Origin of the sequence: Pelosinus baikalensis, assembly GCF_020819555.1 — a bacterium.
GTDB classification, from domain to species: domain Bacteria; phylum Bacillota; class Negativicutes; order DSM-13327; family DSM-13327; genus Pelosinus; species Pelosinus baikalensis.
Genome location: NZ_JAJHJB010000036.1, coordinates 1 through 46,069 on the forward strand (window position 1 = coordinate 1; position 46,069 = coordinate 46,069).

The following is a 46,069-nucleotide window of genomic DNA, read 5'->3' on the forward strand; positions in this document are numbered from 1 at the left end:
GCTGCCCATAAATTTACTAACTAAGTTATTATGGGTAGCTTCTCTTTATAAATGCCAAATCCTGCTTGTCAATCTGCAGTTGCCTTTATCCCAACAAGAATTGTAGTCCAGGACTCTTAATTCTTCCATCTCTCGATGCAGACAACCTGTCCCTTTTAAAAAATTTCCTTCATTAGGTGAAAATAAGAGTACCGTCCTGCCAAGATACTCCTTGGCAAGACGGTACTCTTATTTTAATGCATCTCTTTTGAAAAAGACTATTTAACAAGTCCTCTTTTTATCACAGCTATCCACGCTCATTTCCTACCGCTGACAACGAATTCGACTTACGAGCTACATTTATACAATATCCCAAAACCACCCCAACAATTGCTGGCACAACCCAGCCAAACCCCTCCGCATACAGTGGCATAACCCTGTTTAACCACTGATGAACTAGGGTTAATTGTAAGCCTGCTGCTTGCATACCATCTAGCAGACTAATAAGAGCTGTCAAAAAGATACTACAGACATAAACTTCCCTTTTACCATTGAATAAGGGTTCCAAAAATACTAATAGGATTAGGACAATAACGATGGGATACAACGTTACTAATACAGGAACCGAGAAGGCAATTAATTGATTTAAACCCATATTGGCCACAGCCGCACTAAATAGCGTAAAACCTGCGACAAGTTGTTTGTAGGAAAAATGAGGAAATATCTTTGTAAAATAAGTTGCACAGGAAGTAATCAATCCAATACTTGTGGTTAAACAAGCAAAGATAATCGCCAAACCAAGAACTACATTACCTAGTGGCCCAAAAAAATGATTTGCTACACTGGACAAAATAATCCCTCCATTGGCAACTTGCCCGAGTGTTTCCACACTAGTCGCCCCAACATAAGCTAAAGCTGCATAAATAATTGCTAAAAATCCCGCGGAAATCAAACCAACTCTTGCACAGACCTTGGTAATATCCTTGGACTTTGTAACCCCTTTAGCCTTAATAGCATTAATCACCACAATCCCAAATACCACAGATGCCAATGTATCCATTGTCAAATATCCCTCTTTAAAGCCTGTAAATAGAGGGGAATTAGCATACTCTACAGACGGCATTTGAATGGTTCCTAATGGATTTATAATCGGTTGTACTAATATCACTACTAAGGTTATCAGCAATAAGGGCGTCAAAATCTTACCGATTCGATCTACCAATTTACTAGGATTCAGAGATAGCCAATACGTAATACAAAAAAATAATAAAGTATATAGCGATAATCCTATCGTATTCACGCCACTATCATTAGGCATAAATGGACGTATGCCAATTTCATAAGAAACAGCCGCCGTACGAGGAATCGCAAATAAGGGTCCAATTGTTAAATAAATACTCACCATTAATACTGTAGCAAATATCGGATGCACTTTTGAAGCTAAAGCTTGTGAATCCTCACTTCCCGATAAACCGATCGCCAACACCCCAAGCAAAGGAAGACCAACTCCCGTAATTAAAAAACCAATAATGGCAGGCCATAAATTACCTCCTGCCCCTTGTCCTAAACTAGGGGGGAAAATCAAATTTCCTGCTCCAAAAAATAAAGCAAATAGCATCAATCCAATAGCAGTCATATCCTTTAATGATATCTTATTTGACATAGAAATAGCCTCCTACATATTCTTTATCATTCTTTAACTCAACTTATACACTTTGGAGCAATAAAAGAACTTCTACCCCTTGCCAAAGCAAGGGGTAGAAGTAAAATCCGCGGTACTACCCTTATTACTATCAGTTATATCTGGGAATAATGATATCTCATCAGATCACTGAACCCTAACACAATAACGGATGCTTTGAAAGATCCGGCACAGTTTACTTTCATATTTCAACTGCCAACTCAGAAGTGACTATTTTATATACTACTGCTACCAATTCCCACCAACCATCGGCTCTCTGGAACAGAAAATATATATGTTTCTCTCCACTATTACCTTTATAATTCATTATTAGGTTATTTGCATATTAACACAAAAACCTTTAGCCGTCAACTTTTTTGTATTATATTTTTAATACTTCCGTCTCTATTTTCTTCTCTGTAAAAACAAGAGAGAAACCAACCGCCACTACAAATCAGAAACTTGCCAAATCTCCATACAAACCCCATCCATCTTTTTCTCAAGATCCTTTATCATAGGTGGAAAACAAAAAAGGTGTATCACCTTGTTAGTGCGGCTTTTAAGAATATTTCGAAGTATTAGTGGCTAAAATCCCCTGACTTGGTTATACCATTTGTATGAGATCCTTTGCCACATCATCCATACTATAATATCCATTTGGTTTTGAGCATAGCCATATAGCAGATTTAACAACACCCTTTGATAAAGATTCTCTTGATGATATTTTATGAATAAGTTCAATCTCTTCATTATTACAGTTTGCAAGTAATACTCTATGTTCACCAACTATACTACCAGCCCTTATACTGTTTATATTAATATTTTTATCAATCAATTTAGGATTTGATTCCAATATTGCGTTTAAAATTCTAATAGCTGTACCACTCGGAGAATCTTTTTTCTGATTATGATGGTACTCAATTATTTGTACATCTGTTTCCCTATCTAGGTTAGAAACAGCGCACTTTACGGTTTCAAGAAAATTATAGAATCCGAAACTATAATTTGGTGAAAATACTATCGGTATTTTTTTTGCAACTTGATTTATTTTTATAAAATCATCTTTACTAAAACCCGTAGTAGCTATAACAACTGGTTTTAGTATTTCTTCATATTTGGGTAAATTATTAATAAATGTTTCTTTGTTTGTGCAATCTACTAAAACATCGCAATTTGCAGCATCTTTGATACTATCTGTTATAATAATCCCAGTATTATTACTACCGATTAATAATGAAATATCATGTCCCACAAATTGGTTAGCTTGCCTAGCTATAGCTTTATTAAGAATAATTGTTTTAGACTGTAAAATATATTTTATGATGTCTTTTCCAAATTTACCAGTACAACCTATCAATCCCAACTTTAACATACAAATGTTCCCCACTTTCATTTAACGATAAAAGCAATCTTTATTTCGTTTTATCTAACGACTATGTTGTAACTCTATATAATATTATCATTATTTACCACACTTTGTAAAAGATTCTAAGACTAACCTTTGTCAGCAAAAGGTTAGCCTATTTCAGTAGCCAAGAAATGTCGGCATCAAAAAAACAAGGCCAGTATGTTAACATATACATTTGATAAAGAAAATTGTATAGACTGTCCCAATAGAGTCCAGTGTATCGGCGCAAATTCTAAGACAAAGCGGTTATCTGTCGGAAGCCATGCTGGTGAATATTATGAATACAGTCAGCGTGCAAGCACGATGGAATTCAAAGAAAAGTATAAAAAACGTGCTAGCCATGAATGGAAGAATGGCGAAATGAAGCGCTTTCATGGATTAGACCGTGCCCGGGGGTACGGTCTAAAGAGTATAAGCACTCAAGCTAAACTAACTGCTTTGGCGGTTAATTTAAAAAGGATAGCAGCTCTGGTATTCTTATACCTTGCTTATTTTAAACAAACTCTTTGTAGAATGAAGGCTTTATCAAGAATTGTCATAAAGCGAGCTGATTATACCGCTTAAAAATAAGGCTTTTTCATTGGTTTCGAACCGTCACCTGACTCGTCATCAGAATGTCATTTCATGCTTTAATTTCATAATAATCCATTATCGATGTCTCCACGAAGCCACAGGACTTATAAAGATTGAGGGCATTAGCGTTTTCAGTAGCCACTTGAAGCATAACTTCACTTGCATTCATTTCTTCTAACTTTTCTATAGCCATCATTAGAATTGCTCGTCCAAGCCCCTTCCCACGATGCTCAGGTAATACGCCTAAGCCATAGATTCCACCAATTCTAGAGGTTAATTGAAGATGGACTTTTCCAATGATCTGTTGATCTTTCTCAGCAAGATACATCGTCATCCCCCTCTTTTCTTCCTCTTCGGGTAGTACCATGCCTTCACTTGGTATGACCGTTTCTGCTTCTGCTGAAACGATACCGGGTTCATTATCATTCGGAGCATTTTTAAACCCCCGAAATTCGTCGCTAAAATAAATCGCATTTTGTCGGGCAATCTCGCTGGCATCTGCATTGGTGGCTTTCCTAAAGGTAATTCCACATAATTTCCTTTGAAGTGGTTCTAAGTGATCTTTTTTGAGATACATCTCATATTCTGAGTGTTTGTACTGTGCGCCAGTTCCCTTGATAAATTTCTGCCCAGAGTTTGACTTTCGGTCACTCAATAGAAGTATACTGCCTGAATTTCTTTTCTTCCACTCTGCTATGACCAGTTCACTTAGTATCTTAAAAACACCTTGTCGTCTATAGTCAGGCTGCACCATGCCATTTACTTCTATCGGTGTCTTTGTGCCTCCAAAGCTGCTAATCCCAATATAGCCAATAATCTGTTGTCCTTCAAAATACATAAATTCGTTTACGTTTTGAATACCAGTAATCTTATCATTTTCAGAAGTGACTCCATTTTTATAATCAAGCTCGAGTTTTAGGGCCGTTTGATCTTCATAGATACATTGATCTTGAAGCCTCTTGATCAAATTATAGTCATCATGATCGATGGTTTCCTTGAGTTTGATCCAAGGATTCTGTATATTTTTCATAACAAAATCTCCTCATATTAATTACTAAATCCCGCTATATTTTTTAAATAATTCTCTCCAATTATCGTATATTCTATCTCTCATGAGACAAACATTCTGCCCTTCCGCCTTCTACACTACTAAATGCCCCTTTTTCTCAGCAATGGTAATGGTCGCAGTGATTCCAGAATTAAAACTCAATTTTACTTGGGAATGGCTCTCTTACCGAGAAAATTAAACTACCTTCATCCCAGCTCATCTTACGAGTTGGGATTGGTGAGACTACATTATTAGTAAAAGTTCCCGTTATTGCTGCTGCCCCAACCATAATGCTTTTTAGCCATCCTGTAGAGCCTAACCCTGTAGAAATTATTATACCACTTGATGACTGCTGTTCTTTCCTGCTCCCCATTTCAATTTCATATCGAGCTGATACATGAGATTTTTGACCAATAAACAGATCATTTACCCCATACATTGTCTGCCCATCATTCATTGTTGCTTTGGCCATTGTAACCATCTTCACGGGTCTTCTCTCTTTGAATACCTCGGGAACTATCGTCGTAAGGTCTTCTAGGAGAAATGGCAACAAAACGCCATCCCATCTTTGTGGGTCTGGGTTAACACCAATCAGAAGCTGAGTATCCAAATATTTTAACGTATTGGCTACTAATCCATCTTGACCAATTGCGATAACTAAGTCTTGCATTTTGTACCATAAGGTCTACTAGCTTCTTCTTTTTTTCTTCCTGCAGTGTGTTAAATATCATTTCTAAGTCTGATAGTTCCTGTTGCTTCTCTTGCATTACTTTGTCAGATTCCATTTGAGCTTCTCTAATTTGCTTCCGTTTATTTTCGATAGCAATTTCAGTATTTATTTCATCTGTTATGTCGAATCCCCAAGAAAGATACCCATAATCTGCTGACAAGGTAGATTATGGGTATCTTCTCTTAATAAATTCCAAATCCTGCTATTTTTATATTATAAGCATTATTTTACCAAAGTGAAGCTCTGTCTCAGGTTTCTTGTACACTTGGCAGTTTCTTTAATCCCAATGAGGGACATGAGACCAGCTAACTAAAGTCAAACATCCGAATATTAAAAAAGGCAATACTGAAAATGTTCGCCTATGTAAAATTTTCGTTACGCGACTTTTTTAATCAGTTTACATTCTTCTAAACTAGGAATTTATTCCCTTGATTTATTCTTGATCGTCTTCTACTGGTTCACTTATAAAACGGTCTTGAAACAGATTGCCTACTCTCTGATGTTTATTATTATACCAGTACACATAGCCGCCGCATTACTTGTTCTAATGGCTCTATACCTATCTTCATCAACAGGTGTACGATTTCCTATCAAACAATATGCATAGACTTGATAGTCGCTTTTTTCTTTATATCAGTTTCATAGCATGGTAAACTCATCTGCTTGTTTTAATATAGATTTGAGTATATATAATCCATTTTCTAATTCCTCTAAATCTTTTGGAGCCGTTATAGCGATACGAACAGCTGCAGGTACAGGGGAATTACCAACTGCAAAACGTTCGGCGCAATATACTTGGACACCTGCATTTTTTGCACATGCTTCAAAGGTTTTACCTGTCCAACCTTCGGGGAGCAGCAGCCAACGAAAATAGCAATATTTATCACCAAGAAGATGAAAGTCATTAAGGATGGAATCTGTTAACCTGTTTCGTATAGCAATCATCTCTTTTCGTTCCTCAACGATTTTATCGGCAAGGGAAGAGTCTATAAGCTGGCGAATGATTTCAGCATTAAAAGGTGATATCACCAGATTAATATTATACAGTGATAATTCTAAAGTGCTTTTATAAATGGAAGGCGTAACGATAAATCCAATCCGCAGTCCTGCACACAATGCCTTAGATGTGCTGGAAATATATACGGTTTGCCCTGGAGCTAGCATGGCAACAGGGACACCTTTATTTTCACTTAATATGCTATTTATTGCATCTTCAATAACGATTAAGTTATATTCTTTTGCAATGCTTGCAATTTCTTTCCTAGTATTAAAAGACATTGAATGTGTAGTTGGATTTTGATAATCAGGAATCAAATATATTCCTTTTAATTCTTGATTTTTACAATAATTACGTAACGATGCAGGAGACATCTCATAATCTTCTTGTTGAATAGGAACTAATTGGATTCCTATCATTTTGGCTAACGTTTTCATACCTGAATAAATTAATGGATCCGTACCAATACGATCACCAGGTTGAAAAAGAGAAGATAGAACTGCACACAAAGCATTTTGACCACCATAAGCAAGGATGATATGTTCTTCAGTAGTATTTAAATTCGCCTTTTTAAGCCACTTTACACCAGATGATTTTTGCGGCAATGATCCAGAAGGTGAAACGTATTGTAAAAAATCGGCGGCATTGGACTGATCCAGCATATTTTTAATGAATTCAATTACAACATCATTTTGACTATAGGTTGGATAGGTAGGTCCCATTTCAATAAACCCACTTGTTTTGGCAGGAGTTAGGAGTCTGCTGTTAACATGCACATCAGATGAGATATAAGTCCCTTTACCGATTGTTGCACTTATCATTCCTTTTTGTTCACATAACTTGAAAGCTCTAGAAATAGTGCTTACGTTAATATCCAGATAATCAGCAAGTTCTCTTTGCGGTGGTAACATATCTCCTGGCTTTAAAGTTCCGTTTTTAATATCTTCTTCTAGTAACTTTGCTAATGCTTTATATAATGGTGGTTTTTTACCAGATAGGTTTGGTTTCCAAGTCATAGGGTAGTTGTCAAATGAATTGACAGGCATATCAATTCTCCTTTTTAAACCAAATTGTTTTGCATACAATTATAATATTGCATGCAGACAATTGCAATGTTACAATTCAAAAAAGCAAACAATATTATAAATTTGTTAGGAGTTGAAAGAATGGTTATATTAGAAAAACCATATATTTCAGATTTGATGTTAGAGTATTTAAGCCAACATAACATACCCGTATTAGCCAATGACTTTGCAAGAGAATCCGCGAAACGATATCAGTTGAATTTGTTGACCGATTCTCAGATGAAAGCAGAATATGAACGGAATGGGAAGATCTATATTACATCGGAAAATGCTTTGGATTGGATATATAATAATTTGTCTAACCATGAAATTATTGAAAAGATAAGTGTTTTAAAAGACAAGTTTAAATTCAGAGAATTACTACGTCCAATGTATCCTGATTTCTTATATAAAGAAGTTACAGAGGAAGAATTGGATGAAATCAATTTCGAAAAATTTAATCCCCCTTTTATTTTGAAGCCCTCAATTGGTTTTCTAAGTTTAGGGGTATATACAATCTATAATAGGCAAGACCTAGAAGCCGCAATTTTAGATATAAAAGAAAGCAAAATGAATTGGAAATCAAATTTTCCCAATTCAGTAATTGGCGATTCCAAATTCATTCTTGAGCAGTATATTCCAGGAACAGAGTATGCTATTGATGCGTATTATAATGATGATGGAAAGCCTGTAATTCTGAATATTTTTACTCATAAATTTGCTTCTACCACTGATGTAAGTGATAGGGTGTACTACACAAGTAAAGAAATTATTGATACATTTAAGCATCCATTTGAATTGTTTTTGACTGAAGCAAATCAATTTTTACAGTTAAAAAACTTTCCTATGCATGTCGAAGTACGAGTAGATGGAAATGTAATTTGTCCAATTGAATTTAATCCTATGCGCTTTGCTGGTCTTTCTTGCACAGATGTTGCTTACTATGCATATGGAATTCGAACGATAGAATACTTTTTACAAAATAAAGAACCAGCTTTTTCAGAAATATTAAAAGGGAAAGAGGGCCATCTGTATAGTTTAATTCTACTGGATAAACCCGATAAATCGATTCCTTGCTCAGTATTTAATTATGATAAACTATATAACTCCTTTGAAAATGTCCTAGAACTTCGCAAAGTGAATAACCCTAATCTTGATATATTCGGATTTGTTTTCACACAAACACAGAAAAAAAATGAAAAAGAATTAGATTATATTCTTTCCTCGGATTTATATGAATTCTGTGATTACTGACCCCATAAAATTTTGTGCAAAAGAATACTGTAGTATCTAAATTAAACCGAAGAAGTTATAGTGTAATATTCGTCAATAGCAATATCAAAATACTTTGTTAACTGAGAGGAGAGATTTATCTGTTTCAGGATAAGAGAAGTTAGGACTCGACAGAGAAGTCGATCCGAGAATGAGCCGCACAGTTGAATCAGAAGACACAAGAGTTGCAAAACGCATGAAAGAAGAACAATCTAAAATTTTGTGCCAGTCAATGGTAGATTGCATTGTTTACCAAGTTGAAGAATATATGAAACATGGTTTTACTATTGTTGGGGTGATAGGAATTAACGGCTCTCCAACCTGCGGCATTAACACCACTTGGGCAGATGACCAAGAATTCGAAGGGCGAGGCATCTTCATTGAAATTCTGGAAAAGGCGCTTAAAGACAGGGGCATATTCATAAACATGGTAGGTATAACAGCGCGAGATTCGCAACATGCAGTTGCTGCCTTAGAAAAATTTATTAGTTAGCCATGCATTTTAGTGGGACATGGGGATGGCATGGCGACCTGGAGTGTCAAAGGGACGGGGTTCCGACACAGAAAACACGAGACCAGCTAACTAAAGTAAGCCCCCACGTCAAAAAATATTCCCTTTTAAAAAGTACATATCAAATAAGCCTTTGGAAATAGCGAATATTTTTACCAAAGGTGAATAGAAATGTTCGATTTTAATTCTTCTTAAGCAGCTTTTGTTTGGCATTTCTGGTAAAGCTGAACTTGTTCATCAGGTGTAATAACACGAAAAGCTTGTTTGCTCTTTAAAACCGAGAAAATAATACGCAATAATTTATTCATAACTGCGCCTAGCGCTTGCTTTCTGGTTTTAGACTGAACCTTCTTTTGATAATAATCATAAATCACTTCATTTACCAAAGATCCCTTACCATTTTTGCGTATAGCTGTTGTTGCTGCCATGTAGAGTGAGCGCCTTAAAAAAGGTGATCCTCTTTTGGTCACCCTGTTCTTTGTGCCTACATAATTACCTGACTGCCGCACAGATGGATCCATCCCACAATAAGTCACCAGCTGTTTGGCATTGCCATCTTGGGAATGTTAAACGATTTTGTTTTGTCCATCAGTTCCTCCCTTATTGGTTGACTAATCTTCAAAACTAGATAATTCAGCTTCTTCGCTCCACTTCCATTACGAAGTTTCTTCGCTACTACAAGCTATTCCGCCCCTATACCCTGCATTCGTACTTTCGTCCTTGCGGGTTCTCCGCTTGTGACTTTTCCGTTATCATCAGAGTCGTAGGTTCCCACGTTCCTAGTTAGAGCCTGCACCACGTTCACGCCGCCTTTATACCGGTCACCATCTGGTCAGTAAGCAGGTTTCTTCCAGATTTATCCCAGGCTAACAGGTACCTCCTGGTTTTGATGACATCTGCATGTTTAGATACTTCCTCAGCGGTTCAGTTTTATTCGTCTCCATTGGCACCTACCTGATGAAATCTTCGTTTCACCTTTTCCGTAACGCTCACTACCATAGCTTTTGCCTACAGCAGCTTACGGTGGTTTGAAGTCTCCACCTGCATGGCGACTTCGAAGGACCTTCCTCCATCTCTAGCTAAGTTCAGCGGATTTGAGTGCTTACGCACTCATCCACTTTCGTGGCGCACCCCTGTCCCCGTGTTTCATTTGTAGTTCTTAAAATATTAGATTAAAATGTAGTGCATCAAAGTGATTGCTTATAATAGTAAAATCGGTTGATTCCCTACCGTAATTGGGAGGCCACTGAAAAAGTCCTCCATCAGCAAAAAGAGACATATCCTCATTTTTTAGAGGAGAATGTCTCTTTTCTTTGGTATATATAACCTTTTTTCTAGAATAATGGCAAATTTACGCTACGGAACAAGCTATTTTAAAATGTACAAAAAATGTAGTTCCAGTTTCTGATGTTTTAAAATTAATAAAAGCATGATGACGATCAGCGATACTATAACAAATTGGCAATCCTAAACCACCATCGAATTTAGTAGTAACAAATGGAGTGCCCAAATAGTCGATTATGTGTGGGGGAATTCCATTACCTTGGTCATGTATAGATAAAACAATCGTATCACTGTCTGAAAATGTACATATAGTAAGCTCTCCGCCGTTAGGCATAACATCTAAGCCATTGCGTACTAATTGGAGTACTAAGTAGCGGATTTCATATTCATCTAGGTATAATTCTGTTACATTACCAAGCTCAAGTTTTACATTAACTCTTATAACCGCTGCATCGCTTTGCATTAAAGGGAGCAATTTCTTAAGAATTTCATTTAAGTTTAGATTTTTTAGCTCGGCTCTTCTATCGTTAGATAATAATAAATATTCTCTAACAGTATCATTAGTTGTATTCAATTCTTCCAGTATAGTTTTAAACATAGATTTATGTTTGCAATATTCATTTTTACTAATAATTCTCTGTAAATACCCAGATACTGCTGTCAGTGGATTACGTATTCTGTGAGCGACATTAACAGCCATCTTTCCTACTATATTCATTCTATCGGTCTTGATTAAAACCGACCTGGTTTCAAAATAGACTACTAAAATACCAAAAGCAATCATGATTCGTAAAATACTGCCAAGAAAAAATCCCCAGGGAGCAAACCAAGTCACATTTAGCAATAGTGGCATATTCAAAGTATGGATACCCCAGAGAATATATGCGCTACTAACAATATGTTTGCCTAACTTACTTGTTTGCAATCGATTAAAGACAACACCAGTCCATATATAGGTAATACCTACAAAGCAAGCTGCAGTGGAAAGTTTGATTAAAATTGGTAAGGACGTAAAAGCTAATATAGTGCTAATGATTGAAACTACTATTGCGCTATATGTCCATAGCCTTTTTGTTATATTGCCGCTAAACGAATTAGCACCCCACATAAATAATACACAGGCTCCAATTGATTGCAATTCATATACGAGTAGACCTATTTGGGCGTCTCGTATAGCAACTACTCCCGAATCAAGTAAAACAATTCTTAGAAATAGAATAGACCACCCTATTGACCAAATCCCCATATGTTTTTCACGGTACAAAGTAAAAAGGTACATATAAATAGGAATTAATGACAACAGCGCTGCTGATTCAGTATTTGATAATAAATATTTATAGTCCATAACATAATTATCTCCTTTTTAAACTTATATATATTTCTAGAATTATCCATATTAACCTAAATTCCTCCTGAAATATAAATATTTTGTAAAATAAGTAATTATGTTACAATCTATACAAATAATTGAAATGGAGGAATTAAAATGGCAGTTAGAACTATACGACTCGTAGGTGATGTAGTATTAAGGGAAATCTGTGAAGAGGTGAAAGAAATTGATGACGAAATTTTAACACTGATTAAAGATATGGCCGACACAATGCATGATGCCGGGGGAATAGGAATAGCCGCTCCGCAAGTGGGTGAAATCAAAAGAGTTGTTGTGATAGATATGGGAGAAGGTGTTATAAATTTAATTAACCCTGAAGTAACTGAAGCTGAGGGGAGCCACGAAGTTGTAGAAGGATGTCTAAGCGTTTCAAGGACTAAACAAGGTAAATTATTAAGACCTGTTAAAGTCAAGGTAAAAGCTTTAAATGAAAAGGGAGAAGAGTGCATAATAACTGGTGAAAATCGTTTAGCATCATTATTTTGTCATGAAATAGACCATTTAGACGGAATACTTTTTATAGACAAGGTTCTAGAATACATAGAATGTGAAAAATAAACAGCCAAATGCGCAAAATGTACTTGGGGGTGAGACGACACCGTAACCGTCCAATAAGGGGTTTTCCTTTAGACCTTTTTATTTTCTTAGTCCTCCTTTCTTTATCCCTTTAATTAGGTTTTTCATTAACTCCTAGCGAAGAATTTCAAAACAAATGGCTAGACGACAACGAAAAGTTAACTAAAAGCATACAAGAAACGGGAATTCTCAATAAAATTAAAGAGCAGAGAAAATAAAGTTGTTTGTTCGAGAAAAGATCGCTTATCTCAATGTTGTCTGTGTCCCAGATTGGGGCTTAGATTACTTGGGGTGGGCGGTTTTTATTCATCTATCCTTTAGTAGTGCTTCCCAATTATGGCCTTCTGCACATTGCCAAGTAACGGTAGAGGCATTTCCTGACCCTTGATTGATACCGTGAAAGTCTGTATTCTTTTCGGTATTTCGCATGGAATTTGACAGATTGGCGGAACCCATGGTATTTTAAATTGATATGTCTAGCTGCTCCGTTATGAAATGTCCCAAAAAGTTAGACAGAAATTCAATTAAGCAATTTTCCTGGAATGAGTTCTGAATAATTTGCTGCGGGAGCCTTTGTGCTTCGGCAGCTAGATTTTTGTCTATCTGCTTATCTAAATTAGGTAGTCTGCCAGGGCCACCTTTGCTATTGCTTCCTCGACGTTCAATATACAATCCTTTGCAACTCATTAGGAGCGGCTTTTGTTATGCCGATCAGTTTTTGGGCTGTTTTTTTATACCCTACATTTCCGGTTGAGATGGCGGCTACCGATTGTAACCAATTAAACCTTTTAGAGAAAATTTTACTTTTTAGACAATTGCAACTTTTTATACACGTAGTTACAAATTTGGAAAATTCTTCTTTTTATATATAAAATAAAAAGGAGGATTTACCATGGGAGAATTAAGCGATAAAGTAAAAAAAGCTCAAATGGGAAATGAAAAATATATGCTGCAAATTTTAGAAAAATTTAACCCATTAATTAAAAAGTATAATAGGCAATTAAATTATGACGGTGCAGAGAGTGATTTGATAATAGCTTTAATAGAAATTATAAAGTATATCCCGGTATTTAAAAATATCAATTTACAAAAAGATAATTGTATTGTTGGATATATTTCTATTTCTATTAAGAATAAATACATAAAGCTTTCTAAAAAATATATGGATATTGTAAATAATGAAACTTCATTAGACCTAAATATTCTTTCTACATCAGAAGAAGATCAAAGATTAATAGATAATCGTATATATGTATTAGATTTATTGGACAAACTACCTAATTATCAAAAACGTATTATTAACAATATTTATATACAAAATGTGTCAGAAACTGATTTAGCAAAAGAATTAAATATATCTAGACAATCAGTGAATAGAGCTAAGAATAGAGCATTAAATAATTTAAAAAAAATTGCTGCCAAACAAATGAACAACATTAGCTGAACTGGGTGCATCTTCAAAAATCCCTAAAATGGAAAAAAATAAGGTCCATAGGGTTACATCTTAAAAGCTTAGATCTTCTTATATAACGTAATGTTTAAATTACAAATACACTAAGAGGAGAAATGAAAATGAAAACAAGCGAACAGAAAGCGAAAGAAAAACGGATAAGCCATTGGACAAGGGAGCAAGCAAGTAATATGGAATATGATGAAACAAATACATTTCCATTATTCAACAGCTCCAAAGTCAAACCCTTAATGAAAGAATATCATATTTGGGATTCATGGTTTATTATGGATCAGGAGAATGAAATAGCTTATATTGAAGGATATAAAATTTTTATTGCCTTAGGTCGTAAAGCAGATGGTTCTACAAAACCTAAATTAATGTATTTCTATAGTAAAGATGATTTACATTATAAAGCTGGCGGTAATGTATTTGAAGAAAATTTAGTACCTGATTCCGAAGAATGGTCTGGTTCTACAATATATCGTAAAGATGGCAAAGTCCAATTTTTCTATACAGTTTCAAAAGCTTTTCACGACGAAGAAACAGGAACATGGCAGTCAGATCAATTCTTTGCAACTGCAATTTTACCAATCACTATCAATGAAAACGGTGTGCAACTTGGAAAACCAACTTATCATTATAAGTTAGCTGAACCAGATGGATCTCTATATCAAACCGTACAACAAACGATTGAATTTTCGAAAAAATTTCCTTGTCAACACAATTTAAAGAGTGGGAATGATTTAATGGATAATTATTGTTTTAGAGACCCGCATTATTTTCATGATTTAAAAACAGACAAACACTATCTATTCTTTGAGGCTTGTACAGGTAATGAGCTAGATGCAGAAAATACGATTAAGCGGGATTATATAGGACGATCTACATTTGAACCTGATTATCAACCTACAGTAGATGATTTAAACGGCAATGGTTGTATTGGAGTGGCAGAGTTCACAAATGATATTTTAACAGATTGCGCATTTCATGAACCATTGTTAACTGCAAATTTAGTTAGCGATGAGATAGAAAGAATTAATGTAATTCATAAAGATGGTAAATACTATTTATATACTACTTGTCATGGCAATAAAATGTCAATTAAAGGTAATGATTTAGAAAATCGAGACTTTCTAATTGGATTTTATTCAGATGAATTATTTGGAAAATATGTTCCATTAAATGGGACAGGTCTTGTTTTAACACAAAAATCTCATGGCCCTCGCTGGCTTGGACAGGAAACAAATCATCAATATGCATATTCTTACTTAGTATTGCCTGATAATACAGTAATATCATATGCAAGTTACTCTACTCTAAATGAAGGAGAGCCGCCCGTTGCAATAAAAACGGCTGCTCCAACCATTCAATTAGATATTAAAGGCGATAAAACAAAAATTATTGGAATGGTGTATAATATTTTGCCTGAAGAATAAAAGCTTGTATCGTTGCAGCAGCTCGGTAAATTTTGTGTAAATTAAAATTCAGTAGATTGCTTTATGCAGAGCAAGTTTATCTATGATCCCTTGTAATTGTTTTTCCCGGGTAGGACGAAGGTATGCACGCGATAACGTGAGCCGACGACCTGTCCGGGAAATCTCATATCACGAGGCAACCAAATCGCATGTTCCCTTCAAACGTCATATGGGTGCCAGTTTTGTTATGCCGATCAGCCTTCGGGGCTTTTTTTATACATAAATAAAATTTCCAGGGAAAACGAGGCTTTAGAACCTCCCTTTCTATGGTTGAATAATTAACTGGGCAGGAATATGAAATTAGAGGTGGGAAAGTGGGAGGAGAAAATGAAGTTTGTTTATTGCATGGAGAGATTAGCCGGGAACTGTCAACACTTAATAAAGACATAGGAAAGGTCAGTGAAAGGGTTGTTAAGGTAGAGGAAAACACGAAACTGATCCCGGATATTGCAAAGTCAATTGAAGAATTGAAAAACGAAAAAAACCGAGCGATGGGATTTATTGCCGGTGTTTCTTTCGTAGTTTCCGGGATTGTGTCGGTAGCGGCTTGGCTGATATCGATGTGGATACAGAAAGGCCCCTGACATGTGGGGAAAATAATGTAATAAGTTTAACTGAACGACAATCAGACAATGGACTGAATAAGCCAGGCAGGATATTGCTGTTTGTTGAATAGTAAAAGGTTTAAGAGTGTAGTATATTAGCATATTCTTTTTCCAGTAAGTGTAAGCATTTGAAAGAACTGAGAAGATGGTAGGGCTGTATTCGAAAGTATATGGAGATATTGATATGGGAATGATGAGTGAGGATGTGATTCAATGAATTGGGGCAACCTTCCTATATTAGTAGTATTGGTGTTACCTATTATCGGCAATAATAATACGGTAGCTATAGCCGTATTGGTGCTGCTACTGATTCAAAATCTAGGTTTCGTAAGTCTCTTTCCTTTAATATAGAGTTATGGTATGAATATTGGCATTATAATCTTGACGATTGCAGTTCTAAGTCCGTTAGCACAAGGGCGTATATCAGTAATGAAGTAGTAGACCTGTTCAAAGCGCCAGTTGGTCTGATTGCAATTGTTATTGGTATCTTGGTGCCCTGGGTCGCTGGTCAGGGTATATTCTTTATGAAAGAATCACCTGAAATAACAACGGCCTTAGTTGTTGGTACAATTATCGGTGTTTGCTTTTTTCGTGGTTTACCTGTAGGTCCGCTTATTGCAGGCGGTATGGTGGCCATTATTGTAAGCTTAATGGATTCTTTTAAACACTGACAGATTCTATGTTTAGCTGGTGATATACCAGTAATTTGGCTATAGAGGCTAAAAAAATTCCCTTTATTATAAGCAATATTATACGGATGCCCATCTTTCCTAGACCGACCTATATAAATAAAAACCCAGTTGCATTTGGCTGGGTTTTTCATATTGAGGAAGTAAATTTTCATTCATTAATATTTTTTAATTCATTATAGGTTTATCTTTTTGGAGATTGAAAACAGCCAAAACAGGGAAAGACCCATTCCTAAAGGACTGGGCCTTGGCATCCCTAATATGCGGGCAATTGCTGAAAAATATAACGGCACGTTTCGCATAGAATCTACGGAAGATCGTTTTCTGCGGGAACGACTGACCAAAAGGTAGACTCGCCTACCTTTGATGTAAGTGCCTAAAAAATAATGACATATAGAAGGATCGAGGCAGTCGAAAAACGCCTCGATCCTTTTAAAGCAGTAAAGTTAAAGGGACAAAGACCAGCAAATCAAAGTCAAGTCCTAAATGCGAATAAGGAACGAAATATAAAAAGTGTATAGCAAAACAAGCCTTTCTCGCACATGAACATTACCTAAGAAAAGTAGAGATAATGTTCCGTTTTTTTTCATAAATTACGCACAACCGATACTGATCTTTACTCGACTATCACAGATAGCTACATATACGCCTTGAAGTATAAATTGCTTCATTAATTAAGTTATGATTTCTTTTTCCAGCATTCAGCTCCCACTAAACCTTCAATGTTATCGCTATAAAACACTGGATCTTTGCCAGCATTTTTTTGCTTGGTATAATCCTGCAAAGCTGCAAAAGCATATTTACCAAGGATTCCAATAACAATGATATTCATAAGTGCCATTAAAGCCATAAAGAGATCCGCTAAATCCCAAACAAAACTTATCTTTGCCATGGAACCAAACAACACCATGCTAACAACCATTATGCGATATACAAATATCCAAGTAGAATTGGTTTTTATAAATTCAATATTAGTTTGTCCATAATAATAATTTCCAATAATAGAGCTAAATGCAAACAAAAATACAATCAAAGCGATAAAACCTTTTGCCCATATACCAATATGTTCGCTAAGAGCTGTTTGCAACAAAGCAACTCCAGTTAACCCCTGATCCATAGCTCCGGATAATAAAATGATAAATGCTGTTGCACTACATACCATTAACGTATCAACAAATACCCCAAAAGCCTGAACTAATCCTTGTTTTACAGGGTGAGAAACGTCTGCCGTTGAAGCAGCATTTGGTACACTTCCCATACCTGCTTCATTAGAGAATAAACCTCTTTTAATACCCGTCAACATAGCAGCGCCAATCCCGCCACCCGCTACAGCTTTTACACCAAAAGCACTTCCTAAAATGAGACTAAATACCTTAGGTAGTGAGGATAAATTGGTAAGCATAATATATAATGCTAAAATAATATATCCACCAGCCATAATAGGAACCAACCATTCTGTAATTTTGGCTAATCGTTTGAGTCCGCCGAAGATAATAATCGCCGTTAAAACCGCTAGTACCAGACCAACTACAAAGTTTTGAATTCCAAAGGCTTCATTAAGCGCAGCAGCAATTGTATTTGCCTGAACCGAATTAAATACGAGACCAAAACTAATTGTAATCAATATCGCAAATATCATGCCTAACCAGCGCATATGGAGAGCCTTTTCCATATAATAGGCCGGGCCACCACGAAAACCGTTTTTATCTTTTACTTTATATATTTGGCCAAGTGTACTTTCCACAAACCCTGTAGCAGATCCCATCAATGCAATTAACCACATCCAAAAAATTGCACCTGGTCCACCAACTGCAATGGCAATAGCAACACCTGCAAGATTACCTGTACCAACCCTCGATGCCGTACTAATACAAAAAGCCTGAAAAGATGAAATACTATTACTAGACTCATTATTTCCTCTTGCCACAATGAGACGTAACATTTCCCTCGCAAAACGAATTTGAACAAACTTTGTTCTAAGTGTAAAATATATCCCTATTACAATTAACAAGAAAATAATCACATAAGACCACAAAATATCATTACCTATTCCAACAATTTTTTCTATAAACTCCATGTACTACTCCTTCACTTACTTTATACTACAAAGCAACGTTAATTGGGCAACGCAGCTTTTCCTATATGAGATTATAATATATACTTAAAACATTGTACAGTATGTTTTAGAGATAAACGAGAAGGTAGCTCGTAAAATGGGGAAACATTATCGACGGTTAATACCATTTTGGGATGCAAAACAAAAAAAGAAGCAGAAAAAATCGTAAATCGATTTTTTCTACTTCTTTTTTTTACATTCAAGTAGCTAATTTTCTGGAACGATTAATGAATTATGTATCCGCTTTGTATCATTTAAAATACACTACTATCCTATTTATTACGCCATAACTGATCCGCAAAACCAGACAAAGAAGCTCTTGTATCTTCAGTCAGCGCAGTCAATGGTGCTTTGCAGTTTTCCTGCATACCTGTGCCTAACTCCGCCATAGCCCATTTCATCACAGGATTAAATGGTGTATAGACTTCATAAAAACGCATTCTTTCATCAATCAATCGTTGTGCCTTTACAATTTGACTCAAATCTTCCTTGCGAAGAGATTCTATAACCTCAGCACATAGAGACGGATATACATTAGATAACGCACCAATACAACCGTCGCCACCGGAAATAACCGTTGGAATGCAATTATTATCATATCCAGTATAAATAATGAAATTCGGATACTTAGATTTTACGAGTTGAATATACTTTTGAGTATGTCGAAGCACGGCATGCGTATCTTTCATGCCCTCTAGATGGCCATGCTTAGCTAGTAGGCGCAAAAAGGTGTCCACTGTTACATCATAACCAGTACGGTCTTCGTAATTATAGATATAAAGTGGTCCTTTTACATCTGTTAAAAGATTATCATAATAGTTAAATACATCCTCTTGGTTGCAAGCACTATAATATGGACCTACTACAAGTACTGACGTTGCACCTGCCTTTAAAGCCAAATTTGACAAATCCACAGTTTCTTTGTATACCATACGTCCTGTACCTGCCATCACAATTGCTCGCTTACCAATATATGATATCGCATCCAAGATAAATTCCTTAATCTCTTCATACGTAAAAGCATAGAACTCTCCCGAACTGCCTCCAACCAAAATTCCATCTATTCCTGCATCAATCAATTTGTCGTACAGCTTATGCATCGTTTCATAATCTACCATACCATCGGCATTGATCGATGTCAAAATCGGACTAATATATTTACAATTCATTTCAAAATCCTCCTATATCCTACAATTAAATATCTACTTTGTTGGTTACCCTTAAAATATCTATTCGGATAGTCACTATTTAATTATTGCATCTAACGCCAAAATAAATATCAGCCCTACAACGGAAGTAATTGTCGATAACAATGTCCAGGTAGCAAACGTTTCTTTCAAAGTTAAGCCGAAATATTCCTTAACCATCCAAAATCCAGCATCATTAACATGTGATGCAATGGCACTGCCGCAACCTGTTGCAAGGGTGACCAATGCCAAATTAGCATCATATTGTGCTAACATCGGAATAACTAAACCAGCAGTGGATATCGCCGCAACAGTTGCTGAGCCTAAAGAAACACGCAATATCGCTGCAACAATCCATGCTAAAAGAATTGGAGACATAGATGTCCCAGCAAATATAGCTGCTATATACTTGCCGACACCACCATTAATAAGCACTTGCTTAAAAGCTCCACCGCCACCAATAATCAATAACATCATACCGATAGAGGCTGCTGCTGACGAACAGGATCTAGTAATTTCTTTTATAGAGATATTTCTGTTAATTCCCATAGTATACACTGCAATCACTAAAGAAATTAGCATTGCTACGGATGGATCGCCAACAAAAGCAATGACTTTAAACACAACATTTGTACCAGCGTTGCCGAATACCATTTTTACGCCAGTAGCGATCAACATTAGAATAACCGGAAACATGGCTGTTAATAAACTAATATTAAAACTTGGCGTGTTATCGAGATTAAATACTTTTTGATCGCCCAAAGAATCAATACTTCCCCTCTTTCCAAATGCCGAAGGAACTATCTTTTTTGCGAGTCGAGTAAAGATTGGACCCGCTATAAAAACGGTGGGGATAGCCACAATAATACCATATAACAAAACTGTCCCAATATCAGCTCCATACTCCCCAGCGATTACCGTAGGACCTGGATGTGGTGGAAGAAAACTATGTGTGGCCAATAATGCTGCCAGCATTGGGATACCCAAAGATAATAATGATACCTTCATTTCTCTTGCAATCGAGAAAACAATAGGAATCAACAATACTAACCCGACTTCAAAAAACATTGCGATTCCAACAATAAATGAGGAAACTACAACGGCCCACTCTATTTTAGTCTCTCCAAATTTATTAATTAAGGTCATTGCAATTCGTTGCGCACCGCCAGCATCAGCCACTAGTCGGCCTAACATTGCACCCAAACCAAATATGAGCGCAATATGCCCTAACGTTCCGCCAATACCAGCTTCTATCGTGGAAACAACTTTTTCCATAGGAATACCCAGTGTAAGTGCTACACAAAATGATACGATCAGGAGTGCAACAAATGTATTTAATTTAAATTTAGAAATTAAAGCAATTAATAGAATTACGCCTATTGCTACAATTAATAATGGCATGGATATACCTCCTAAATTATACCAGATTTATTATCTACTCGGAATCAGAAAATATAATATTTTCTTGATTCCAAGTAATAACAACTAAGGTTTCTGCCGGCGTCTGAGTACTTTTCAGAAGCCAAGTCTTTTCTTATCTGCTAAAACTTTTTTTCCAGCTTCAATAACCTCGATGATTTTATCCACATCATAGACACAGCCTTTCCATATTCCACCACTAATGGACTGAAGTTCCGCCCACAATTTAGTATCATCAGGCAAATCTAGATCTGGCTGCACTCCTGGATGTATCTCTCGTTTTTTCAATACTTCAGCGGCATCATTATAGGAAAGCCGATTTTCTTCTGTTCCGATGAAATTAAGTGAGCCTTCAAACTGATTTCCATCAACAATAATCTCTATCAAATCCCCATCTCGCAATTTACCCAGTGGCCCGCCAACCAATGCTTCAGGTCCTACATGTCCAAAGCAAGCCCCTGTAGAAACACCAGAAAATCTAGCATCCGTAATCAGAGAAACATGTTTGCCAAAAGGTAATTTTTTCAATGCTGAAGTCAACTGGTAAGTTTCCTCCATACCGGTTCCCTTCGGACCTCCACCCATAACAATCATAATATCGCCAGCTTGTATTTTTTTATCTTTTATTGCCTTAATTGCTGACTTTTCGGATGTAAATACTTTCGCCTTGCCAGTGTGTCTGAATACGCCATCTTCATCAATCACCGTTGGGTCAATGGCTGCAGATTTAACAACAGATCCCTCCGGCGCAATGTTTCCAACAGGAAATGTTACAGTAGATCTTAATCCCCTCTCTCTAGCTTTGGCAGGATTCATAATTACATCGTCAGGATTTACTCCATCTAATGCTTCTAAACGTTCCCTACACTTTTTACGTCTTTCAGATCTTTCCCACCAATCCAAGTTAGCTCCTAACGTATCACCTGTAACTGTCATAACATCTTCATGCAGCAAACCAAGTTCTCTTAAGCGAAGCATAACCTCTGGAACTCCACCGGCTAAAAAGACGCTTACCGTTGGATAGTTAACCGGACCAACTGGCATAACACTTACTAAACGAGGAACCCTTTTATTAACGGCGGCCCAATCATTTACTGTAGGCACTTTGCAATTTGCTGCAAAAGCAATCGCTGGCAAATGAAGAAGTAAATTTGTCGATCCACCAAATGCCGCATGTAGAACCATTGCATTTTCAATTGCCTTATCAGTAATAATATCGCTTGTTTTAATACCTTTTTCCTTCAATTCCATCACAGCTCTTGCAGACTGTCTTGCAATTTCTTCCCAAATAGGCTGCCCTGAAGGCGCTAAAGCCGAATGTGTAATTGCGAGTCCCAGTGACTCCGCTATTACTTGGGAGGTCCCTGCCGTTCCAAAAAATTGACACCCACCACCGGCAGATGCACAAGCTCTGCAACCCACTCTTGCCGCTTCATCAAAAGAAATTTCATCACTAGCAAATCGAACACCAATTGTCTGAACCGTTCCAGCATCTTCACCTTTTATAGGTTGAAGCGTTGCACCTCCTGGCACAAGAACAGTCGGCAAATCATGCATCGATGCCAATGCCATCATCATCGCTGGCAATCCCTTATCACAAGTAGCAATACCCATTACCGCTTTTCTTGTTGGAAGAGACCGCGCCAATCGTCTAAACACTATTGCAGCATCATTGCGATAAGGCAATGAGTCAAACATACCAGTAGTTCCTTGGCTTCTCCCGTCACAAGGATCCGTAACATATGCCGCATACGGTATGGCACCCTGGTTTGCCAATTCATCTGCGGCCGCACGCATCTGCAAGCCTAATTCGTAGTGGCCTGTATGTAACCCCACAGCTACAGTGCTGCCGTCTTCACCACGAATTCCCCCTTGAGTACTTAAAATAAGTACATCATCATCATTAAGTCTTTCTGGATTCCAACCCATACCAGCATTTAGAGTCATTCCAAAAATATGTCCACTTGGCGATTCTCTTAAGAACTCTTCACTAAAAGGCAACTTTCCCTTTGGCCCCTCAGCATGAGTGTAAATGTTATATAAAGATACATCTTTTACATCATAAATTGATTTCATTGACATAAACAGTTCCCTCCTTACAATTTCATTACATTCAAAGACTACGATCTACATGATGGGATTTCGTTCTCTGTTACCCACTCCTTTTATACATAAATTTCAAATCGAATCACAGTAATCATGCGCATGTTAATAATTCTTATATACGAATCAATTTTGTCTATAAGAATTATTAATTAGATAATAACACACTTATGCCATTATTCGCAATAGTGTTTCAACTTTTCATTACCCCTGATTATGTTTAGCGAGCAAATCACAATTGATATTTAGGTAGACAAATTTTTTAAAAATCAATAAAATGGTAATGACGCAAAATTTATTTATATAAGGAGTATTTATGTCTCATAAACCTACAGAACGAGTATTAAATATATTAAATCTTTTATCTGTTAATGCAGATGGATTAACTCTTACAGAAATATCTAAAGCTATCTCGGTTCCTAAGAGCACGCTTTTCCCTATCTTACAAACGATGACTGATATGAATTACATCCAACTCGGTAAGGATTCTTTTCGTTATAAACTAGGCATTTCCACTTTTTGTATTGGATCTTCTTATTCTCAAGATGAATACATGCTTGAATTCGCTAAGTCCATAATGAAAAATGTCGTTACTGAAATTAAAGAAATCTGCCAAATGGGAGTTTTAGAAGGAAACAATGTTTTATACGTCTTAAAAGAGGAACCCGAAGTAGGCTTGGATATTCGTATTATCTCTCGTGTCGGAAAACGACTTCCCGCATATTGCACCGCATTAGGAAAAGCTTTAATAAGCAACTATGACATTGAAGAAGTAAAAAAATTATATCCAAAGGGCTTAATTCCTTATACAGAAAATACAATTACGGATTTCGATATTTTAAATAATCAATTATTAACAATTAGAAAAGAACATATTGCTAAAGAATACGAAGAAATTACCAAGGGGCTATGTTGCTATGCTGTGCCTTTGGAGTCCAACGGCAATGTAATTGCCGCCCTAAGCGTTAGCGTTCCTAATTTTCGAGCGACTAAAGAAAAATTAAATTTAATAACCGAATTGTTATTAGATGCCCGCAGACAGTTCGGTAATGTTAATTTCAAGTAAAAAAGAATCTATAAAACGAATTTTTCGTTTTATAGATTCTTTTACAATACTACAAATATGAGTACCACTGATATCCCTACAAGCCTTACCGCGGATAATATCGTTTTTTGTTTCGCGCGCTTCACTTACTCAACAGACTGAAGTCTAAAATAAAGTCAATCCCAAAAGACCATCCTAGCTGAATTGACCCCAAAAAGTTAGACAAAATTAATTTAAGCAGATTTTAGGGAATGAGTTCTGTACTTAACAGGACTCATTCCTTTTAAATTGACCTTAATACGGCGGTTGTTATAGTAATCCATATAATCGTGTAACTCTTGAATAAACTGCTCTATAGAATCAAATTTTTGAAGATAAAACAACTCGGTTTTCAGTAATCCAAAGAAGTTTTCCATTACAGCATTATCTAAGCAATTGCCTTTACGTGACATACTCTGACGGATTCCCTTTTTTGTTAAAGACCGTTGGTATGCCTTCATCTGATATTGCCAGCCTTGATCCGAATGCAAAATGAGATTAGTATGATCCGGTATCTTCTCAAATGCTTGATCTAGCATGTTTGAGACTTGTGAATATCTCGGACTCTTAGAGATCGCGTAGCTAATGACTTCATCGTTATATAAATCCAATATAGGTGATAAATAGATCTTCTGACCAAGCAGGGAAAACTCCGTGATATCGGTTACCCATTTCCTATTCGGCCTACTCGCATTAAAGTTTCTACAAAGCAGATTCGGCGATATCTTACCGATCTCGCCTTTGTAAGAACGATATTTTTTGAGCCTTACAGCGCAACATAATCCTAACTCCTTCATCAATCGCTGCACCGTTTTATGATTAATGCCGTAGCCTCGGTTATGTAGCTCCATTGTTATTCTGCGATAACCGTAACGACCTTTATTTTCATGAAAGATAGTGTGAATCTGATCCTGTATTTCAGCATATTTATTGGGCTTAGCCATGGCTTTTATATAATAGTAGTAGGTACTACGGGCGATTGTGGCTATTTTGACGAGATCAATGACTTTAAATTTATGCCTTAGCTCATAGATTACTTGCGCTTTGTATTTCTCTCTAACTTTTCCTGTTCTTGAACTAAGGCATTCAATTTTTTTAGGTACTCAACCTCCATTCTTAACTGCTGGTTTTCAGCGATTAAGTCTTCTTCCTTTTGTTTCGAAAGCTTTGGAGAGCGCTCTGTTTTTATACGGACACCCTGCCCCCTTCGCTCAACATAAAGCCCTTGCGCACCTTTTTCAAGATAAATTCTTTCCCATTTGCCAACTATGGTATGATTGCCAAGATTATATTTTGCAGCCGTTTATCGCATGGATAAGCCATTTTCACGCATATCCTCGACAACAGCTTGCTTAAATTCCCCGGAATAACTTATTCGCTTCTTTTCTATACCAGCAAATCCATGTGCTTGATAGGCTGCTACCCACTTTTGCACATCGGCTTTGTTAACTCCATACATAGACGAGGCTTTCGTTGTAGTACATCCATCATTCAAAACAGCTTCTACAGTTTTGAGCTTAAATTCACTGCTGTAGTTTGTCATGAAAAAACACCCCTCTCGTTAGATTACTATTTTACCATAGTGTCTAACTTTTGGGGTGCTGTTCAAGCTGGATGGTCTTTTGGGATAATGACATGCATTTTTGTGGGACAAGGAACCTGTCCCCTCGTCCCACAAGATAAACCCCCTCCAAGAACTGCTGAATGCTCAACGAATCTTGGAGGGGGTTCATCATTATTTTACTTTTTCAGGCTCAAGTATTAATTTAATGGGTAAATTTGAAGCTCCTGGGGGGCTGAATGTCATCCATAGGGACTTGCCGCTTTCATAGGTGCCAAGATAAGCACTTTCACTGATTTTATTAGAACCAAAAGACATGATATCGGCAGGGGTTGGGATCGTATGTACATCCTGATGACGATATTCTAAGCCTAGCCATCCTGCATATTCCCCTCCGCGAGGATTTAAATAGTAAGAGATTTCATCACCAGAAGTGGAAGGCAGGTATATTTTATATACAATACCATAATTTCCATAGTTTAACGTTGGCGTGCCATCCGTAGCATCAATACCTCTGACGTATTGATCAAGGTGATTGTCCGCCAGAGTAACAGCAACGCTACCACTTTTCATGCCATCATAAGTATGTTTACCAACAATCAATCGATCTTTGCCTTCAAAAGTTCCTCGTAAACGATGCTCACCAGGATCAGCAGGCAATACTTTTGCCTTTGCTGCAAATTCTGCAATATCAGCGTCTAAAGGCATCATCATTACCCTTACGATAACAGGATGATCAATTTTTAAGTCATACATGCCATTTACCAGCATATTGGGTTCTACAATACTGTGATCCAGAGACGAAATCAAACTTCTTGATTCTTTGCAGGGAACTTCTATAAGATACAGATTACCACCTTCTAAATATTCCTGCTGTACCTCTTTACCAACTTGCAAATAATCAAGACTTGGACCACCTAATCCATGCTGTACTACCGTGATATGAGCTGTATCTTTTCCATAATTCTCTAATAATACCACTATCTTCTTAGGTACCTCTGTTGCATTCACATGATGAAAGAACAGACGAATGTCACCACTTACTGTATCTTGATACATAATTCCGTCATTAGACACCATCTCAGGACTATCAGATAGTACTAATTTTCCACCATAAGGTGATACGACAACCGGCCATTCCGGCAAGGTCAAACCATCTAATTTAACAGTCGAATAGGTATCAACTGCTAATGCTGTACTATGTAACGTTACAAACATAATCAGCGGCACTATGCCAAACTTAATCCAATTCAATATGCTACCCCCTTGTTAAGACATAGCATCATTATACCAATACCTTAATCTTATGTAAAATGACAAAATAAGACCCTTATGTCAGTTTTTGTAACATTTTATCATCTGACGGGTCTTATTGTGCATTTTACAGCTGATTTGCACCTACCGATTGATTTGCAGCATCGATTGCCCGATGAGATAAATCAATGGATTGCCCAAGAGTATGCAGTTCTTGCACAGAGTTGTGAAAACCCATACTGTTAGATGCCGCTACATAATCCCAGTACCATTGAGCTTGACGCAATAGTTCCCGTGCATTGGTTAGCTGCGTCTGATTGGCATTGGTGATATTTCCGGCTTTGGCTATGATCTCATGGGCCTTAGCTACGTTCAATCCAGCAGTATGCTGCAACTGCCAAACATTATCCTGGGTAGCTTTTACTTGATTATACAGTTGGTCTGTACCATCTCGATGACAAGGCATACAAGACGCATCCAAATTTTTTAAAGGGCTTGTCATCCAATGGGAACTATATTTCTGTCCATTCTCACGGATATAAGGCATATGGCAATCCGCGCAAGATACGCCGAATTTGGCATGGACACCATTTTGCCATTCTTCGAAATCAGCATGCTGAGCTTTTAATATGGGTGTTTTCGAATCTGGGTGTATAAAATCCTGCTGAAATCCATTGGGTTTTGCAGCATAATATTGATACATTTGCTGAGGTGTAGTCCCTTGATCCCAAGGAAATACGACCCGTGATGTACCTGGTTCAAAATAATATTCCGAATGACATTGTCCGCATACATAGCTGCGCATTTCTTCCCGGCTCGCCTTATTTACATCAATGCCTTGCCGTCCCATTGCTTCAATGAAGGCAGGATTAATGACCCTGAGATTCATAGTCTCTGGATCATGACAGTTGGCGCAGCTGACAGGGTGCTTGGATTTATCAAGCAGCTCGGTTAAAGGCTGATTGGCAAATCCCCAGCCCGATTCCTTATAAAATTGTTCCACATAGGGTGTTTTACAGGTAATGCATGCCCCTTTGCTAGTAGGTCCAATACGCTTGGATTCCTTAAGATCTTCTATGGCATACAGATGTCCTCTGTCTTCTGTATAATCCTTACTAAAGGGATTGCCTTTAAAATTAGTGTAAATTTCAGGCTGCATATCTGCTTTCTGTACTTTTACGCTTCCTCCATACCCCGTTGGTGAGACTGCCATCTCTAAATTTTTTTGGTAGCTGGCGTACTCCAAAGGATATGCTTTTCCCCAAACAGCCGGATCATATTCGCCAGCAGCTAAAGGTGATAATTTCATAGTTGACGGCGGTTTAACAGCCCATACGCGAACCACAATAACACCAAAGAAAACGATCATCATCCCTAAAAATACGGCTAAAAATTTCTGCGCCCTATTCAACGCTAACCCCTCCTGGACTCCTATTTTGACCATGAACGATACCACGATGACATTTTATGCAGCTTTGTCCACCTGCTGCCATGGCTGTGTTTTCCACAGTAGAAAAATGGCAGCGCAGACAATTTCCCTCCGTAATCCTCTTGCCTTTCGGCGTAAAATATAAGGTATCAGGATAGTCACGCAAAAATTCATGATATACATCCCGCATGCCGCTTTCTCCCTTTACGTACATCATGGAAAGAATATTGTCATGAGGAACATGGCAGTCACTGCAAGTTACGGTTTTATGATTTGATCCCTGCCACGTATAATATACATGATTCATAGAGTGGCAGCTGCCACAAAAATCTGGACCGCTGGAATACACAAACCCAGCACCGGACAATGCCATTCCCACCACCGCAACCACAATACCCAGCAAAATTAATTTAAGTGAACTACGCTCCAAGAATTTTCCTAAATCCAACCACCCCACTCCTTCCTATTTCAAACTTTACAAGGCATAACTATGCAAACCAGGCAATAATACATTCACGCCGATAAAAGTAAAGAGTACCGTAATGAAACCAATTACTGCCCAATTCATTGCCTTTTTACCCCGCCAGCCTAACGCCACACGACCATGAAGATACATCGCATAAATTAGCCACGTAATCAGTGACCATGTTTCTTTAGGATCCCACCGCCAGTACGATCCCCAGGCATACTCTGCCCAAACGGCTCCTGTTACAATGAGCAGGGTTAGAAAAGGGACAGCAAAGTGAATACATCGATTCACTAAGGTGTCTAATATGGCTAAGGACGGCAGCAGGCTTGTCACTGCTCCTTGTTCACCCGTTTCTTCCATACGCTGCCGCCACAAATACATAATTGCCAACGCGAAAGAAATCGCCAGTGCTCCATAGGCAATAACCGCTGTGATGACATGGATAAGCAACCAATTGCTTTTAAGAGCAGGCATGAGAGGACGAACCTCTTGATAAAAGCTGGAAAATATGCCTGTCAAAACAAAGGCTACCGGCAATACAAAGGCACCCAGAGAGTAATTCTTGTAACGATAAGCAATGTACAAATAGAAAAAAATCAGCCCCCAGACAAAAGCCATACCAAATTCATACATATTAGCGAAGGGGATGCGCCCAGCCTGCAAGGTACGGGAAGTCAGCGCTAATGTATTCACTACAAAGCCAATCACCGTCAAAGCAATCGCCCAGCGCCCAAACTTTTCCTTCAGCCAAATGAGATGTCCAATATTAAAGCAACTTGCTAAGAAGTAACTAACAAAAGCAGAATTAAAAAACTCTTTTTCCAAAGCACCCACATGATTTCACCTATCCTTTTTGATTACTCGCCAAAACTGTTTTTTATAGAGACTGGCAAAAAAGCCAAAGGCAAGCAGAAGAAACCCAAACCACACTAGGGGTATTCCAGGGTCCCGTTTAATGAGCAGCCCCGAAAAAGGCTGTGCCTCTATAAACTTCACCATTCCCATTTGGGGACCGATGAATCTGCTGCTGCCTAAAGGTGCCGCTCCCCAATCATATTCTCGCCCACCTTTATAGACAATGTACATAATTTGAGGAGTCAATCCCCCGACATACCGCACTGGCAGAATCATCATATCTCCCTCAAGCACCATCCCTCGTCCCTCACTCAAGCTGGCTTCCTGCAGCACCTTACCAGCAGCATCTAAATACTGGGTTTGTATTGCCATCCCAAAAGAAGATTGGTAAATGCTTACCCCTTGGTAGATCAAAGGATGATTGACTTTCACCTCTTGAGTAAATCCATTCTGTCCACTATGTTCAATACGAATGTGACTGATCCAATCTGAGACTGTTCCATCGGCATAATATTGGGTTTCAAAATTCTCTAGATGTAATGTAAACGGCTCACCAATACCCCTGTATTTTTCCTGATTCATTTCATAATCTTTCCCAACAGGAAGATTGATTTCCTCGCTAAATCCATAGACATTCCCATATAACGCTCCTAAAACAATGAGGACAATAGCCGTGTGCACTGCGAATGTCCCCCAAGGAGCCAAATGGCGCCATTTATTTGAAAGGCATAAAGCAGCAAGCTGCTTCATGCTGCAAATAAAAGTGCTGCCGCAAATCAAGGTTAACAATAAACGAAAGCCCATACTATGATAGATATCATATCTCTGAGGTGAAATGGCAGTCCCTATCATCGCTGCCCCAGCCAATAGCATAAGCAATGCCATTGCAACCTTCATAGACGTAACGATATGTAGTACCTGAAAAAACCTTTTTCTATATGTTGTCTGCTGGACGATTACATCCTGTTCGTTCATATTATCCTCCCACTTATCTTCCAGTTACCATGCTAGTATTCCATATTTGGTAAAAAAAATAAGTCAGAACCATAACAATTATGGTTCTGACTCATTTTTTATAATCCTAATTTACTGTACAAATGGGCTCTAAAGAGGCGCAAGCGAAACTCCCACAAGCCATATTTGGGCTGAGGCATATTAATACGCTTTAATGCATAGGAATCGGTATTTGCATCATTTAATCCAGCAAGGCCGGAGCAAGCACCTCGGTATCCCGTTTCTTTTAATATTTGTTGCGTACCTTTCGAAAACTGCCCATAGGGATAGGCAAAAAATTGAATGGGGGTACCAATCTGTCTTTCCAAAGCCACTTTTGATTCCGCCGCTTCCCGCTGCTGTTCTGCAGCATTAATTTCATTCATCCCCACATGGGACATGGTGTGGGAGCCAAGTTCCGTGTGCCTTTCCTGCATGCCAATTACCTGCTGCCAGGATAAATAGTCTGTTGTACCAATTAAGCTTGGTACAACAAAGACCGTGGCTGACATGCCGTACTGTTCCATAATCGGCAGTGCAGTCAGATAATTGTCTGCATATCCATCATCAAAGGTAATCACAATAGGCTTTTCAGGTAAGACTGTCTTTCCAGTAAAAGAATTAAATAAGTCTTCTAGAGAAATAGCATGGTATCCATTTTCCTTTAGGTATTTCATTTGTTCTTCAAACTGACCGGCAGTCACACTGTAAATCTCCTCATCCACTTCACCCACCTGATGGTAAGCTAAGATCGGTACAGCATTCGTGGGCCAAAACAGCCAGCCTAAAATCGCTACCATAACAAGGACACCAAATGCCAAAAATTTATTCATGTTCCAACTCCATAGCAATCTGTTCTATTTTTCGCAGCCGGTGGTTCATTCCCGATTTCCCTACCCTGCCATCCATAGCATCTACCAGTTCCTGCAAGGTAGCTTCTGGGTGGGCGAGTCGCAACTTAGCAACGATAAGTAGAGACGGGGGCAGTTTATCAAGCCCTTTTTGCCGGGCAATGAGTTCAATACATTTTACTTGGCGTACCGCTGCATTCACCGTTTTCTGAAGGTTAGCCGTTTCACAATTTACCAGCCGATTGACTTGATTACGCATGCCCTTTACTACGCGAACATTTTCAAAGGTCAAAAGAGCATTATGAGCACCAATCAGCCGCAGGAAATCAATAATGGCATCACCATCTTTTAAGTAAACAATATAATCATTTTTACGCTCTGTCATTCCAACAGGCAAGGAAAAAAACTTCATCAAACGTACGAGTGCTTTTGCAAAGTCTAAATTACCTGTAACCAATTCCAGATGATAATCCCCTTCTGGCTTGTTTACAGAGCCACCGCCTAAAAAAGCACCTCGTAAATAGGAACGGCGACAGCAGGATTTTCGCAAAATACCGCTATCACTGCTTACATTCAAATTTTCGCCCCGCATAATCCCTAAAGCTGCTAACAACTCTGTAACCACTGGTGATGGCACTACTTTGATCAAATAGGAATTGTTTTTCTTTAAACGACGACCACGGGTAACAACAACTTCTGTTTTTAAATGAAAGCCACTTTTAATCAAGGTGAGAGCTTTACGTGCTACAGCAGCATTCTCCGTAGTAAAATTAATCCCGAGATTACTATTGCCGCCAATTAACATGGTACCGCCCATACGAATCAGAGAGGCCAACTCTGCCATATTGCAGCACTCTTGCTCCTCTACGATCCGAGCCAATTCATTTCTTACTTCAGCAGAATAAGAAGCCAATCTACTTCACCCCCGTAAAGCTGCTTTGCCTTAACGCCGCAAAACTCAGCGCTCCGTTTTCTTAAGATCCTTGATACTTTCCGCAATTAAATAATAATCCAATAATCGCATACGCTCCGAGTTGGTCTTAAGCTTATAGATCATGGAAACAATGGTTCGAGACAATTTAAGAGGATCATGGCGCACTAAATTCGTCTCATTAATTACATCTGCCTGGGTCACTTTGATCCCCATTGCTTCCACTTTCTCTGCATCGTTTTTTACAGGATAGGCCCCTTGATCCGCATACTTTTGCTGCAATTCTTCTGCTACATTTTGATTATTGATCACAACATAATCAATAACTCCAGGACCTACATGGTCTAAAATCGCCTGCACATGCTCTGATGCGCTATAGCCATCTGTTTCTCCGGGCTGAGTCATTACATTGCAGATATAGATTTTGACAGCCTGGCTTTTTCGCAATGTTTCGGCCACTCCCCGCACCAACAGATTAGGAAGAATACTGGTATATAAGCTGCCAGGTCCTAAAATGATGGCGTCTGCATCTCGTATGGCTTCCAGAGAGCTTTCCACGGGCATGGTTTCTTCCGGCTGCAAATACACTCTTTCAATCCGTTTATTGACAAGAGGAATCTGCGACTCGCCTTCCACGATACTGCCATCCGTCATTTTAGCCCATAACCGTACTGTTTGGGTCGATGCCGGCAATACTCGACCCCGTACCGCCAAAACCTTACTGGATTCCTTTAAAGCCTGCTCTACATCTCCTAGTACTTCTGTCATCGCAGCGATGAATAAGTTGCCAAAATTGTGTCCCGCCAGTCCCCCTGTACCGCCAAATCGGTGCTGAAAAAGTTTTTCCATCAGTGGCTCGGTATCTGCTAATGCCACCAAACAGTTTCGCAAATCTCCTGGAGGAATCATGCCCAAATCCTGCCGTATTCGCCCAGAAGAACCGCCATCATCAGCAACCGTAACGATCGCTGTGATATTACTGGTTACACTCTTAATACCTCTTAACAGTACGGATAAGCCTGTTCCACCGCCAATAACCGTCACTGCTGGTCCCCGATTGAGTTTACGTTTCTGAAAAATGAGCTCGATCAATCGTTCAGACCCGTCGGGAATGAGTACACTGATCACCGAAGCAATAATCTGCTTGGTGGCCAGCGTCATCAAGACCAAGCCACCTGCAATAATAAAGATCCCCACAATGGTCGTAACCGCATAATAATACCTGCCCGTCGTCAGGTACACCATTCTGAAAATCGTCTCTTCAAAATTACCTACATATTTATAATTGAATACGATGGCAAGCCCCATACTGGCTATGATAACACCCATAGAAAATAATAACAGCCACCGTTTCACCTTAATGCCTGGGTACATCCACTTTAAAAAGTGCATATATATTACACCTCAATTTCTATCTCACCACTACTACTCGTCGCTTTTTCAGCAATGTATCTTCATCTATACTATGTTACCCCTCAACAGGTGCTTCTAAAACATTGTGCTTAATATCCCGATGATCTACATTTACTTTATAGCCTTTGTTCTTTAAACCTTCGTAGATTTTACCAGCGACAAATACAGAGCGATGCATGCCGCCAGTGCAACCAATAGCAATGATAAGCTGACTTTTTCCTTCTTTGATGTAATTAGGCACTAAAAAGTCTACAAAACCGGAAACCTGTTCCATAAACTGCTGTGTAATCGGCCATTTCCAAATATATTCGCCCACTTCCGCTACCGCTCCGCTTTTGCGGCGCAAAGACTCGACATAAAAAGGATTGGGCAAAAAGCGTACATCAAAAACCATATCTGCATCTAAAGGAATGCCATATTTAAATCCAAAAGAGACAACGGTAATATTCATACGCTGCTGTTCATGTTCACTGGTAAAGAGCCCAGTGATTTTTTCCCTGAGCTTGGCAGTGCTTAATTCCGATGTATCTATAATTTGCGTAGCTCGTCCTCTTACGTGGTCAATTTTTTCTCGTTCACGGCTAATCCCCTCTATAATACGGCCATGGGGTGCCATAGGGTGCCGACGCCTGGTTTCCTTATAACGCCGGATTAGGGTTTCATCAGAAGCTTCTAAGAAAAGCATTTCATAACGATAGCCCTGCTTTTCTAAATCTTCTAAAGCTTGTATCAGGGTATCAAAAAACTCTCGCCCACGAATATCCACTACTAAACCGACTTTATTGACCCGCCCTGCCGATTGGGTGCAAAGTTCGGCAAATTTAGGAATCAGCATAGGAGGCAAATTATCCACACAAAAATATCCCAGATCTTCCATGGTTCTCACCACCTGAGTCTTACCTGCACCTGACATGCCCGTGATAATCACCAAACGAACATCGTCCATATTCTACACCTCCAAGTCACTAATTCACGCTGCTTTTTCGATTGGAACGACGATTTAAATGACGCAGCACATTTTCAATCGATGTATTGATCACTAAATCAGGGGAAATTTTATATTTATCCAATATTTCAATGGCCTTACTGAAATCTCCTATGGCCAAGGCAAAATGACTATCCGTCCCCAGGATAATTTTCGCCCCATACTGTTTCGCCAAGGCAGCAATATTTTCACAATAAGGTCTACTGCCCACGCGAGATACCTTAAGAGAACTATTATTAATCTCTAAAGCTACATCATATTCTACAGCCGCTTTTACAATCGTCTCAGCATCCACCAAATATTCAGGGTTACCTGGATGAACAATCGCATCCACCCAAGAATTTTTCATGGCATTAACCATCATCTGTGTGTTTTCGGCCACAGAGCCGTTTGGGGAACAAACTGTATGCAAGCCAGCTAATACAATATCAAGGCTGGCGAGCCGGTCTTCTGCCAAATCTAAATTCCCCTCATGATCAATCACATTCGCCTCTACCCCTTTTAGAATACGAACACCAAATAATTCAGCTGGTACTGCTTTTAAATTGCCAAAGTGATAGGCATGAGGGCCTCCTGCCATATCTGGACCGTGATCCGTAATTGCAATCATTTCAAGACCTTTTTCTGCTGCTGCAGTCACATTTTCCAATATCGTACTATAGGCATGACCGCTTGCTACCGTATGAATATGTAAATCAGCGACAATTTTCATACTCTCGCCCTCCTTATTACCTATATTATCTTTCAATTATATGGCAAATCCGCTAAAAAAGCAAAAGAGCGCATCTAATTTATGCACTCTTTCTTTATTACTAGATTTTATAAATTTTGCAAGTGAAAAAAATATAAGAAATTATGAACCACAAAAACACAATGCCGCTGCGGCGGCACACAAAGGAGTACACGAAAAATATAAATAAGACCCTTTGTGTCCTTTGCGTCTTTGTGGTTCGAATTGTTTTATATATTTTAAAGGACGCATCAGCATTTTTTTTATGAAAACTCTTATATCATAACTGCAGCTACATCTCTGGCACCATATTGCAGCTGTTCATCTTCCGTAACTTCTTTTATGGACAGGTAAATGATATCCAGCATATGCTCAATTTCGGTGATTGTACTTGCCAAAGGCGGCATAAACACTACTACGCTGCCAATGGGGCGAATGATTAAACCATGTTCACGGGCCTTTTTGCAAACCTTAGCCCCAACCGCCATTTCCCAAGGAAAGGGAATCTTTTCTTGGGGATTTTCCACGAGCTCGATGCCAATAATCAAACCCCGCTGACGGATATCCCCTACATGTTTCAAAGTAAAGCCAGCTAGTTTATTGCGAGCTGCTTCTATTTTCCCTTGAAGATTCTCTAACACGTTCTCGTCTCGAAATATTTTTAAATTAGCCAGCCCCGCGGCACAGCATAACGGATTTCCTGTATAGGAATGTCCGTGGTAAAAAGTTCGCTGCTGTGCATAATCTCCTAAGAAGGTATTATAAATTTCATCTGTCATAAAAGTAGCTGCCAAGGGTAAATATCCCCCTGTGATACCTTTTGCTACCATCATAAAATCAGGGGACACCTCTTCATGATCACAAGCAAACATTTTGCCAGTACGTCCAAAACCTGTCGCGACTTCATCCACCAACAGCAATACATTATATTTCTTGGTTATCTCTCGCAGCCGCTTCAAATAGCCAGGGGGCTGAGTCAACATACCTGCTGCTGCCTGAACCAAAGGCTCCACAATAATGGCAGCAATTTCCTCATGTCCTTCTTCCAGGATTTTCTCAACTTCCTTGCTACAGGCCATACCGCACAGCTTTGCCCCTGAGGATAATTTGCAATGGTAGCAGCAGGGAGCTGGAGCCTGGATGGTTTCAAATAAGAGTGCCGAAAAAATGCGATGAAATAAATCAATACCTCCCACGCTAACAGTACCAACTGTATCACCATGATAAGCATTGGCTAAGGTAATAAACTTTTGTTTTTTAGGCTTACCTTTTAGCTGCCAATATTGAAATGCCATTTTAATCCCAATCTCTACAGCTGTAGAACCATCATCAGAGTAAAACAGCTTTTTTAACCCCTGGGGTACAACTGCCATTAATTCTTCGGCGAGCTGGGCTGCTGGCACATTCACCAAGCCTAACATGGTAGTATGAGCGACTTTCCCCAATTGCTCAATAATCGCCTGATCAATGACAGGATGACGATGCCCATGAAGATTGACCCATAAAGAAGATACACCATCATAATAGCTATTGCCCTGATCATCAATGAGCTTGATACCTTCCGCTGCTTCAATCACCATCTGAGGCTGTGCCACCCATTCCTGCATTTGCGTAAAAGGATGCCAGATAAATTCTTTATCCTTTTCTTCTATACTGCTCATAACTCTTTCCTCCCCCTTATCACTTCGATAATTGCATCCATCTGTAAATGTTCTTCCGCTAACTGTGCTAAACCTGCGGTTTTGCCCTTGGGCACACTGATCCCAGGAGCATAAGGGAACTTACCCAAAATAGGTAATCCCGTCATTTCTTTTATATACTCTTCATTAGAGGTTTCTAAAATACCCGCATGATCCTGCTTCCAGCCATTTATTATGATTCCTGCTATATCTAACCCACGGCTGCGTCCATATTCGACTGTCAATACCGTATGATTTATGGTTCCAAGGTTAGGCCTGACAACCACAATAACAGGCAGTGCTAATTCAGCCATCAAATCAGCCACTGTGTATTTCTTCCATAATGGAGCAACGATCCCTCCTACACCTTCTACAATAACGGGGTTATGAAGCTGAGTTAACTGCTGAAAGGAGGTAATAAAATCCTGTATATTGATTGTTACGCCACTAATGGCAGCTGCTACGGCAGGGGTTAGGGCAGGAGCCAAACATACAGGGTTCACCAATCGGCTTTCCTCTGAATCAATACCTGCTGCCTGCATCAAAAAAGCAGCATCTTCTGCCATAATGTTTCCCATTCGATCCGCTACGCCGCCGGAAGCCACCGGCTTCATAACGCCTACATCACAGCCCCGCCCTCTGAGCGCTGCGGCAATGGCTCCTGTAATCACAGTCTTTCCAACCTCTGTATCCGTTGCTGTAATAAATAAACCAGCCATACTATCACCTCGTCCTATTTTAAAATATAAATACCTATAAGCTGGAGAAAGCATAATGAACCACAGAGAAAAGATAGGATAAAAAACGAAATTGAACCACAAAGACGCAAAGGTCACAAAGGGGGTTATTTATAACTTATTTTTTGCGCACTCCTTTGTGTGCCGCGTCAGTGGCATTGTGACCTTTGTGGTTCGTAAAATCTTATATTTGCTCCTCACAACATAGTTCAGTCATTTGTTAACATCACTTATATTAGCTTTACCCTTCTACTCACTGCAATGATGCTTTCCACCGCTTGGGCTAATTCTTTCCTGTCATGGGCAGCGGATATTGTCAGGCGCAATCGACTGCTGCCATGGGGTACTGTCGGCGGGCGAATGGCTGATACGAGTAAGCCTTCTTCTTTTAATAACTCAACCATCTTTACCGCAAGGGCTGCTTCTCCTACCATAATCGGCAGTATAGGAGTCATATTTCCTTCCACAGGTATGCCAGCAAAAGTTAGTGCCTCTCGTACATATTGAGCATTCTGTAATACAGTCTCAACCAGCTCTGGGTGATTTTGCAACTCCATCAATGCCCCATGAGCGGCCCCTACTGTCGCTGGAGATAAAGCGGTAGAGAAAATAAAACTGCGAGCTTTATTCATCAAGTATGCAATTAGCGCTTGGCTGCCAGCTACATAACCACCTTCTGATGCCAGGGACTTGCTCAGTGTTCCCATTTGGATATCGACCCTTTCCTGCAGGCCAAAATGATCCACCGTACCGCAGCCCCCATGCCCCAAGACCCCTACTGCATGGGCATCATCCACCATAATCATAGCCTCATAGGTTTCTCCTAAGGCAACAATATCATCCAGAGGTGCAATATCACCATCCATACTGAATACCCCGTCAGTAACAATGAGACGCCGGCCTGAGCAAGGCGTATCTTTTAGTTTCTCTGCCAAATCATCCATATCCCCATGACGATATACCACCCTATGAGCTTTAGACAAGCAGCAGCCATCAATGATGCTGGCATGATTAAGTGCATCGCTAAAGATTACATCTCCCTTACCAGATAAAGCACTAATCACTCCTACATTGGCCATATAACCTGTATTAAAAACTACAGCAGCTTCCGTTTTCTTAAAGGCTGCCAGCCCTTGTTCTAACTTTTGATACAGAGGATGGCTCCCCGTTGTCAGCCTGGCTCCTCCTGATCCTGTGCCATACTGAGAAATAGCATCTATAGCTGCCTGCTGTATAGCAGAAGAATGGGTTAATCCTAAATAATTATTCGTCGATAATGATAAATAGCTTTTACCTTCCAGCTCTACGTGAACCGCATCTAAGAATCGATAGATCACTGGCTTTCGGTATAAATTCTGTTCCTGAACCTTTAAAAGATATGTTTTACAAAATTCCATATTGTACCTTGTCCTTTATAGTGTTACAAGCACAGGCTGGTGCTGTAAATAATTCTCCAAAAGGGATCTATCCGCAGTAGGATTTACAAAAAAAATTCGCCCGCCCACAGGATTTCCTAAGGGTTTGCAATGGGGAATGCGAATGTATCCCTTAGCAGAAGCAACATACCCCGTTGTATATTCAGGATCATCAGACCAACAAAGTTCAGCTACTACACCAGGACCAGCAGCTACTTTACTTGCCAGCACTAGCGCTTCTTGTACATGCAAATTGTGAATCCCCTGCTTTACCAATCTATCAATCAATGCATCTTCGTTTTCAATATCCATACGAGATACCCGAATGCCTCTGTCTTTTGTATGATCAAGACGCTGACCCGTAACAGCACATAACAACATGGCTCCGCGCATACTGTCAGCTAAAGACAACAAGCTTAGAATCCCTTGCTTTGCCCCACTAGAAGTTACCCCTGCTGCGACTAATGCATGTTCTGCTGCCTTATGCCCTTCCTCTACCGTAAGGGAGGAAGAAGGATAAACAGGCAGCAAAGGTACTTGTTGTATCCTACTGGGCTGTACTGTTTCTATCGTAATATTAATAAAATCAGCCTGCCCCCGACTGTGAGTGAAGGCTCTTTCCAGCATCCCAGCAGCTGTCTGCTCCACTTTATCATAAGGAACGATCCGCTCTGCACCAGAAATATGACGCCCGCCCTCTTCATGCCGTCCTCCCTGGGCCGCCCGCATTCTAACGCTGTACACTTTGTACCACCTTCTCCGTCTGCAGCTTCACCTTCTTTAATAATAAAGTAAGAGGCCAAGCAGTCAGTGCTGTATAAATCATACCTGGAACTGCTGCCAGCAAAAGAGGTATTGCTCCCTTACCCAATATTCCTCCAAGAGCCAGACGAGCCACGCTGGATCCTAAGGGTCCTGCCACCACTAACACAGGCCATGATGTCCCTAAAGCAGTCACACAAATGCCTACGACTAAGCGAAAAATCATGGCAATACCCACATTCAGCAAATTCTGGGTACCCAATATAAGTCCAATGAGGCTCGATAATATACCTGCCGTTATGTACTTGGTAAAGCCAAAAACCCCACAGATAGCCACCGCCAAAGGAGCTGATAATTGAAACTCTGTACCTGGAATGAAGCCAGGCAGTTTAATCGCACCAGAAACGGTAATCAAAGTAGTCAGCAGCGCAGTCTCCGTCAATCTTCGAGTATTATAGTACATGCTGGAATCCCCCTTTTTGTTAACCAGTAATATTTTCAGGTTAACGTATTGTTTAAATAAAAAAACGAATGTATCGTTTTTAACCGCAGAGATGCAGAGAAAAAATAGATTATTGCAAACTTCGCTCAGCGCACTCTGCGCCTCTGCGGTTACGTCATCTATTTATACATCAATGGCATGTGTTTCAGTGGTTCATAAAACCTTATATCCTCATTCGGTAAACTAATTATTAATTAAAGGTTAACAATATTATCATACACTCATCGCTACAAAATGTAAATTATTTTGTAGCAAAATTCGCGGATAAAAAATAGAGACTATCTTTACGATAATCTCTATTTTTTCTATTTTACTATTTGGCTCGCACATAGGCTTCGGGCCATTGTATTTCTTCCTGCAGCACATGGGCGGCCTGCAAAGGCCAATAAGGATTTCGCAGCAATTCTCTGCCTGTGTATACCAAGTCGATACCAGCCTTAAGCATTTGTAGAACTTGAGCAGGCTCTGTAATGAGCCCTCCTGCCAATACAGGCAGCTGCGTTTTCTCTTTAATCGTAAGTGCCATGGCAACCTGATATCCAGCATAGGCACGTGGCATTGCCGATATAACAGCGCCAGAGCTTACATTGACCACATCAATACCATGATGCTTCACCAGGTTTAGCATAGCAGCCACAAGTTCCGGTGTGTTTCCTTCTGGATGGTAGTCATCTGCCGATACCCGAACAGTGATTGGCATTTCCCGCGGAATGACCTGTTTGACGGCAAGCAGAACCTCTTCTAAGAAACGCACTCTCTTTTCCAGGCTTCCTCCATACTCATCAGTACGAGTATTGGTTAACGGCGATAAAAATTCATTAATCAAATACCCATGAGCTGCATGAATTTCAAGAATATCAAAGCCAGCAGCGACTGCCCGCTTTGCTCCCTGGGCAAATTTTTGAACGACTTCTTTAATTTCCTGTAAGCTCAAAGCTTTAGGTAAGGCGTATTCTTCGCTAAAAGCAATAGCGGAAGGTGCTACGGGTGTGCTATTAACAACGCCGCTCTTTCTGCCTGCATGAGCCAGTTGAATCCCAATTTTCCCCCCTTGAGCATGAACCTGATTAACCACTCTTTTAAGACCTGGGATATGGGCATCATCCCAAATACCTAAATCCTGATTGGAAATACGTCCACGAGGTTCAATACCAGTAGCTTCTACAATAATCAGCCCCACTTGCCCTACGGCCCTTGTGGCATAATGAATAACATGCCAGTCCGTCACCATACCATCATCTGCCGCACTGTACATACACATGGGCGGCATAACAATCCGATTCTTTAATGTCAGGTTTTTAAAGGAAATAGGAGTAAATAACATATATACCATCCTTTCATCTATTCATAAAATTATCAATCTAATAAGATTCAAAATTATACCAATTCATGGCTTCATTCTATAGTATCGATCACTATTTTACAAGTACATACTTTTTAGTATTATAGTAACCAAAATCATACTTTAATAACGTCTGTAGCTCTGGCTGTCAAGTAATAAAAAACTTCGCTCTTATTTTTCCTAAGAACGAAGTTTTTTATTACTTTAATACATATTTTTCAATGGCCTCGGCTACGCCGTGGGCATTGTGATGACCAGTAACAGCTTGAGCAACCGCTTTTATTTTATCAGTTGCATTTCCCATAGCTACACCGAAACCAGCATATTCAAGCATTGGAATATCATTATTCGAATCACCAATTGCCATTACTTCCTCACGGGTAATATTTAGGCTCTGTGCTAGTAATTCTAAACCATGCCCTTTATTGACACTGGGGTGCATCATTTCTAAATAATTCGATTTAGAAGAGGCCGCATAGATGTCTCCAGCAAACTCATTATTGATTTTTCTTTGTATCTCAAGTATTTCATGAGGTTCAGCTATCGCCAGCATTTTAGTAGGCTCGTGCCGCATGGAATAAAACGTATCACCAATAGGAACTGCCGCAATACCCGCTATCGACTCATAAAGCTTCGCCTTTTCATTGCGTTCTACTACAAATAATTCATCATTCATGTGTGATTGCAGATACCAGCCCTTTTCATGAAAAAACTCTACAATTTTGCCAGCTACTTCTGGAGAAATGGTCTTATGGAATAACATTTCCTTGGTAAAAGCAGACCGAATCATACCACCATTATAAGTGATAATCGGTGTCCGTATATTAAGTTCTTGGGCAAAAGGCATTGCCGAGCTGAACATTCTGCCTGTAGCGATTGTTACAAGAACCCCTTGTTCATGAGCCTTCTGAATCACTTCACAAGTGCGCGGTGAAACTTTTAGAGTTCCATCCAACAATGTATCATCCATATCTACTGCCACTAATTTAATTGCCATGCAATAACCTCCGCTATCTCGTTATCGGTCCTTGATTACTTTCGATAAAGTACAACTGCAAAGGGTCATTAAACATACACCTGTCACAGGTGCAGCCATGCTGTAAATTTGATAACCTGGTAAGGTTTTTATTACTAACATAGGAGTCAATATATTCATAAAAAAAGTCAATCCACCTAAAGTGAACCAATTTAAAGGTTTCGTTTTCAACGCAAGCAAGGGTCTTACAGCACTATTGGCTAATCCAATAACAACAGCCCCCAGCAATGCACCGCCTAAGGTATCAACGAAGATCCCAGGTAATTTTATGGTAAGCAAAAACAATAATACACCATTTAAAATCATACGCAGCAGAAAACCGCACACGCCTTGACCCTCCTCATCATCTATAACTCATTAAATAACACTGCCTTTTATTATATACCGTAGGACAAATTATTGACAATATTTTTTTCATCTAATCAAGTCTTTCATTGTTTATCAAGACTTCTTAACCCCCTGATTGGTACAATGAGACGTTATGATTCAGCAATACCGCTTTCCAACAATAGCAGAGCTTGTTTTAATTCAACTCCCCCGCCAAATCCTGTCAGGCTGCCATTAGCGCCGATCACTCGGTGACAGGGTATTACAATTGGTACACGATTGATATGTAACGCTCCCCCTACCGCCCGCACAGCCTTTGGATTGTCTATTTCTTTGGCTAATGTTCCATAGGAAATGGTTTGACCATAGGGAATAGCTGCCGTATAAGTAAGCACAGATTTTTGAAAAGAAGTATAACCACGCCAATCAATGGGTACACCAAAATGAACAACAAACCCACGCCAATACATGTTTAGCTCTTTTCTCAATTGCTCTGACCATAAATCAACATCTGCCGTGGCAGTACCCTCTGGTTCTTGAGGTTTTGTTTTTAAAGGAAAATCAAGCTGCCACAGTCCTATATCTGTCCAGACAGCGTTCATGTAACCCCAATCTGTTTCTAGTATTGTATGCATTTGTTGCATCATTACACTTCCTTCTTGTAAAAATAAAGCGGCTTTTTATCTTTTCGGCTGACAGTACATAGAATCCTTCTATTTTAAATCTGCTTCATTTCAATTGCTAAAACAGAAAATACCCCCTCTGCTTATTTCATTGCTGAAATTTGCAGAGAGGGTAATTTTTGTATGCTTGTCTTCTATTTTTTTTATTATACTACTTTCAGATCCACTAATACTGCATTCATTTTACGAACAGCGTCAGCGCTCTTATTGAATTTTTCTTGTTCTTCTGCATTTAATTTATAATCAACAACTTTTTCCCAACCATTTTTGCCGATTACAACTGGAACGCCTAAGCAGATATCTTTTTGTCCATATTCGCCGTCTAAAGCCACGCAGCATGGATATACTTTCTTCTCATCGCGAACGATTGCTTCTACTAGTAAAGCACCTGCAGCGCCAGGAGCATACCAAGCAGAAGTACCTAATAAACCTGTTAATGTAGCACCGCCAACCATCGTATCAGCAGCTACTTTTTCTAATGTTGCTGCATCTAATAATTCAGCAGCAGGAATACCCATATATGTAGCAAAACGAGTTAAAGGAATCATTGTAGTATCGCCATGACCACCAATTACTACACCATGAATGTCAGTAGCAGGAACTTTAAGAGCTTGGCTCAAATAACACTTGAAGCGAGAGCTATCCAAAATACCGCCCATACCAATGATACGATTTTTAGGCAGACCGCTTGCTTTTAATGCAAGATATGTCATTGTATCCATTGGATTACTAATGATTACAAAGATAGCCTTAGGGGAATATTTTAAAATATTATCAACTACACCTTTAACAATACCTGCATTGGTGCCGATCAAATCTTCACGCGTCATACCAGGTTTGCGAGGAATACCAGAAGTGATTACAACTACATCGGAATCTGCAGTTTTACTATAGTCACTGGTACTACCAGTAACCCTAGTATCAAAACCAAGCAAGGTTGCAGTTTGCATCATATCCAATGATTTACCTTCGGAAACCCCTTCCTTGATATCCAATAATACCAATTCGCTTGCTAATTCTCTTTGTGCAATTACATTTGCGCAGGTTGCGCCTACATTACCAGCACCAACAACTGTAATTTTCATCCTGACATCATCCTCCTAAAGTTTGTACATTCTTTTGCTTTTAGTATGTGTTAATCCTACTAACAATTATAACTCTCTTCTCATAGGTTTGTATAGAGCTCAAGTGAATTAAATTACATACTATTGCAAAAATAATACAATATTGTGAAACTAGATAAAGAATAAAAATAGTAAGAAAATCTATTTGTCATGTAGCCGAATACCAACGCATTCTTTAAAACCTATAAAACGAATCGAACCACAAAGACACGAAGGACACAAAGGGTTCTATTTTATATTTTCGTGTTCTCCTTTGTGTGCCGCATCGCGGCATTGTGCCTTTGTGGTCATTATAATCGAGTAGGAGCTGAATAATTATTTTATCCAGCGACCTCTCACACCACCGT

40 protein-coding genes and 3 pseudogenes are annotated in these 46,069 nt (G+C 39.0%); 11 read left to right on the forward strand and 32 right to left on the reverse strand.

What is annotated here, in order from left to right; genetic code table 11:
• Positions 1–286: 286 nt before the first annotated feature.
• Positions 287–1,642, reverse strand: coding sequence for a branched-chain amino acid transport system II carrier protein (gene brnQ, locus LMF89_RS19575; protein WP_229536542.1), 1,356 nt, complete (start codon positions 1,640–1,642; stop codon positions 287–289).
• Between the two features lie 622 nt (positions 1,643–2,264).
• Positions 2,265–3,032 carry a 4-hydroxy-tetrahydrodipicolinate reductase gene (gene dapB, locus LMF89_RS19580; RefSeq protein WP_229536543.1) on the reverse strand — a complete coding sequence of 256 codons (768 nt, stop codon included), beginning with the start codon at positions 3,030–3,032 and terminating at the stop codon, positions 2,265–2,267.
• A 177-nt stretch (positions 3,033–3,209) separates the two neighbouring features.
• Here dapB and LMF89_RS19585 point away from each other — a divergent pair.
• Positions 3,210–3,542: pseudogene (locus LMF89_RS19585) on the forward strand (transposase); the annotation flags it as partial.
• Positions 3,543–3,690: 148 nt separating this feature from the next.
• Here the strand turns inward: LMF89_RS19585 and LMF89_RS19590 are convergent.
• The 3 genes from LMF89_RS19590 to LMF89_RS19600 all read right to left on the reverse strand — a co-directional run bounded on the left by LMF89_RS19590 (position 3,691) and on the right by LMF89_RS19600 (position 7,501).
• A complete protein-coding gene (locus LMF89_RS19590) occupies positions 3,691–4,671 on the reverse strand; it encodes a GNAT family N-acetyltransferase (protein WP_229536544.1) in 981 nt (326 codons plus the stop codon).
• Positions 4,672–4,840: 169 nt separating this feature from the next.
• Positions 4,841–5,359: a diacylglycerol kinase catalytic domain-containing protein gene (locus LMF89_RS19595; RefSeq protein WP_229536545.1), complete on the reverse strand. Its 519-nt coding sequence runs from the start codon at positions 5,357–5,359 to the stop codon at positions 4,841–4,843.
• 699 nt (positions 5,360–6,058) lie between these two features.
• Positions 6,059–7,501, reverse strand: coding sequence for an aminotransferase-like domain-containing protein (locus tag LMF89_RS19600; RefSeq protein WP_229536546.1), 1,443 nt, complete (start codon positions 7,499–7,501; stop codon positions 6,059–6,061).
• Positions 7,502–7,582: 81 nt separating this feature from the next.
• On the opposite strand from LMF89_RS19600, the gene LMF89_RS19605 reads away from it, so the two are divergent.
• Both LMF89_RS19605 and LMF89_RS19610 read left to right on the forward strand, forming a co-directional pair.
• Positions 7,583–8,734 carry an ATP-grasp domain-containing protein gene (locus LMF89_RS19605; protein ID WP_229536547.1) on the forward strand — a complete coding sequence of 384 codons (1,152 nt, stop codon included), beginning with the start codon at positions 7,583–7,585 and terminating at the stop codon, positions 8,732–8,734.
• A 169-nt stretch (positions 8,735–8,903) separates the two neighbouring features.
• A complete protein-coding gene (locus tag LMF89_RS19610) occupies positions 8,904–9,245 on the forward strand; it encodes a hypothetical protein (RefSeq protein WP_229536548.1) in 342 nt (113 codons plus the stop codon).
• Between the two features lie 209 nt (positions 9,246–9,454).
• Here LMF89_RS19610 and LMF89_RS19615 read toward each other — a convergent pair whose 3' ends face one another.
• Positions 9,455–9,802: a transposase gene (locus LMF89_RS19615; RefSeq protein ID WP_255711549.1), complete on the reverse strand. Its 348-nt coding sequence runs from the start codon at positions 9,800–9,802 to the stop codon at positions 9,455–9,457.
• Between the two features lie 812 nt (positions 9,803–10,614).
• Positions 10,615–11,892, reverse strand: a complete 1,278-nt coding sequence (locus tag LMF89_RS19620; RefSeq protein ID WP_229536550.1) for an ATP-binding protein — start codon at positions 11,890–11,892, stop codon at positions 10,615–10,617.
• 141 nt (positions 11,893–12,033) lie between these two features.
• Here LMF89_RS19620 and def point away from each other — a divergent pair, with 141 nt between their 5' ends.
• The 7 genes and pseudogenes from def (at position 12,034) to LMF89_RS19655 (ending at position 17,086) form a co-directional block, all read left to right on the forward strand.
• Positions 12,034–12,495 (forward strand): peptide deformylase, encoded by a 462-nt coding sequence (gene def / locus LMF89_RS19625; protein WP_229536551.1) that lies wholly within the window; start codon positions 12,034–12,036, stop codon positions 12,493–12,495.
• A gap of 910 nt (positions 12,496–13,405) precedes the next feature.
• Complete coding sequence (locus LMF89_RS19630) at positions 13,406–13,957, forward strand: sigma-70 family RNA polymerase sigma factor (RefSeq protein WP_229536552.1); 552 nt, start codon at positions 13,406–13,408, stop codon at positions 13,955–13,957.
• A gap of 128 nt (positions 13,958–14,085) precedes the next feature.
• On the forward strand, positions 14,086–15,402 hold the full coding sequence (locus LMF89_RS19635) for a glycoside hydrolase family 68 protein (RefSeq protein WP_229536553.1): 1,317 nt from the start codon (positions 14,086–14,088) through the stop codon (positions 15,400–15,402).
• Between the two features lie 353 nt (positions 15,403–15,755).
• A complete protein-coding gene (locus LMF89_RS19640) occupies positions 15,756–16,025 on the forward strand; it encodes a hypothetical protein (protein WP_229536554.1) in 270 nt (89 codons plus the stop codon).
• Positions 16,026–16,259: 234 nt separating this feature from the next.
• Complete coding sequence (locus LMF89_RS19645) at positions 16,260–16,397, forward strand: hypothetical protein (RefSeq protein WP_229536555.1); 138 nt, start codon at positions 16,260–16,262, stop codon at positions 16,395–16,397.
• 9 nt (positions 16,398–16,406) lie between these two features.
• Positions 16,407–16,717: pseudogene (locus LMF89_RS19650) on the forward strand (DUF441 domain-containing protein).
• 210 nt (positions 16,718–16,927) lie between these two features.
• Positions 16,928–17,086, forward strand: a complete 159-nt coding sequence (locus tag LMF89_RS19655; RefSeq protein WP_229536556.1) for an ATP-binding protein — start codon at positions 16,928–16,930, stop codon at positions 17,084–17,086.
• Positions 17,087–17,414: 328 nt separating this feature from the next.
• Here LMF89_RS19655 and LMF89_RS19660 read toward each other — a convergent pair whose 3' ends face one another.
• The 4 genes from LMF89_RS19660 to LMF89_RS19675 form a co-directional block, all read right to left on the reverse strand.
• Positions 17,415–18,812 (reverse strand): alanine/glycine:cation symporter family protein, encoded by a 1,398-nt coding sequence (locus tag LMF89_RS19660; RefSeq protein WP_229536557.1) that lies wholly within the window; start codon positions 18,810–18,812, stop codon positions 17,415–17,417.
• 311 nt (positions 18,813–19,123) lie between these two features.
• Positions 19,124–20,020, reverse strand: a complete 897-nt coding sequence (locus LMF89_RS19665) for a dihydrodipicolinate synthase family protein (protein ID WP_229536558.1) — start codon at positions 20,018–20,020, stop codon at positions 19,124–19,126.
• 75 nt (positions 20,021–20,095) lie between these two features.
• Positions 20,096–21,439, reverse strand: a complete 1,344-nt coding sequence (locus LMF89_RS19670) for a gluconate:H+ symporter (RefSeq protein WP_229536559.1) — start codon at positions 21,437–21,439, stop codon at positions 20,096–20,098.
• A 114-nt stretch (positions 21,440–21,553) separates the two neighbouring features.
• Positions 21,554–23,539 (reverse strand): YjhG/YagF family D-xylonate dehydratase, encoded by a 1,986-nt coding sequence (locus tag LMF89_RS19675; RefSeq protein ID WP_229536560.1) that lies wholly within the window; start codon positions 23,537–23,539, stop codon positions 21,554–21,556.
• 337 nt (positions 23,540–23,876) lie between these two features.
• On the opposite strand from LMF89_RS19675, the gene LMF89_RS19680 reads away from it, so the two are divergent.
• Positions 23,877–24,626, forward strand: coding sequence for an IclR family transcriptional regulator (locus tag LMF89_RS19680; RefSeq protein ID WP_229536561.1), 750 nt, complete (start codon positions 23,877–23,879; stop codon positions 24,624–24,626).
• A gap of 212 nt (positions 24,627–24,838) precedes the next feature.
• Here LMF89_RS19680 and LMF89_RS19685 read toward each other — a convergent pair.
• From LMF89_RS19685 to mdh, 21 genes and pseudogenes are all read right to left on the reverse strand, one after another.
• A pseudogene (locus LMF89_RS19685) lies at positions 24,839–26,187 on the reverse strand (IS3 family transposase).
• Positions 26,188–26,379: 192 nt separating this feature from the next.
• The gene (locus LMF89_RS19690; protein ID WP_229536562.1) at positions 26,380–27,459 is read right to left on the reverse strand and encodes a copper amine oxidase; all 1,080 of its coding nucleotides are present in this window, start codon (positions 27,457–27,459) and stop codon (positions 26,380–26,382) included.
• A 127-nt stretch (positions 27,460–27,586) separates the two neighbouring features.
• Positions 27,587–28,870: an ammonia-forming cytochrome c nitrite reductase subunit c552 gene (locus LMF89_RS19695; RefSeq protein ID WP_229536563.1), complete on the reverse strand. Its 1,284-nt coding sequence runs from the start codon at positions 28,868–28,870 to the stop codon at positions 27,587–27,589.
• Complete coding sequence (locus LMF89_RS19700; RefSeq protein WP_229536564.1) at positions 28,863–29,336, reverse strand: cytochrome c3 family protein; 474 nt, start codon at positions 29,334–29,336, stop codon at positions 28,863–28,865. Before LMF89_RS19700 ends, LMF89_RS19695 begins: the two co-directional genes overlap by 8 nt.
• A 27-nt stretch (positions 29,337–29,363) precedes the next feature.
• Complete coding sequence (ccsB, locus tag LMF89_RS19705; RefSeq protein ID WP_229536565.1) at positions 29,364–30,191, reverse strand: c-type cytochrome biogenesis protein CcsB; 828 nt, start codon at positions 30,189–30,191, stop codon at positions 29,364–29,366.
• 6 nt (positions 30,192–30,197) lie between these two features.
• On the reverse strand, positions 30,198–31,187 hold the full coding sequence (locus tag LMF89_RS19710) for a cytochrome c biogenesis ResB family protein (RefSeq protein ID WP_229536566.1): 990 nt from the start codon (positions 31,185–31,187) through the stop codon (positions 30,198–30,200).
• A 98-nt stretch (positions 31,188–31,285) separates the two neighbouring features.
• On the reverse strand, positions 31,286–32,038 hold the full coding sequence (locus LMF89_RS19715; RefSeq protein WP_229536567.1) for a polysaccharide deacetylase family protein: 753 nt from the start codon (positions 32,036–32,038) through the stop codon (positions 31,286–31,288).
• Positions 32,031–32,969: a DNA-binding protein WhiA gene (gene whiA, locus LMF89_RS19720; protein ID WP_007959275.1), complete on the reverse strand. Its 939-nt coding sequence runs from the start codon at positions 32,967–32,969 to the stop codon at positions 32,031–32,033. The genes LMF89_RS19715 and whiA overlap by 8 nt, the downstream gene beginning before the upstream one ends.
• A gap of 45 nt (positions 32,970–33,014) precedes the next feature.
• On the reverse strand, positions 33,015–34,379 hold the full coding sequence (gene mgfK / locus LMF89_RS19725) for a gluconeogenesis morphogenetic factor MgfK (RefSeq protein WP_007959274.1): 1,365 nt from the start codon (positions 34,377–34,379) through the stop codon (positions 33,015–33,017).
• 76 nt (positions 34,380–34,455) lie between these two features.
• On the reverse strand, positions 34,456–35,346 hold the full coding sequence (gene rapZ / locus LMF89_RS19730) for an RNase adapter RapZ (RefSeq protein ID WP_007959270.1): 891 nt from the start codon (positions 35,344–35,346) through the stop codon (positions 34,456–34,458).
• A 19-nt stretch (positions 35,347–35,365) separates the two neighbouring features.
• Positions 35,366–36,097 (reverse strand): phosphatase, encoded by a 732-nt coding sequence (locus LMF89_RS19735; protein ID WP_229536568.1) that lies wholly within the window; start codon positions 36,095–36,097, stop codon positions 35,366–35,368.
• Positions 36,098–36,390: 293 nt separating this feature from the next.
• Positions 36,391–37,776: an adenosylmethionine--8-amino-7-oxononanoate transaminase gene (gene bioA / locus LMF89_RS19740; protein ID WP_229536569.1), complete on the reverse strand. Its 1,386-nt coding sequence runs from the start codon at positions 37,774–37,776 to the stop codon at positions 36,391–36,393.
• The gene (bioD, locus tag LMF89_RS19745; RefSeq protein WP_229536570.1) at positions 37,773–38,513 is read right to left on the reverse strand and encodes a dethiobiotin synthase; all 741 of its coding nucleotides are present in this window, start codon (positions 38,511–38,513) and stop codon (positions 37,773–37,775) included. Before bioD ends, bioA begins: the two co-directional genes overlap by 4 nt.
• A 248-nt stretch (positions 38,514–38,761) precedes the next feature.
• Positions 38,762–39,928: an 8-amino-7-oxononanoate synthase gene (gene bioF, locus LMF89_RS19750; protein WP_229536571.1), complete on the reverse strand. Its 1,167-nt coding sequence runs from the start codon at positions 39,926–39,928 to the stop codon at positions 38,762–38,764.
• Between the two features lie 15 nt (positions 39,929–39,943).
• Entirely contained in the window at positions 39,944–40,690 is a 747-nt protein-coding gene (locus LMF89_RS19755) for a 6-carboxyhexanoate--CoA ligase (protein WP_439651946.1), read from the reverse strand.
• Positions 40,677–41,171 (reverse strand): hypothetical protein, encoded by a 495-nt coding sequence (locus tag LMF89_RS19760; RefSeq protein WP_229536572.1) that lies wholly within the window; start codon positions 41,169–41,171, stop codon positions 40,677–40,679. Before LMF89_RS19760 ends, LMF89_RS19755 begins: the two co-directional genes overlap by 14 nt.
• A gap of 352 nt (positions 41,172–41,523) precedes the next feature.
• Positions 41,524–42,534 (reverse strand): NADPH dehydrogenase NamA, encoded by a 1,011-nt coding sequence (gene namA / locus LMF89_RS19765; protein WP_229536573.1) that lies wholly within the window; start codon positions 42,532–42,534, stop codon positions 41,524–41,526.
• 217 nt (positions 42,535–42,751) lie between these two features.
• On the reverse strand, positions 42,752–43,549 hold the full coding sequence (locus tag LMF89_RS19770; RefSeq protein WP_229536574.1) for a Cof-type HAD-IIB family hydrolase: 798 nt from the start codon (positions 43,547–43,549) through the stop codon (positions 42,752–42,754).
• 21 nt (positions 43,550–43,570) lie between these two features.
• Positions 43,571–43,915 carry a phage holin family protein gene (locus tag LMF89_RS19775; RefSeq protein ID WP_007959261.1) on the reverse strand — a complete coding sequence of 115 codons (345 nt, stop codon included), beginning with the start codon at positions 43,913–43,915 and terminating at the stop codon, positions 43,571–43,573.
• A 152-nt stretch (positions 43,916–44,067) separates the two neighbouring features.
• A complete protein-coding gene (locus LMF89_RS19780; RefSeq protein ID WP_369412653.1) occupies positions 44,068–44,562 on the reverse strand; it encodes a methylated-DNA--[protein]-cysteine S-methyltransferase in 495 nt (164 codons plus the stop codon).
• Between the two features lie 182 nt (positions 44,563–44,744).
• Positions 44,745–45,683 (reverse strand): malate dehydrogenase, encoded by a 939-nt coding sequence (gene mdh / locus LMF89_RS19785; RefSeq protein WP_229536575.1) that lies wholly within the window; start codon positions 45,681–45,683, stop codon positions 44,745–44,747.
• Positions 45,684–46,069 lie beyond the last annotated feature (386 nt).

What these genes read in the sequence shown, in the direction of transcription:
- brnQ (WP_229536542.1), bottom strand. Translation starts at nt 1,642, where the DNA reads ATGTCAAATAAGATATCATTAAAGGATATGACTGCTATTGGATTGATG.
- dapB (WP_229536543.1), bottom strand. Translation starts at nt 3,032, where the DNA reads ATGTTAAAGTTGGGATTGATAGGTTGTACTGGTAAATTTGGAAAAGAC.
- LMF89_RS19590 (WP_229536544.1), bottom strand. Translation starts at nt 4,671, where the DNA reads ATGAAAAATATACAGAATCCTTGGATCAAACTCAAGGAAACCATCGAT.
- LMF89_RS19595 (WP_229536545.1), bottom strand. Translation starts at nt 5,359, where the DNA reads ATGCAAGACTTAGTTATCGCAATTGGTCAAGATGGATTAGTAGCCAAT.
- LMF89_RS19605 (WP_229536547.1), top strand. Translation starts at nt 7,583, where the DNA reads ATGGTTATATTAGAAAAACCATATATTTCAGATTTGATGTTAGAGTAT.
- LMF89_RS19610 (WP_229536548.1), top strand. Translation starts at nt 8,904, where the DNA reads ATGAGCCGCACAGTTGAATCAGAAGACACAAGAGTTGCAAAACGCATG.
- LMF89_RS19620 (WP_229536550.1), bottom strand. Translation starts at nt 11,892, where the DNA reads ATGGACTATAAATATTTATTATCAAATACTGAATCAGCAGCGCTGTTG.
- def (WP_229536551.1), top strand. Translation starts at nt 12,034, where the DNA reads ATGGCAGTTAGAACTATACGACTCGTAGGTGATGTAGTATTAAGGGAA.
- LMF89_RS19630 (WP_229536552.1), top strand. Translation starts at nt 13,406, where the DNA reads ATGGGAGAATTAAGCGATAAAGTAAAAAAAGCTCAAATGGGAAATGAA.
- LMF89_RS19635 (WP_229536553.1), top strand. Translation starts at nt 14,086, where the DNA reads ATGAAAACAAGCGAACAGAAAGCGAAAGAAAAACGGATAAGCCATTGG.
- LMF89_RS19645 (WP_229536555.1), top strand. Translation starts at nt 16,260, where the DNA reads ATGAATTGGGGCAACCTTCCTATATTAGTAGTATTGGTGTTACCTATT.
- LMF89_RS19660 (WP_229536557.1), bottom strand. Translation starts at nt 18,812, where the DNA reads ATGGAGTTTATAGAAAAAATTGTTGGAATAGGTAATGATATTTTGTGG.
- LMF89_RS19665 (WP_229536558.1), bottom strand. Translation starts at nt 20,020, where the DNA reads ATGAATTGTAAATATATTAGTCCGATTTTGACATCGATCAATGCCGAT.
- LMF89_RS19670 (WP_229536559.1), bottom strand. Translation starts at nt 21,439, where the DNA reads ATGCCATTATTAATTGTAGCAATAGGCGTAATTCTATTAATTGCTTTA.
- LMF89_RS19675 (WP_229536560.1), bottom strand. Translation starts at nt 23,539, where the DNA reads ATGTCAATGAAATCAATTTATGATGTAAAAGATGTATCTTTATATAAC.
- LMF89_RS19680 (WP_229536561.1), top strand. Translation starts at nt 23,877, where the DNA reads ATGTCTCATAAACCTACAGAACGAGTATTAAATATATTAAATCTTTTA.
- LMF89_RS19710 (WP_229536566.1), bottom strand. Translation starts at nt 31,187, where the DNA reads ATGAACGAACAGGATGTAATCGTCCAGCAGACAACATATAGAAAAAGG.
- LMF89_RS19715 (WP_229536567.1), bottom strand. Translation starts at nt 32,038, where the DNA reads ATGAATAAATTTTTGGCATTTGGTGTCCTTGTTATGGTAGCGATTTTA.
- mgfK (WP_007959274.1), bottom strand. Translation starts at nt 34,379, where the DNA reads ATGCACTTTTTAAAGTGGATGTACCCAGGCATTAAGGTGAAACGGTGG.
- rapZ (WP_007959270.1), bottom strand. Translation starts at nt 35,346, where the DNA reads ATGGACGATGTTCGTTTGGTGATTATCACGGGCATGTCAGGTGCAGGT.
- LMF89_RS19735 (WP_229536568.1), bottom strand. Translation starts at nt 36,097, where the DNA reads ATGAAAATTGTCGCTGATTTACATATTCATACGGTAGCAAGCGGTCAT.
- bioA (WP_229536569.1), bottom strand. Translation starts at nt 37,776, where the DNA reads ATGAGCAGTATAGAAGAAAAGGATAAAGAATTTATCTGGCATCCTTTT.
- bioD (WP_229536570.1), bottom strand. Translation starts at nt 38,513, where the DNA reads ATGGCTGGTTTATTTATTACAGCAACGGATACAGAGGTTGGAAAGACT.
- bioF (WP_229536571.1), bottom strand. Translation starts at nt 39,928, where the DNA reads ATGGAATTTTGTAAAACATATCTTTTAAAGGTTCAGGAACAGAATTTA.
- LMF89_RS19760 (WP_229536572.1), bottom strand. Translation starts at nt 41,171, where the DNA reads ATGTACTATAATACTCGAAGATTGACGGAGACTGCGCTGCTGACTACT.
- namA (WP_229536573.1), bottom strand. Translation starts at nt 42,534, where the DNA reads ATGTTATTTACTCCTATTTCCTTTAAAAACCTGACATTAAAGAATCGG.
- LMF89_RS19770 (WP_229536574.1), bottom strand. Translation starts at nt 43,549, where the DNA reads ATGGCAATTAAATTAGTGGCAGTAGATATGGATGATACATTGTTGGAT.
- LMF89_RS19780 (WP_369412653.1), bottom strand. Translation starts at nt 44,562, where the DNA reads ATGATGCAACAAATGCATACAATACTAGAAACAGATTGGGGTTACATG.
- mdh (WP_229536575.1), bottom strand. Translation starts at nt 45,683, where the DNA reads ATGAAAATTACAGTTGTTGGTGCTGGTAATGTAGGCGCAACCTGCGCA.